This window comes from Rhodospirillales bacterium, from assembly GCA_016699855.1.
In the GTDB taxonomy this organism is placed as follows: Bacteria; Pseudomonadota; Alphaproteobacteria; order Reyranellales; family Reyranellaceae.
In genome coordinates, this window is sequence record CP064988.1 from 4,174,365 (window position 1) to 4,230,546 (window position 56,182).

Here is a 56,182-nt window from a genome sequence, read left to right on the forward strand (position 1 = left end):
GCCCCGGCTCGCCGGCGGTCGACATCTACAACCTGCTCAAGTTCCAGCGCTCCAACCAGAGCACCTGCATCACGCAGAAGCCGCTGGTGAAGGTCGGCGACACGGTCGGCCGCGGCGAGATCATCGCCGACGGGCCGTCGACGCAGAACGGCGAGCTGGCGCTGGGCCGCAACGTGCTCGTCGCGTTCATGCCGTGGAACGGCTACAACTTCGAGGATTCCATCCTCATCTCCGAGCGCATCGTCAGCGACGACGTGTTCACCTCGATCCACATCGAGGAGTTCGAGGTGATGGCCCGCGACACCAAGCTGGGCCAGGAGGAGATCACCCGCGACATCCCGAACGTCGGCGAGGAGGCGCTGCGCAACCTCGACGAGGCCGGCATCGTCTACATCGGCGCCGAGGTCCAGGCGGGCGACATCCTCGTCGGCAAGGTGACGCCGAAGGGCGAGTCGCCGATGACGCCGGAGGAGAAGCTGCTGCGCGCCATCTTCGGCGAGAAGGCGTCGGACGTCCGCGACACCAGCCTGCGCGTGCCGCCGGGCGTGCAGGGCACGATCGTCGAGGTGCGGGTCTTCAACCGCCGCGGCGTCGACAAGGACGAGCGCGCGCTGGCGATCGAGCGGGACCAGATCGAGCGTCTGGCCAAGGACCGCGACGACGAGCGCGCGATCCTCGAGCGCAGCTTCTACGGCCAGCTGCAGGAGATGCTGCTGAACGAGACCGCCACCGGCGGCCTCAAGGCGGTCAAGTCGGGCACCAAGATCACCGAGAAGGTGCTGTCGGAGTTCACCCCCGGCCAGTGGCGCCAGATCGCGGTCAAGGACGACGCCGCGATGGAGCGTATCGAGGCGCTCAACAAGCAGTTCGACGAGTCGCTCAAGCGCCTCCAGGACCGCTTCGAGAACAAGGTCGACAAGCTGCAGCGCGGCGACGAGCTGCCGCCCGGCGTCATGAAGATGGTCAAGGTGTTCGTCGCGGTGAAGCGCAAGCTGCAGCCCGGCGACAAGATGGCCGGCCGCCACGGCAACAAGGGCGTGATCTCGCGCATCATGCCGCTCGAGGACATGCCGTACCTGGAGGACGGCACCCAGGTCGACATCGTGCTCAACCCGCTGGGCGTGCCCAGCCGCATGAACGTCGGCCAGATCCTCGAGACGCATCTCGGCTGGGCCTCTTCCGGGCTCGGCCGCAAGATCGGCCGCATCGTCGACCAGGCCAGGTCCGGCGCCGCCAAGACGGCCGACGTGCGCCGCACCCTCAAGGAGGTCTACGGCGACAAGGCCTACAAGGCCGACGTCGCGGAGCTCTCCGACGACCAGGTGATGACGCTCGGCGCCAACCTGCGCGGCGGCGTGCCGTTCGGCTCGCCGGTGTTCGACGGCGCGCGCGAGGACGACATCGTCGCGATGCTGGAGCAGGCCGGCCTCGACAGCTCCGGCCAGGTCCGGCTGGTCGACGGCCGCACCGGCGAGGCGTTCGCCCGCAAGGTGACCGTCGGCTACATCTACATGCTGAAGCTGCACCATCTCGTGGACGACAAGATCCACGCCCGCTCGATCGGCCCCTACAGCCTGGTCACCCAGCAGCCGCTGGGCGGCAAGGCGCAGTTCGGCGGCCAGCGCTTCGGCGAGATGGAGGTGTGGGCGCTCGAGGCGTACGGCGCCGCCTACACGCTGCAGGAGATGCTCACGGTCAAGTCCGACGACGTGTCGGGCCGCACCAAGGTCTACGAGGCGATCGTGCGCGGCGACGACACGTTCGAGGCGGGCATCCCCGAATCGTTCAACGTGCTGGTCAAGGAGCTGCGCTCGCTCGGCCTCAACGTCGAGCTCGAGAACAAGGCGCCCTGATCCGGCGCGGGGGCGGCCGCAGGCCGTCCCCGCCCGGGCCACCAAGAGAGTTTCGGACCCGCGGCCGCGTCGCGCGGCCCCATCCGTCAGGAGAACCGGACCATGACCGACCTGATCAACGTTCTCGGCCAGCCCCAGGGCCCGGCGACGTTCGACCACATCCAGATCGCCATCGCGAGCCCCGAGCGCATCCGCTCGTGGAGCTTCGGCGAGATCAAGAAGCCCGAGACGATCAACTACCGCACGTTCAAGCCGGAGCGGGACGGGCTGTTCTGCGCCCGCATCTTCGGACCGATCAAGGACTACGAGTGCCTGTGCGGCAAGTACAAGCGGATGAAGTTCCGCGGCATCATCTGCGAGAAGTGCGGCGTCGAGGTGACGCTGACCAAGGTGCGCCGCGAGCGCATGGGCCACATCGAGCTGGCCTCGCCGGTGGCGCACATCTGGTTCATGAAGTCGCTGCCGAGCCGCGTCGGCCTGCTGCTCGACATGACGCTCAAGGACCTCGAGCGCATCCTGTACTTCGAGAACTACGTCGTGGTCGAGCCCGGCCTGACGCCGCTGAAGTACCGCGAGCTGCTGTCCGAGGAGCAGTACCTGCGCGCCCAGGACGAGTACGGCGACGACGCGTTCACGGCCAAGATCGGCGCCGAGGCGCTGAAGGACATGCTGGTCGCGATCGACCTCGAGAAGGAGCGCGGCACGCTGCGCGAGGACCTCAGGGACACCGCGTCCGAGGCCAAGCGCAAGAAGCTGGTCAAGCGCCTCAAGATGGTCGAGTCGTTCGTCGAGTCCGGCGCCCGTCCTGAGTGGATGATCCTCGACGTCGTGCCGGTGATCCCGCCGGAGCTGCGCCCGCTGGTGCCGCTGGACGGCGGCCGCTTCGCGACCTCCGACCTCAACGACCTCTACCGCCGCGTCATCAACCGCAACAACCGCCTCAAGCGGCTGATCGAGCTGCGCGCGCCGGACATCATCGTGCGCAACGAGAAGCGCATGCTGCAGGAGGTCCGTCGACGCGCTGTTCGACAACGGCCGCCGCGGCCGCGTCATCACCGGCGCCAACAAGCGTCCGCTGAAGTCGCTCAGCGACATGCTCAAGGGCAAGCAGGGCCGCTTCCGCCAGAACCTGCTCGGCAAGCGCGTCGACTACTCGGGCCGCTCGGTCATCGTCGTCGGTCCCGAGCTCAAGCTGCACCAGTGCGGCCTGCCCAAGAAGATGGCGCTCGAGCTGTTCAAGCCGTTCATCTATTCGCGCCTGCAGACCTACGCCATGGCCAACACCATCAAGGCCGCCAAGCGCATGGTCGAGAAGGAGCGGCCGGAGGTCTGGGACATCCTCGAGGAGGTCATCCGCGAGCATCCGGTGCTGCTGAACCGCGCGCCGACGCTGCACCGCCTCGGCATCCAGGCGTTCGAGCCGGTGCTGATCGAGGGCAAGGCGATCCAGCTGCATCCGCTGGTCTGCACGGCGTTCAACGCCGACTTCGACGGCGACCAGATGGCGGTCCACGTGCCGCTGTCGCTCGAGGCGCAGCTCGAGGCGCGCGTGCTGATGATGTCGACCAACAACATCCTCAGCCCCGCCAACGGCAAGCCGATCATCGTGCCGTCGCAGGACATCGTGCTCGGCATCTACTACATCACCATGGAGCGCGAGGGCGAGCCCGGCGAGGGCATGGCGTTCGGCGACATGGGCGAGATCCAGCACGCCCTCGAGGCCGGCGCCATCGCTGCACAGCCGCCAAGGTCAAGGCGCGCCTGCACACGGTCGACGACAAGGGCGAGGCCGTGGTGCGCGTGGTCGGCACCACGCCCGGCCGCATGATGCTGTCGGAGATCCTGCCGCGGCACCGCAACGTGCCGTTCTCGCTGATCAACCGCCTGCTGACCAAGAAGGACGTGCAGAACGTCATCGACACGGTCTACCGCCACTGCGGCCAGAAGGAGACGGTGATCTTCGCGGACCGGCTCATGTCGCTCGGCTTCGGCCAGGCCTGCAAGGCCGGCATCTCGTTCGGCAAGGACGACCTCGTCATCCCGCCCGCCAAGGAGAAGCTGGTCGGCCAGACCCAGAAGGAGGTCAAGGAGTTCGAGCAGCAGTACCAGGACGGCCTGATCACCAAGGGCGAGAAGTACAACAAGGTGGTCGACGTCTGGTCGCGCTGCACCGACAAGGTCGCCGAGGAGATGATGAAGGCGATCTCGACCCCAGAGGGCGAGCCCATCAACTCGGTGTTCATGATGGCGCAGTCCGGCGCCCGCGGCTCGGCGGCGCAGATCAAGCAGCTCGCCGGCATGCGCGGCCTGATGGCCAAGCCGTCGGGCGAGATCATCGAGACGCCGATCATCTCGAACTTCAAGGAAGGCCTGACCGTCCTGGAGTACTTCAACTCCACCCACGGCGCCCGCAAGGGCCTGGCCGACACCGCGCTCAAGACCGCGAACTCGGGCTACCTCACGCGCCGCCTGGTCGACGTCGCGCAGGACAGCATCATCTCCGAGGTCGACTGCGGCGCGACGCGCGGCCTGTCGATGCGCGCCGTCGTCGACGGCAGCGACGTGATCGAGCCGCTCGGCGAGCGCATCCTCGGCCGCACCGCGCTCGAGGACATCGTCGATCCGATCGGCGGCGCCACGCTGGTGAAGCTCGGCGAGCTGATCGGCGAGGACGACGTCGAGGCGATCGAGAAGGCCGGCATCGAGGAGGTCAAGATCCGCTCGGTGCTGACCTGCGAGACCAAGTGGGGCGTCTGCGGCAAGTGCTACGGCCGCGACCTGGCGCGCGGCACCTCCGTCAACATCGGCGAGGCGGTGGGCGTCATCGCCGCCCAGTCGATCGGCGAGCCGGGCACCCAGCTGACCATGCGCACCTTCCACATCGGCGGCGCCGCCCAGCGCGGCGCCGAGCAGTCGAGCGTCGAGTCGAGCCACGAGGGCAAGGTCTCGGTCAAGAACCGCAACGTCGTCATCAACGGCGAGGGCGTGCCCATCGTCATGGGCCGCAACACCGAGCTGGTGCTGATCGACGCCAACGACCGCGAGCGCGCCCGCTTCCGGGTGCCGTACGGCGCGCGGCTGCTGGTCGACGACGAGATGCGCGTCGCCAAGGGCCAGAAGCTGGCCGAATGGGACCCCTACACGCTGCCGGTGATCACCGAGAAGGCGGGCGTCGCGGCCTACATCGACCTCGTCGAGGGCGTCTCCATGCGCGAGGTGATCGACGACGCCACCGGCATCTCCAACCGCGTCGTGGTCGACTGGAAAGGCCAGTCCAAGGGCGGCGACCTGCGGCCGCGCATCGGCATCCTGGGCGCCGACGGCAAGCCGATCCTGCTCGCGACCGGGCAGGAGGCGCGCTATCTGCTGTCCGTCGACTCGGTGCTGTCGGTCGAGAACGGCCAGCCGGTCAAGGCCGGCGACGTGCTGGCCCGCATCCCGCGCGAGGGCAGCAAGACGCGCGACATCACCGGCGGTCTACCGCGGGTGGCCGAGCTGTTCGAGGCCCGCAAGCCGAAGGACTACGCGATCATCAGCGAGCTGGCCGGCCGCGTGGAGTTCGGCAAGGACTACAAGGCCAAGCGCCGCCTGCTGGTGGTGCCCGGCCGACGGGCGGCGAGCCGGTCGAATACCTGATCCCCAAGGGCAAGCGCATCAGCGTCCAGGAAGGCGACTTCGTCCAGAAGGGCGACCTGCTGATGGACGGCAACCCGGTGCCGCACGACATCCTGCGGGTCATGGGCATCGAGGCGCTGGCGACCTACCTCGTCAACGAGATCCAGGACGTCTATCGGCTGCAGGGCGTGAAGATCAACGACAAGCACATCGAGGTCATCGCGCGCCAGATGCTGCAGAAGATCGAGATCGTCGACCCGGGCGAGTCGACCTTCCTGATCGGCGAGCAGGTCGAGAAGCTGGAGTTCGAGGAGATCAACGCCAAGCTGGCGATCGACAACCTCAAGCCGGCGCGCGGCGAGCCTGTGCTGCTCGGCATCACCAAGGCCAGCCTGCAGACGAAGTCGTTCATCTCGGCGGCGTCGTTCCAGGAGACCACGCGCGTGCTCACCGAGGCGGCCGTCTCCGGCCAAGGTGGATACGCTCGACGGCCTCAAGGAGAACGTCATCGTCGGCCGCCTGATCCCGGCGGGCACCGGCGGCGTCATGAACCGTCTGAAGGAGATCGCGGCGCGTCGCGACCGCGAGATGCTGGCGGCGCAGCCGGCGCCGGACGACCAGCCGGACGAGCAGAACCTGCGCGAGGCCGTGCCGGCCGAGTAGCCGCGCCGCCCCGCGCACGCGATGGATGGGCCGCCCCGAAGGGGGCGGCCCAATATTTTGTGGCAGGAACGGTGGCGTTTCCTTGCGCCTCCGGCGCGCGTTCCGACTCGCTTGTGTCGGATTCGTCAAACCCCGGAAAAAGCGCGCCTTTTCGCTTCTGCGCGCTTGACGCGGGGGAACCCCACCCATATAACCCGCCCACTTTTCGGGGGGACTGGTGGTAGGCGCAAGCCTAGACGCAGTTCCGCCGTCGAGTACCGCGACAGAAACTGAACCGGCCATTCTGGTAGGCCGTCCACCCGAAAGGGCAAAGCCAGCGCTCGTTGGCTATTGGCCTTTTTGTCGTTTCCGGAAACGGGGACGCGATGGACGGTCCGGGATCCGGGCGTGACGGCGGTAGTTCCAGGCGACCGGTCAGGGATACGGAGACGGATGCCCACCATCAACCAGTTGATCCGCAAGCCGCGGATCGCGCCGACCTACCGGAACAAGGTGCCGGCGATGCAGGCGTGCCCGCAGAAGCGCGGCGTCTGCACGCGCGTCTACACGACGACGCCGAAGAAGCCGAACTCGGCGCTTCGCAAGGTCGCCAAGGTGCGCCTGACCAACGGCTACGAGGTGGTGAGCTACATCCCCGGCGAGGGCCACAACCTCCAGGAGCACTCGGTGGTCATGATCCGCGGCGGCCGCGTCAAGGATCTCCCCGGCGTGCGCTACCACATCATCCGCGGGACCCTGGACACCCAGGGCGTCAAGGACCGCAAACAGCGCCGGTCGAAGTACGGCGCCAAGCGTCCGAAGTAGGGAGCGCCCGACATGTCCCGCCGCCGCCGCGCCGAACGCCGCGAAGTGATCCCCGACGCCAAGTATGGCGACATCGTGATCAGCAAGTTCATGAGCACGCTGATGTACGACGGCAAGAAGTCCGTCGCCGAAGGCATCGTGTACGGCGCGCTGGACCGCATCCAGCAGAAGGCCAAGCAGGATCCGCTGCCGATCTTCCACGAGGCGATCGACAAGGTGAAGCCGGCCGTCGAGGTCCGTTCGCGCCGCGTCGGCGGCGCCACCTACCAGGTCCCCGTTGAGGTCCGTCCGGAACGCGCCCAGGCGCTGGCGATCCGCTGGCTGATCCAGGCGGCGCGCGGGCGTTCCGAGCACGACATGACCGACAAGCTGTCGGCCGAGCTGCTCGACGCCGCCAACAGCCGCGGCGCCGCCGTCAAGAAGCGCGAAGACACGCACCGCATGGCCGACGCCAACAAGGCGTTCGCCCACTACCGCTGGTAGCGGCGTCCACGCCCCTCACGAGAGATACGCCCCACATGGCCCGCAACACCCCCATCGAGCGCTACCGTAACATCGGTATCATGGCGCACATCGACGCCGGCAAGACGACGACGACCGAGCGCATCCTCTACTACACCGGCAAGAACTACAAGATCGGGGAGGTCCACGACGGCGCCGCGACCATGGATTTCATGGAGCAGGAGCAGGAGCGGGGCATCACGATCACGTCGGCGGCGACGACCGCCTTCTGGAAGCGGGCGACGACTACCGCGTCAACATCATCGACACCCCCGGCCACGTCGACTTCACGATCGAGGTCGAGCGCAGCCTGCGCGTGCTCGACGGCGCGGTGTGCGTGTTCGACTCGGTCGCCGGCGTCGAGCCGCAGTCCGAGACGGTGTGGCGCCAGGCCGACAAGTACGGCGTGCCGCGCATCTGCTTCGTCAACAAGATGGACCGCGTCGGCGCCAACTTCTGGCGCTGCGTCGACATGATCAAGGACCGCCTCGGCTCGACGCCGATGGTGACCCAGATTCCGATCGGCACCGAGTCGGCGCACAAGGGCGTCGTCGACCTGGTCGCCAACAAGGCGATCGTGTGGCTCGAGGAGACGCTGGGCGCCAAGTTCGAGATCGTCGAGATCCCGGAGGAGTTCCGCGAGCAGGCCGCCGAGTACCGCACCAAGCTCATGGAGATGGCGGTCGAGCAGGACGACGAGGCGCTCGAGAAGTACCTCGGCGGCGAGGAGCCGGACTACGACACGCTGATCAAGTGCATCCGCAAGGGCACGATCTCTTACGCGTTCGTCCCCGTGCTGTGCGGCTCGGCGTTCAAGAACAAGGGCGTGCAGCCCATGCTCGACGCCGTCGTCAACTACCTGCCGGCCCCGAACGACCGCCCCGACGTCAAGGGCAACAGCGTCAAGAACGGCGAGCCCGACACGCGCCCCAGCGTCGACGAGGCGCCGTTCTCGGGTCTGGCGTTCAAGATCATGACCGATCCGCACGTCGGATCGCTGACCTTCCTGCGCGTCTACTCCGGCGTGCTGCACAAGAGCACGGGCGTGCTCAACAGCACCAAGGACCGTTCGGAGCGGGTCGGCCGCATGCTGCTGATGCACGCCAACAACCGCGAGGACATCGACGAGGCCCGCGCCGGCGACATCGTGGCGCTGACCGGCCTCAAGACCGTCACCACCGGCGATACGCTGTGCGAGCCGAAGGCGCCGATCATCCTCGAGAAGATGGACTTCCCCGATCCGGTCATCGAGCTCGCCATCGAGCCGAAGACCAAGGCCGACCAGGAGAAGATGTCCCAGGCGCTCGGCAAGCTGGTGCAGGAGGATCCGACCTTCCGCGTCCAGAGCGATCCCGAGAGCGGGCAGACCATCATCAAGGGCATGGGCGAGCTCCACCTCGAGATCAAGGTCGACATCCTCAAGCGCACCTACAAGGTCGACTGCAACGTCGGCGCGCCGCAGGTGGCCTACCGCGAGACGCTCGGCCGCCGCGTCGAGCACGACTACACCCATAAGAAGCAGTCCGGCGGTTCGGGCCAGTTCGCCCGCATCAAGCTGGTGTTCGAGCCGGGCGAGCCGGGCTCGGGCTACAGCTTCGCGAGCGAGATCGTGGGCGGCTCGGTGCCGAAGGAGTACGTGCCGGGCGTCGAGAAGGGCCTCGCGGCCTCGCGCGACACCGGCGTGCTGGCCGGCTTCCCGGTGATCGACTTCTCCGTGAAGCTGGTCGACGGCGCCTACCATGACGTCGACTCCAGCGTGCTCGCGTTCGAGATCGCGGCCCGCGCCGCGTTCCGCGAGGCGCTGCAGAAGGCGCAGTGCAAGCTGCTCGAGCCGATCATGAAGGTCGAGGTCGTCACCCCCGAGGACTACATGGGCGACGTCATCGGCGATCTGAACAGCCGGCGCGGCATGATCCAGGGCATGGACGCGCGCGGCAACGCGCAGGTCATCAACGCCATGGTGCCGCTGGCCAACATGTTCGGCTACGTCAACACGCTGCGCTCGATGACCCAGGGGCGCGCGGCGTACTCGATGACCTTCGACCACTACTCGGCGGTGCCGCAGGCGGTGGCGGACGAGGTCGTCGCCAAGCTGGCGTGAGCGGAATTCAAGGCGTTTTTCCTGAAGGAACGGGAACATGACGAAGAGCAAGTTCGAGCGGACGAAGCCGCACTGCAACATCGGGACGATCGGTCACGTCGACCACGGCAAGACGTCTCTGACGGCGGCGATCCCGAAGATCCTGGCGAAGACGGGCGGGGCGACGTTCACGGCGTACGACCAGATCGACAAGGCGCCGGAGGAGAAGGCCCGCGGCATCACGATCTCGACGGCGCACGTCGAGTACGAGACCGCGAACCGTCACTACGCGCACGTGGACTGCCCGGGCCACGCGGACTACGTGAAGAACATGATCACGGGTGCGGCGCAGATGGACGGCGCGATCCTGGTGGTGTCGGCGGCGGACGGCCCGATGCCGCAGACGCGCGAGCACATCCTGCTGGCGCGCCAGGTGGGCGTGCCGGCGCTGGTGGTGTTCATGAACAAGGTCGACATGGTGGACGACCCGGAGCTGCTGGAGCTGGTGGAGCTGGAGGTGCGCGAGCTGCTGACGAGCTACCAGTTCCCGGGCAACGACCTTCCGGTGGTGCAGGGCTCGGCGCTGATGGCGCTGGAGGACAAGCAGCCTGAGATCGGCGAGCAGGCGGTCCTGAAGCTGATGGAGGCGGTGGATGAGAACATCCCGCAGCCCGAGCGTCCGATCGACAAGCCGTTCCTGATGCCGATCGAGGACGTGTTCTCGATCTCGGGCCGCGGCACGGTGGTGACGGGCCGGGTCGAGCGCGGGATGGTGAAGGTCGGCGAGGAGATCGAGATCGTCGGCCTGAAGGCGACGGCGAAGACGGTGGTGACGGGCGTGGAGATGTTCCGCAAGCTGCTGGACCAGGGCGAGGCGGGCGACAACATCGGCGCGCTGCTGCGGGCACGAAGCGCGAGGAAGTGGAGCGCGGTCAGGTTCTGGCGAAGCCGGGCTCGATCACGCCGCACACGAAGTTCGAGGCCGAGGCGTACATCCTGACGAAGGAAGAGGGCGGCCGTCACACGCCGTTCTTCACGAACTACCGTCCGCAGTTCTACTTCCGGACGACGGACGTGACGGGGATGGTGCAGCTCCCGGAGGGCACCGAGATGGTGATGCCGGGGGACAACGTGTCGATGTCGGTCGAGCTGATCGCGCCGATCGCGATGGACGAGGGCCTGCGCTTCGCCATCCGCGAGGGCGGCCGCACCGTCGGCGCCGGCGTCGTCACCAAAATCATCAAGTAGCCGGAAACGGGGCGCGGCGGGCGACCGCCCGGCCCCGGGAGCGAACGACATGGACAGCACGAACATCCGCATCCGGCTCAAGGCCTTCGACCATCGCGTGCTCGATCAGTCGACCACGGAGATCGTGTCGACCGCGAAGCGGACCGGCGCGCGCGTGCGCGGGCCGATCCCGCTGCCGACGCGGATCGAGCGCTTCACGGTCAACCGCTCGCCGCACATCGACAAGAAGTCGCGCGAGCAGTTCGAGATCCGCACGCACAAGCGCGTGCTCGATATCGTCGACCCGACCCCGCAGACCGTGGACGCGCTGATGAAGCTCGACCTCGCCGCCGGCGTCGACGTCGAAATCAAGCTCGGCCAGTAGGCCGGGGGACTGAAGGGGCATCCGATGCGTACCGGTCTGGTCGCACAGAAAGTGGGCATGACCCGCGTCTTCAACGACGCAGGCGAGCATGTGCCCGTGACCGTGCTGAAACTCGACGCCGTCCAGGTCGTCGCGGTCCGCACCGAGGAGAAGCACGGCTACAACGCCGTGCAGCTCGGGATCGGCCGGCGGCCAAGGTGAAGAACGTCACCAAGCCGCAGCGCGGCCACTTCGCCAAGGCGAACGGATGCGCGCCGAAGCGCAAGGCTGCGTGCCGAGTTCCGCGGGTCGAGTCCGCGCGGACGGGCTCCTGCCGGTCGGCGCCGAGCTCGCCGCCACGCACTTCCTCGCCGGCCAGTTCGTCGACGTCACGGGCACGACGATCGGCAAGGGCTTCCAGGGCGCCATGAAGCGCTGGAATTTCCGCGGCCTCGAGGCCTCGCACGGCGTCTCGGTCTCGCACCGCAGCCACGGATCGACCGGCAACCGCCAGGATCCCGGCCGCACCTTCCCGAACAAGAAGATGGCCGGCCATCTCGGCGACGAACGCGTCACGACGCAGAACCTGCGCGTCGTGTCGACCGACGCCGACCGCGGCCTGATCTTCGTGCGCGGCGCGGTGCCGGGCTACGACGGCGGCTACGTGCTGGTGCGCGACGCGTCGAAGCGCAAGGCGCCGAAGGATCTGCCATTCCCGGCCGGCCTCAAGGCCGCGGCCGAAGCGACCGGGGGCTGACGGACATGAAGCTCAAAGTCACCACCATCGACGGCGCCGAGTCGGGCGACATCGACCTGGCCGACGCCATCTTCGGCCTGCCGGTACGCGCCGACCTCCTGCAGCGCTGCGTCGTGTGGCAGCTCGCCAAGCGCCGCGCCGGCACGCACAAGACCAAGGGCCGCTCCGAGGTCAAGGCGACCTCGAAGAAGATGTGGGCCCAGAAGGGCACCGGCCGCGCCCGCCACGGCAACCGCGCCGCGCCGCAGTTCCGCGGCGGCGGCAAGGCGTTCGGCCCGGTCGTGCGCAGCCACGAGATCGACCTGCCCAAGAAGGTGCGCAAGCTGGCGCTGCGCACCGCGCTGTCGTCGAAGGCGGCCGAGGGCAAGCTGATGGTGCTCGAGAGCGCCACGGTGGGCGAGGCCAAGACCGCCAAGCTGGTGGCGTCGCTGAAGAAGCTCGGCATCGCCAACGCGCTGATCATCGGCGGCGAGGCGATCGAGGAAAGCTTCGCGCTCGCGGCGCGCAACATCGCGCACTCGACGTGCTTCCCCAGCAGGGCGCCAACGTCTACGACATCCTCCGCCGCGACACGCTCGTGCTGACCCGCGACGCGGTCAAGCACCTCGAGGAGCGCCTGCAATGACGAAGGTCCGCAAGCCCGTCCTGTCGCGCGCCCGCATGTACGAGCTGGTGCGCCGGCCGGTCATCACCGAGAAGACGACGCACGGCGGCGAGCACGGCCAGGTGACGTTCGAGGTCCCGCTCGACGCCAGCAAGCCGGAGATCAAGGCCGCCGTCGAGGGCCTGTTCAACGTCAAGGTCCGCGCGGTCAACACGATCGTCGTGGGCGGCAAGAACAAGGTGTTCCGCGGCATCCGCGGCCGTCGCGGCGACTGGAAGAAGGCGATCGTGTCCCTCGTGGACGGCGCCAAGATCGACGTCACGGCCGGCGTCTGAGACGGATAGGGACCATGGCTCTCAAAACCTTCAAGCCCGTCACCCCGTCGCTCCGCCAGCTCGTGCTGGTGGACCGCTCGGGGCTGCACAAGGGCAAGCCGGTCAAGGCCCTCACCGAGGGCAAGCGCAACACCGGCGGACGCAACAACCACGGGCGCATCACCGCGCCTCACCGCGGCGGCGGCTCCAAGCAGCGCTACCGCATCGTCGATTTCCGGCGCCGCAAGTTCGACGTGCCCGCGACCGTCGAGCGGCTGGAGTACGATCCCAACCGCACCGCGTTCATCGCGCTGGTGAAGTACGCCGACGGCGAGCTGGCCTACATCCTGGCGCCGCAGCGCCTGAAGGCCGGCGACAAGGTCGTCTCGGGCGACCGCGTCGACATCAAGCCGGGCAACGCCATGCCGCTGGCCAACATGCCGGTCGGCACGATCGTGCACAACGTCGAGATGAAGATCGGCAAGGGCGGCCAGATCGCCCGCTCGGCCGGCACCTACTGCCAGCTGGTCGGCAAGGACTCGGGCTACGCCCAGCTCAAGCTGTCGTCCGGCGAGCTCCGCCTGGTGCGCGGCGAGTGCATGGCGACGGTCGGCGCGGTCAGCAACCCCGACCAGCAGAACATCAATTTCGGCAAGGCCGGGCGCATGCGCTGGCTGGGCCGTCGTCCGGTCGTGCGCGGCGTGGCGATGAACCCGATCGACCATCCGCACGGCGGCGGCGAGGGCCGCACCTCGGGCGGCCGCCATCCGGTCACGCCGTGGGGCAAGCCGACCAAGGGCAAGAAGACGCGCAAGAACAAGGCGACGGACAAGCTGATCGTCCGCCGCCGCCACGCGTCGCGCTGAGCGACGCGGCGAGAGGAGGACGATCGTGGCACGTTCCGTCTGGAAAGGTCCGATGGTGGACGGCTTTCTGCTGAAGAAGGCCGACGCCGCGCGGAGCTCGACCCGCAACGAGGTGGTCCGCACCTGGTCGCGCCGGTCGACGATCCTGCCGCAGTTCGTCGGACTGACGTTCGGCGTCTACAACGGACAGAAGTTCATCCCGGTCCAGGTGACCGAGGAGATGGTGGGACACAAGTTCGGCGAGTTCTCGCCGACCCGCAATTTCCACGGCCACAGCGGCGCGGGCGACAAGAAAGCGTCGAAGTAGGGTCACGCCATGAGCAAGCCCAGGAATCCCCGCCGTCTGGCGGACAACGAGGCGAACGCGGTGGCGCGGATGATCCGCGTCAGCCCGCGCAAGCTCGGCCTCGTCGCGGCGCAGATCCGCGGCAAGGCGGCGAGCGCCGCCGTCAACGAGCTCGCCTTCTCGCGCAAGCGCATCGCCGCCGACGTGAAGAAGGCCCTCGAATCGGCGATCGCCAACGCCGAGAACAACCACCAGCTCGACGTCGACCGCCTGGTCGTCGCCGAGGCCAGCGTCGGCAAGGCGCTGGTGCTCAAGCGGTTCCACGCCCGCGCCCGCGGCCGCGGCGCCAGCATCCTGAAGCCGTTCAGCAACCTCACCATCGTGGTGCGGGAGCGCGAGCAGGCCGAGGAGACGAAGTAATGGGCCAGAAAGTCAATCCGATCGGCCTGCGCCTCGGCGTCAACAGGACCTGGGATTCGCGCTGGTACGCCGGCAACGAGTACCCGAAGCTGCTGCACGAGGACCTGCGCCTGCGCAAGTTCCTGCGCAAGCGTCTGGCCCAGGCCGGCGTCAGCAAGATCATCATCGAGCGTCCCGCCAAGAAGGCCCGCGTCACGATCCACACCGCCCGTCCGGGCGTGGTGATCGGCAAGAAGGGCGCCGACATCGAGAAGCTGCGCCTCGACCTGGCGCGCATGTCGACGTCGGGCGAGGTCAGCCTCAACATCGTCGAGATCCGCAAGCCCGAGATCGACGCCACGCTGGTCGCCGAGAGCATCGCGCAGCAGCTCGAGCGTCGCGTCGCGTTCCGCCGCGCCATGAAGCGCGCGGTGCAGTCGGCGATGCGCCTGGGCGCGCTCGGCATCCGCATCAACTGCTCCGGCCGCCTCGGCGGCGCCGAGATCGCGCGCATGGAGTGGTACCGCGAGGGCCGCGTGCCGCTGCACACCCTGCGCGCCGACGTCGACTACGGCACGGCGACGGGTTTCACCACGTTCGGCACGTGCGGCGTCAAGGTGTGGGTGTTCAAGGGCGAGATCCTCGCGCACGACCCCATGGCGCAGGACAAGCTCGCGGCCGAGGCCCAGCAGGGCCGGGCGTGACGGGGATATAGGTCGCGATCATGCTGCAACCGAAGCGAACCAAGTTCCGCAAGGCGTTCAAGGGCCGCATCAGCGGCGCCGCCAAGGGGGGCACGACCCTGGCTTTCGGCTCGTTCGGGCTGAAGGCCATGGAACCGGAGCGGATCACCGCGCGCCAGCTCGAGGCGGCGCGGCGCGCCATCACGCGCCATATGAAGCGCGCCGGCCGCGTCTGGATCCGCATCTTCCCGGACGTGCCGGTGTCTTCGAAGCCGGCCGAGGTCCGCATGGGCAGCGGCAAGGGCGCGCCGGAGTTCTGGGTGGCGCGCGTCAAACCCGGCCGGATCATGGTCGAGATCGACGGCGTGTCGGCGACGGTCGCCAAGGAGGCCTTCGCGCTGGCCGCCGCCAAGCTGCCGATCCGCACCCGGATGGTGTCGCGCGTCGTCGAAGGGAGCGTGTGATGAAAGCCTCCGATCTGCGCGCCAAGACGCCCGACGAGCTGAAGACGGAACTCGTCAACCTGCGCAAGGAATCGTTCAACATGCGTTTCCAGAAGGCCAACGGCCAGCTGGACAAGGTGTCGCGCGTCCGCGAGGTGCGCCGCGACATCGCCCGCGTGCAGACGATCCTTGCCCAGAAGAAGAACGCCGGCTGAGGAGCCCGAGATGCCGAAGCGAATCCTGCAGGGCGTGGTGGTCAGCGACAAGATGGACAAGACCATCGTCGTCGAGGTCGAGCGCCGCGTCCAGCACCCGATCTACAAGAAGTTCATCCGCCGCTCGAAGCGCTACCACGCGCACGACGAGACGAACGCCATCAAGACCGGACAGACCGTGCGGATCGTCGAGAGCCGCCCGCTGTCGAAGACCAAGCGCTGGGTGGTCCTGGCCGAGGGCCAGGCGTCCTGAGGACGCCGGCGCGCAGCAGTTGAGGAGCGGCGGCGGATGCCGCCGGGGAGTTAAGCCATGATCCAGATGCAGACGAACCTCGATGTCGCCGACAATTCGGGCGCCAAGAGGGTGCAGTGCATCAAGGTCCTGGGCGGTTCTAAGCGCAAGACCGCCACGATCGGCGACGTCATCGTCGTGTCGATCAAGGACGCCATTCCGCGCGGCAAGGTCAAGAAGGGCGAGGTGCACCGCGCCGTGATCGTGCGCACCGCGAAAGAGATGCGCCGCGTCGACGGCAGCGCGATCCGCTTCGACCACAACGCCGCCGTGCTGATCAACAAGCAGGGCGAGCCGATCGGCACCCGCATCTTCGGACCTGTGACGCGCGAGCTCCGCGCGCGCAAGTTCATGAAGATCATCTCGCTCGCGCCCGAGGTGCTGTGAGGAGCGCCCAGACATGCCGAAAATGAAGATCAAGAAGGGCGACCGCGTCGTCGTCATCACCGGCCGGGACAAGGGCAAGTCGGGCGAGGTCGTCCGCGTCCTGCCGTCCGAGAACCGCGTCGTGGTCTCCGGGATCAACGTGATGAAGCGCCACCGCAAGCCCGACCGGGCCGGCGAGGGCGGCGGCATCATCCCGTTCGAGGCGCCGATCCACGCGTCGAACGTCGCGCACATCGACCCGGCGGGACCCGCCGACAAGCCGAAGCCGACGCGCGTCGGCTACAGGAACCTCGAGGACGGCCGCAAGGTGCGCTTCGCGCGCGCCTCCGGCGAGCTCATCGATCGCTGAGGGGAAGGACCATGGCGACCCGCCTCCAGGAACACTACAAGTCGACGGTCAAGCCGGCGCTCCAGACGGAGTTCGGCTACGGGAATCCGATGGAGATCCCGCGCCTCGACAAGATCGTCATCAACATGGGCGTCGGCGCCGCCGTGGCCGACCGCAAGGCCGTCGACAACGCCGCCGCCGAGCTGGCGCTGATCTCCGGCCAGCGTCCGGTGATCACCAAGGCGCGCAAGTCGATCGCCACCTTCAAGGTCCGCGAGAACATGGCGCTGGGCTGCAAGGTGACGCTGCGCCGCGACCGCATGTACGAGTTCGTCGACCGGCTGGTGAACATCGCGCTGCCGCGCGTGCGCGACTTCCGCGGCCTCAACGGGCGCTCGTTCGACGGCCGCGGCAACTACGCGCTGGGCCTCAAGGAGCAGCTCGTGTTCCCCGAGATCGAGTACGACAAGGTCGACAAGGTCAGGGGCATGGACATCATCATCTGCACCACCGCGCGCACCGACGCCGAGGCCAAGGCGCTGCTGCGCGGCTTCGATTTCCCCTTCGCGAACTGAAGGGCGGGAGACGATCCTATGGCCAAGACAAGCATGGTCGAGAAGAACAAGAGCCGCATCAAGATGTCGGGCGCGCACGCGGCGAAGCGGCGCGCGCTCAAGGACGTCGTGATGGACCGCTCGAAGGTGATCGAGGAGCGTTTCGAGGCGCAGGTGAAGCTCAACGAGCTGCCGCGCAACGGCGCCAAGGTCCGCGTGCGCAACCGGTGCGAGGTCACCGGCCGCCCCCGCGCCGTCTACCGGCGCTTCAAGCTGTCGCGACTGACGCTGCGCGAGCTGGCCTCGAAGGGCCAGCTTCCCGGCGTCGTCAAGGCGAGCTGGTGAGACGGAGGGACCGGTCATGTCGATGAGCGATCCCGTCGGCGATATGCTGACCCGCATCCGCAACGGACAGTCGGCGCGCCTCGACAGCGTCACGGCGCCGTCGTCGCGGCTGCGCGCCAACGTGCTGGACGTGCTGCAGCGCGAGGGCTTCATCCGCGGCTACTTCGAGGAGGAGCTGCGGCCCGGCGTGCGCGAGCTGCGCATCGAGCTGAAGTACGACAGCGGCCGTCCGGTGATCCGCGAGGTCACCCGCGTGTCCAAGCCCGGGCGCCGCATCTACTCGAAGATCGCCGACCTGCCGAAGTACTACAACGGGCTCGGGATCTCGATCCTCTCCACGCCGCGCGGCGTGATGTCCGACAACGAGGCCCGCGCCGCCAACGTAGGCGGCGAGGTCATCTGCAAGGTGTTCTGACCATGTCGCGCGTCGGCAAAAATCCAGTCCCCATCCCGGCCGGCGTCACGGTCGAGATCAAAGGCCAGGACGTCAAGGCCAAGGGCAAGAAGGGCGAGCTCTCGATGCGCGTCCACGACGAGATCGCCGTCACCCGCGAGGGCGACGCCGTGGCCGTCAAGATGCGCCACGAGAGCAACCGCTCGCGGGTGCTGTGGGGCACCAGCCGCGCCCTGCTCAGCAACCTGATCAAGGGCGCCGGCGAGGGCTTCACCGTCAACCTCGAGATCGAGGGCGTGGGCTACCGCGCGGCGGCCGACGCCAAGACGCTGAAGCTGCAGCTCGGTTTCAGCCACGACGTGATCTATCCGATCCCGGCGGGGCTGACGATCAAGACGCCGAAGCCGACCGAGATCGAGATCGCGGGCGCCGACCGCCAGAAGGTCGGTCAGACCGCGGCCGAGATCCGGGCGATGAAGCCGCCCGAGCCGTACAAGGGCAAGGGAATCAAGTACGCCGGCGAGAAGATCTTGCGCAAGGAAGGCAAGAAGAAGTAACCGGCGCGGAGCGATCGAACATGTCCGAGAACCTTTTCCAGCGCCGCCGCCGCCGCGTGCGGCACTCCATCCGCACCCGGGCGGGCGGGCGCGTTCGCCTGAGCGTGTTCCGCTCGGGCAAGCACATCTACGCCCAGCTGATCGACGACTCGAAGGGCCACACCGTGGCGGCCGCGTCGTCGGCCGACAAGGAGCTCAAGGGCAAGCTCAAGACCGGCGCCGACAAGGCCGCCGCCGTCGAGGTCGGCAAGCTGATCGCCGCGCGCGCCATCGAGGCGGGCGTCAAGGAGGTCGTGTTCGACCGCGGCGGATACCTGTTCCATGGCCGCGTCAAGGCGCTGGCCGACGCCGCCCGCGAAGGCGGGCTGGCGTTCTGATCGGGAGACGATAACCATGGCACGTGCACCGGGTGGCACCAACCGCGGTCCGCGCGACGGCGAGGGCGGCGGTGGCCGCGGACGCCGGGACCGCGACGGCGGCGGACGCGGTCCGCGCCGCGACGGCGCGGGCGACCGCGAGGAGTCCGAGCTGATCGACCGGCTGGTCGACATCAACCGCGTGTCCAAGACGGTCAAGGGCGGCAAGCGTTTCGGCTTCGCCGCGATCGTGGTCGTCGGCGACCAGCGCGGCCGCGTCGGCTACGGCACCGGCAAGGCGCGCGAGGTGCCCGAGGCGATCCGCAAGGCGACCGAGTCGGCCAAGCGCGGCATGATCCGCGTGGCGCTGCGCGAGGGCCGCACGCTGCACCACGACGTCATCGGCCATTTCGGCGCCGGACGCGTCGTTCTGCGGGCGGCGCCGGCCGGCACCGGCATCATCGGCGGCGGCGCCATGCGCGCCGTGTTCGAGACGGTCGGCCTCAAGGACGTCGTCGCCAAGTCGGTCGGCACGTCGAACCCGCACAACATGATCAAGGCCACGTTCGAGGCCCTGGCGTACGTGCAGTCGCCGCGCACGGTCGCGACGCGCCGCGGCAAGAAGGTGTCCGACATCCTCGGGCGCCGCGACGACCAGGCCGCCGACGCGGCGTAGGGAGCACGACCATGGCCGCGAAGCCGACCGTCAAGGTGACGCAGACGGGCAGCCCGATCGGGCGCCGGTTCGACCAGGAGCAGACCCTGATCGGCCTGGGCCTGAACAAACGCCACCGCACGCGCGAGCTGGAGGACACCCCTTCGGTGCGCGGCATGATCGCCAAGGTCCGCCACCTCGTGCGGGTCGAGGACAAGAAGTGAGCCGCGCGCGGCCCCCCGGGGTCGCGCCGCCGCGTAGGGAACAAAGACGATGAAGCTCAACGTGATCGCCGACAATCCCGGCGCCCGGAAAGCCCGCATGCGGGTCGGCCGGGGCATCGGCTCCGGCAAAGGCAAGACCGGCGGACGCGGCGTCAAAGGCCAGAAGTCCCGCACCGGCGTGAGCGTGAAGGGTTTCGAGGGCGGCCAGATGCCGCTTCACCGGCGCCTGCCGAAGCGCGGCTTCAAGAAGCCGTTCCGTCTGGAGTTCGCCGAGGTCAACCTCGGCGCGCTGCAGAAGGCGATCGACGCCGGCCGCCTCGACGCCGCCAAGCCGATCGACGTCGAGGCGCTGCGCGCCGCCGGCCTGGTCGGCCATCCGCGCGACGGCGTGCGTCTGCTCGGCAAGGGCGAAATCAAGGCCAAGGTCGTCGTGTCGGTCGTCGGCGCGTCGAAGTCGGCGGTCGCCGCCGTCGAGAAGGCCGGCGGCAAGGTCGAGCTGCCGGCGCCGAAGGCCGAAGCCGCCTGAGGTCCGCTCCCGGAGTTTCGCGCTTAGACACCGTCCCGGCCGCCGCCGGGAAGGTCGAGGATTGAACCGAATGGCCTCAGCCGCCGAACAACTCGCCAAGAACCTCAACTGGGGGAATCTGGGCAAGGCGACGGAGCTGAAGAAGCGCCTGTGGTTCACCTTGGGCGCGCTCATCGTCTACCGCATCGGCAGCTACATCCCGCTGCCCGGAATCGACCCGCAGGCGCTCGCCGAGGTGTTCAAGCAGCAGGCCGGCGGCATCGCCGGGATGCTGAACGTGTTCTCGGGCGGCTCGATCGAGCGCATGTCGATCCTCGCGCTCACGATCATGCCGTACATCTCGGCCTCCATCATCATGCAGATCCTCACGACGGTGGTGCCGTCGCTCGAGGCGCTGAAGAAGGAGGGCGAGGCCGGCCGCAAGAAGATCAACCAGTACACCCGCTACGGCACGGTGTTCCTGGCGGCGCTGCAGGCCTACGGCATCGCCGTGGGGCTCGAGGCGCAGCCCAACGTCGTGATCGAGACCGGGCTGAACTTCCGGTTCGTCAGCGTCGTGACGCTGGTCGGCGGCACGATGTTCCTGATGTGGCTGGGCGAGCAGATCACCGCCCGCGGCGTCGGCAACGGCATCTCGCTGATCATCTTCGCCGGCATCGTGGCCGCCATGCCCGGCGCGCTGGTCCAGACCCTCGAGCTGGGCCGCACCGGGACCCTGTCGGCGCTGTTCATCATCGGGCTGCTGGTGGGCGTCGTCGTCGTCGTCGCCTTCACCGTGTTCATGGAGATGTCGCAGCGGCGGATCCTGGTCCAGTACCCGAAACGGTTCACGGGCTACGGGTCGCAGGTCTCGATCAACTACCTGCCGCTCAAGATCAACACCTCGGGCGTGATCCCGCCGATCTTCGCCTCGTCTCTGCTGCTGTTCCCGGCCACCATCGCCAGCTTCCAGGGATCCAACCCCAGCGGCGAGGGCTGGTGGGCGAACGCGATGCAGTGGATCGCGGTGTACCTCGCCCACGGCACGCCGGCGTATCTCGCCCTCTACATCGGGCTGATCGCGTTCTTCTGCTTCTTCTACACGACGGTCGTGTTCAACGCGACGGAGACGGCCGACAACCTCAAGAAGTACGGCGGCTTCCTGCCGGGCATCCGTCCGGGCAAGAACACCGCCGACTACCTTGAGTACGTCCTGACGCGCCTGACGACGATCGGCGCCGTCTACCTCTCCGCGGTCTGCATCCTGCCCGAGCTGTTGATCGCGCGCGGCGGCGTGCCGTTCTACTTCGGCGGCACCAGCCTGCTGATCGTGGTGTCGGTCACGCTCGACACCGTCACACAGGTCCAGTCGCACCTGCTCGCCCACCAGTACGGCGATCTGATCGGACAGGCGCGGCTGAAGGGCGGAGGCAAGGGCCGATGAAGCTCATCCTTCTCGGGCCGCCGGGCGCCGGAAAAGGCACCCAGGCGCAGCGCCTCCAGGACGAGCTCGGCCTGGTCCAGCTGTCGACCGGCGACATGCTGCGCGCCGCCGTCGCCTCCGGCAGCGAGCTGGGCCGCACCGCCAAGGGCATCATGGAGCGCGGCGAACTGGTGCCCGACGACCTCGTGGTCGGCGTGATCGACGACCGGATCGGCCGGCCGGACTGCGCCGGCGGCTTCATCCTCGACGGATTTCCCCGCACGGTCGCCCAGGCCGGGGCGCTGGACGGCATGCTGGCGGCGCGCGGCTGGAAACTCGACCACGTGGTCGAGATGGAGGTCGACGAGAAGGCGCTGGTCGAGCGCATCGTCGGCCGCTTCAGCTGCGCCAAGTGCGGCGCGGGCTACCACGACAAGTTCAAGCGTCCCGCCAAGGACGGCGTGTGCGACCAGTGCGGCGGGACCGAGTTCGTCCGCCGCAAGGACGACAACGCCGAGACGGTCGCCGCCCGCATGGCGGCCTACCGGGCGCAGACGGCGCCTCTGCTGCCGTACTACGCCGGCAAGGGGATCCTGAAGAAGATCGACGGAATGGCCGCGATGGACGACGTCTACCGCCAGATCAAGGTCGTCTTGGGAAGGGCTTGACAAAATCGCGGAATTGACTCCGGGGGCGCGATCCCTATAATCCCGCGCTTTCCGGAGCGCCGCGGGCGTTTTTCGAGGGCGTCGACTGCGCCCTAAGCTATTGAAGGAGCGAGGAAATTGGCTCGTATCGCCGGCGTCAACATCCCCACCGCCAAGCGCGTCGTGATCGCGCTTCAGTACATCCATGGAATCGGCGGGACCAAGGCCGAGGAAATCTGCCGGAAGGTCGGCATCGCCCTCGAGCGGCGCGTCAACACGCTGAGCGATGACGAGGTGCTGCGCATCCGCGAGACGATCGACCGCGACTACGTGGTCGAGGGCGATCTGCGGCGCGAGGTGTCTATGAACATCAAGCGGCTGATGGATCTCGGCTGCTACCGCGGTCTGCGCCATCGCCGCGGCCTGCCGGTGCGCGGCCAGCGCACCCACACGAACGCCCGTACCCGCAAGGGCCCGGCCAAGCCCATCGCGGGCAAGAAGAAAGCCGCTTAGGCAAAGGAATTCCGAACCATGGGTAAAGCTCCCGCCGCCGCCGGCGCGGCCGCACGTCCGCGCCGCCGCGAGCGCAAGAACATCACGTCGGGCATCGTCCACGTGAACGCGTCGTTCAACAACACGATCGTCACCATCACCGACGTCCAGGGCAACACCATCGCGTGGTCGTCGTCGGGCGGCCAGGGCTTCAAGGGGTCGCGCAAATCGACCCCGTTCGCGGCCCAGATGGCGGCCGAGGACGCCGGCCGCAAGGCCATGGAGCACGGCATGCGCACGGTCGAGATCGAGGTCCGCGGACCCGGCTCGGGCCGCGAGTCGGCGCTACGCGCGCTGCAGGCCGTGGGCCTCGGCGTGACCGCGATCCGCGACGTGACGCCGATCCCGCACAACGGCTGCCGTCCGCCGAAGCGCCGCCGCGTCTGACGTCCCCGGCGGCGCCCCTCCCGGCGACGCCGTTCCGAGTTGTACAACCGCGACGCCCTCCGGCGTCGCGGTGTTCGCCATAGAGAGGGCCGCGGCCCGCCACGGCCCGCAGGCTTCCAACCCGATCGCGAGAGGTACCCCCGTGCTCCAGAAGAATTGGGAAGAGCTGATCAAGCCCGGCAAGCTGCAGATCGAGCCCGGCGTCGATCCTATGCGCCAGGCGACGGTCGTCGCCGAGCCCCTCGAGCGCGGATTCGGCCTGACGCTGGGCAACGCGCTGCGCCGCGTGCTGCTGTCGTCGCTGCAGGGCGCCGCCGTGACGTCGATCAAGGTCGACGGCGTGCTGCACGAGTTCTCGTCGATTCCCGGCGTGCGCGAGGACGTGGTCGACATCGTCCTCAACATCAAGGGCATGGCGGTCAGGATGCAGTCGGACCGCGCCCACCGCCTGGTGCTGCGCGCCACCGGCCCCGGCGAGGTGACGGCCGGCATGATCGAGACGACGGGCGACATCCAGATCATGGATCCGAAGCACGTGATCTGCACGCTGGACGACGGCGCTTCGCTCCACATGGAGCTGACGGTGTCGACCGGCAAGGGCTACGTCGCGGCGATCGCCAACCGGCCGGCCGACGCGCCGATCGGCCTGATCCCGGTCGACGCGCTGTTCAGCCCGGTCAAGAAGGTCTCCTACAAGATCGACAACAGCCGCGTCGGCCAGGTCACGGACTACGACAAGCTGTCGATGACGGTCGAGACCAACGGCACGGTGAGCCCGGAGGACGCCGTGGCGCTCGCCGCGCGCATCCTGCAGGACCAGCTGCGCCTGTTCGTGAACTTCGAGGAGCCGCAGATCGCCAAGCCGGCGGCGGAGGCCGAGGAGCTTCCGTTCAACCGCAACCTGCTGCGCAAGGTCGACGAGCTCGAGCTGTCGGTGCGCTCGGCGAACTGCCTGAAGAACGACAACATCATCTACATCGGCGACCTGGTCCAGAAGACCGAGGCCGAGATGCTGCGCACGCCGAACTTCGGCCGCAAGTCGCTCAACGAGATCAAGGAGGTCCTGCTGCAGATGGGCCTCCACCTCGGCATGGAGATCGCCAACTGGCCGCCGGAGAACATCGAGGAGCTCGCCAAGCGCCTCGAGGAGCCGTACTAGGCCGCGACGCCACGACCGGGCCCCAAGGGCCCCAACGCGCGCGCCGGCTTGCCGGTTCGCGTAGATAAACACAAATCGAACGGAGACCGACATGAGACATGGAATGAGCGGCCGGAAGCTGAACCGGCCGACCGACCACCGCAAGGCGCTGTTCAAGAACCTCGAGATCGCCCTCCTCAAGCACGAGCAGATCCGCACCACGCTGCCGAAGGCGAAGGACCTCCGCCCGCAGCTCGAGCGGCTGGTCACGCTGGGCAAGCGCGGCGGCATGCACGCGCGGCGCCAGGCGATGGCGCGGCTCAACAACGACGAGGTGATCGTCGAGAAGCTCTTCACGACCCTGGCCGAGCGCTACAAGGACCGCAAGGGCGGCTACACGCGCGTGCTGAAGGCCGGTTTCCGCTACGGCGACGCCGCGCCGATGGCCGTGATCGAGCTGGTCGACCGCGATCCGGAGGCCAAGGGCAAGGACAGCGGGCCGTCGGGCGAGAAGACCGCCGAGGAAGCCACCGCCTAGGCGTGGAGACGATCATCCGAGACGGGAGGCGGCCTTGCGGCCGCCTCGTTCGTTTCCGGCCCGCCGCGTGGCGGCCGGCCGAATCCGTCCTATATTGCGGTGACGTGCCGTAGCGGGGGCGTGGCCATGCGAGCGATGTTCTGGATTGCGGCCGTCGCCGCCGCGGCGTTGTCGGCCGGCGGCGCCGGCGGCGGCGCGCGACGACGGGACGCTGGTGGCGCAGGCGCCGCCGCAGTCGCGCGAGCAGATCCAATTCTCCTACGCGCCGCTGGTCAAACGCGCGTCGCCGGCGGTGGTCAACGTCTACGCGCGCACCAAGGTGCGCGAACGCCAGTCGTTCCTCGACGACCCCCAGTTCCGGCGCTATTTCGGCGACGAGTACATGCGGCGCCTGCCGCGCGAGCGGGTGCAGAACGCGCTCGGCTCGGGCGTGCTGGTGCGCGCCAACGGCCTGATCGTGACCAACGCGCACGTCGTGCGCGGCGCCGACGAGATCCAGGTCGTGCTGTCGGACAAGCGCGAGTTCGCCGCCCGCGTGGTCACGGCCGACGACCGCTACGACCTCGCGGTCCTGCAGGTCGAGGCCGCCGGCGAGAAGCTGCCGTTCCTCGAGCTGCGGGATTCCGACACGATCGAGGTCGGCGACCTGGTGCTCGCGATCGGCAATCCGTTCGGTCTGCAGCAGACCGTGACCGGCGGCATCGTCTCGGCGGTCGCGCGCAGCGGCGGCAGCGTCACCGAGAGCGGGTTCTTCCTCCAGACCGACGCCGCCATCAATCCCGGCAACTCCGGCGGCGCGCTGCTGTCGATGGACGGCCGGCTGATCGGCATCAACACGGCGATCTACTCCCAGACCGGCGGCAGCATCGGGATCGGCTTCGCGACGCCGTCGAATATCGTCGCGCGGATCGTCGAGGTTGCGGAGAAGGGCGGGAGGCTGGTGCGCCCGTGGATCGGCGTCGGCGTGCAGCGGGTGACCGCCGATCTCGCGTCGTCGCTGGGCATGGCGCGGCCGCAGGGGCTGATGATCCGCGTCGTCGCGCCCGACGGACCGGCCGCCAAGGCCGGCGTCAAGGTCGGCGACGTTCTGGTGTCGCTCAACGGGCAACCGGTCGACGACGAGGCGGCGCTGCGGTTCAGGCTGGCGACCCTGCCGCTCGATTCGACCGTCGACGCGCGCGTGATCACGCGCGGCCGGGAGGCGACCTTCCCGATCCGCGTCATGGCGCCGCCGGAATCGCCGCCGCGCGACCGCACCCAGCTCGCGGGACGCCATCCCCTGAGCGGCGTGGTGGTGGTGAACATGTCGCCGGCGGTGGCCGACGAGCTGGGCCTCGACCAGGCGACCGGCGGCGTGGTCGTGCTCGAGGTCGGCGCCGGCGCCTTCGCGGCGCAGTTCCTGCAGCGCGGCGACTACGTGGTGGATGTCAACGGGCGGCCGGTCGCGTCGGTCTCGGCGCTGCGGTCCGCCGTGGGCACGCCGGCCGAGCGCTGGAGCGTCACCGTGCGCCGGGACGGCCAGACGCGCACGTTCAACTTCCGCGGCTGACGCGGCGGACGGGGAAGCGCGGTGTCCAACGACGGCCTGTTCGCCGCCCTGACGCCCGCGCCGCTGCCCGAGCGCCTGCGTCCGCGGCGCATCGAGGACATCGTCGGACAGGACCACCTGCTGGCGCCGGACGCGCCGCTGGGGCGCATGCTGGCCGTGGGGCGCATCGGCTCGATGGTCCTGTGGGGACCACCGGGCTGCGGCAAGACCACCATCGCGCGTATGCTGGCCGACCGTGTCGATCTGCATTTCGAGCCGCTGTCGGCGGTGTTCTCCGGCGTCGCCGACCTGCGCAAGGCGTTCGAGGCGGCGCGCGCGCGGCGGCTGGCCGGACGGGCCACGCTGCTGTTCGTCGACGAGATCCACCGCTTCAACCGGGCCCAGCAGGACGGCTTCCTGCCCTACGTCGAGGACGGCACGGTGACGCTTGTCGGCGCGACCACCGAGAACCCGTCCTTCGAGCTGAACGCCGCGCTGCTGTCGCGCTGCCAGGTGATGGTGCTGCGCCGCCTGGACACGCCGGCGCTGCTGTCGCTGATCGACCGCGCCGAGGAGGCGATGGGGCGCGCGCTGCCGCTGGACGGCGGCGCGCGCGAGGCGCTGTGCGCCATGGCCGATGGCGACGGCCGTTACGTGCTGGCGATGGCCGAGCAGCTGTTCGATCTCAAGGTGGACGCGCCGCTGACCGCCGAGGCGCTCGCCGCGACGCTGCAGAAGCGGGCGCCCATCTACGACAAGGCGCAGGAGAGCCACTACAACCTGATCTCGGCGCTCCACAAGTCGCTGCGCGGCTCGGACGTCGACGCCGCCCTCTACTGGTTCTCGCGCATGCTCGAGGGCGGCGAGGATCCGCTCTATCTCGCGCGCCGGCTGACCCGCTTCGCCTCGGAGGATGTCGGCCTGGCGGACCCGCAGGCGCTGCCGCAGACGCTGGCGGCGTGGGACACCTACGAGCGGCTGGGCTCGCCCGAAGGGGAGCTGGCCATCGCGCAGGCCGTGATCTACCTCGCCACGGCGCCGAAATCGAACGCCGCCTACGTGGCCGTCGGCGCCGCCCGCCGCGCCGCCGGCGAGACCGGCTCGCTGATGCCGCCCAAGCACATCCTCAACGCGCCGACGAAGCCTGATGAAGTCGCTCGGCTACGGCAAGGACTACGACTACGACCACGACGCGCCGGACGGCTTCTCGGGGCAGAACTACTTCCCCGACGGCATGGCGCGGCGCGCGTTTTACAAGCCGGTGGAACGCGGCTTCGAGCGCGAGCTGCTGAAGCGGATCGAGTACTGGGCGCGTCTGCGGGAGAAGCGCCGCGGCGACGGATAGCCGCCTGCCGGCGGGTCAGCTCAGCCGCGGCAGCGGCCGCGCTTTGCGCATAGCGGCGTGGACCTTGCGGTCGCGGCCGTAGACGTCCTCGCGGAACTGCACCTTGCCGTCGTCGTCGAGGAACACGGTCTGGTACGTCACGTGCAGCGCGACCGGCGCCGGGAACGTGAAGTTCGCCTGCTGCCCGGCGCCGGCGATCGCCTGGACGCGCGCCTTGGTGACGCCGCCGGCGCCCTTGAACACAGCCTCGACGAAGTCGACGGGGTTCTCGAGCCGGATGCATCCATGGCTGAAATTGCGGCTGCCCTCGGCGAACAGCCAGCGGCTGGACGTGTCGTGGATGTAGATCCCGTAGCGGTTGGAGAACGGGAAGAAGATGTAGCCCAGCGCGTTGCCGGCGCCCGGCTCCTGCCGGATGCGGTAGGGGAACGCGCGCGGGTTGACGCTGTTCCAGTCGATGGTCGCGGGGTCGATCTCGGCGTCGCTCGACCAGTCGGCGAAAATCCTCATGCCCGACTTGCTGAGCGCCTGCGGATCGCGGCGCAACGCCGGCAGGTACTCCTCGCCGGCGATCGAGGTCGGCACGGTCCAGTACGGGTTGGTCTGGAACGACCGCATCTCGCTGGTGATCTCGGGCGTCGGATCCTTCGCGGTGCCGACGATGACCTTGGTGCGGAACACCACCCGGCCCTCGTCGACGAACCGCGCCGAGTAGTCGGCCGCGTTGATCAGGAGGTACCGCGCCCCCGGCGACTCGTCGGCCCAGCGGCGGCGCTCCAGATTGGCGATGATCTGCTGGACCTTCGCCTCGATCGGAACGTTGAGCATCGCCGTCGCGCGGGGCCCGACCACGCCGTCGACGCTGAGGTTGTGGGCGGCCTGGAAGGCCTTCACGATGGCGACGAGGCCGTCGTCGTAGCAGTTCGGATCGGCCCCGGCCGGCGCCGGCGGAACATTCGCCTCGGTCTCCGACAGGCGCTTGCGCAACGCGGGCACGCGCGGATCGCACATGCCCGGCTTCAGCAGCCCGCCGGTGGGCACCTTGCTGTACGACGTCGTCGCGGCGCGCTCGCGCCACTCCGCCAGCGCCTTGCGCAGCGCCGGGTACTGCCTGCCGGCCGGGGCGAGCGACGCTAGGAACGCGCCCGGATCGGCGGCGGCGAGCGCGCCTTCGGCCAGCGCCTTGTGGTCGGCCCGGCGCTGGACCGGCGACATGTTGGGGTCGAGGGCGCTGGCGACGACGCGTCCGGCCGACATGTCCGCGGCCGCCATCAGGGCGGCGCGCGACAGCATCAGCTCGAGCCGCGCGAGGTCGGCCGCGGTCGTCGCCGACCACAACCCCGCGATCGACGAGACCTCGTAGTCCTCGGGTTCCAGGCCATCGGCGTCGAGGGCCTTCAACGCCTCGACCAGGGCGCGCGCGCGGGCCGTTGGTCTGCCGTCCTTGACCCAGCGCGGGGCGTAGCCGCCGTCGGCGTAGACCTTGGCGAGGGCGCCGAGAGCGCCGTCGGCGGCCTCGTTGGCGCGCACCCGCTCCTTGAGCGCCGAGACGACCTCTTCCTGCGCCCAAGCCGGACCGGTCAGGCCCGCCACGATCAACGCCGCCGCGACGGCCCGTCCACAACCACCGATCACACCGAGAACGCGCACCGACGACCTCCAGTTATCTTATGAAATTATATGAGGAATTGGTCATTTGCGCCAGCCGCAGTTTGGCGCGGGGCAAGGTCAGAAGCCTTGCTCGCGCAAGAACGCGAGAAGATCGCCCGTGGCGCGGCGCTTGAGCTCCGGTGTGCCGCCGCCGGCGTGGGCGCCCCGAAACATCGGACCGTGGTCGCGCGCCCAGGCGCGGTACTCGGCCTCGGCCATCGCGCGTCCCGCCGCCGCGACGTGGTGCCGCCCGTCATTCTCCACGAGCGCCTCGCAGCGCGAGAAATTCTGGGCGTCGGCGATGTGGTAGACGCCACCGATCGATTCCCAGCCGTGGTGCGCCTTGTAGACCTTGACGCGGATCGCGCGGTTGCCGGCGGCGCGCATGCGTTGTGCGTAGGCGATGGCGTGGCGCGCCGGCGTGTAGTCGTCGTGCTCCGCCAGCATCAGGAACATCGGCGCGCCGGTCGTGGCGGGATCGCGGTGCTGCACGACGCAGCCCGGGCACACCGCGACGTGCAGGGCGAAGGTCTCCTCGACGCCACGCCAAGGGCGGCGGGCCTCGACCGCGGCGTTGACGGTGGCGACGCCGCCCTTGGAGACGCCCATGATCCCGATCCGCGCGGGGTCGATGTCGGCCCGCCGGCGCAGCGCCCGCAGCGCCGCGAACGCGTCGCATTCCATCTCGAAGGCGCTGACGCGGGACTGGTCGGAGACCGTCGAGCGCACGCCGCGCGGCGCGAAGCTGTCGACGACGCAGGCGGCGATCCCGGCGCGCGCCAACTCGCCGGCGTAGTAGCGCTCGCGGTGGCGCTGCACCCCGGCGCTGCTGCTCAGGATCACGACGGCGGGCGCGGGCCCGCCGCGCGCCCGCGGATGGAACAGCATGGCGCGGGGCCGGGCGGGCGCCACGCGGATCGGCGCCTCCGGCGTCAGTGTGTCGAACGCGAAGACCTCCGGAGCCTCCGTCGGCGCCTCATCCGGCGGGATCGGGAATTCGCTCGCGGAGATGGGCTGCGGCACCACACGGAACTCCTCGCGTCCGGGCCATCTATAGCGGCTCGCCGCGGTCGTTGAACAGGCGGGGTCGCGCGGATGGAAACGGTGGCGCCTTGTTCCGGTGGCGTCCTCCCTCTAGTTTCCGCCGCATGAACGCAGTCTTGGCCGTGGCCGTCGGCGGCGCGTTGGGATCGGTCGGCCGCTATCTGGTCGTCGACGCCATGGCGCGCGCGCTGGGCGTGGCGTTTCCCTGGGGGACGCTGGTCGTCAACACCCTGGGCGGCGTCGCGATCGGCGTTCTGGCCGCCGTGTTCCTCGCCCGCCCCGAATACGGCGACTGGCGGCCGTTGTTGATCACCGGCGTGCTGGGCGGATTCACGACGTTCTCGGCCTTCTCGCTCGACGCGTTCGGCTTGGCGCAGCGCGGTCAATGGGCATCGGCTGCCGCCTACGTCGCGGCGTCCGTCGCGCTCAGCCTGATCGGCACGGCGGCCGGCTGGCGCCTCGCGCGCGCGTGGCTCGCATGACGGCGTCGCCCGCGGCTCCCGCGGTCAGGACCGTCGTCGTCGCCGACGACGAGGCCGATCTGCGCCTCGACCGCTGGTTCCGCCGGCACTACCCCGAGATCGGGCACGGGCGGCTGGAGAAGTTGCTGCGGACGGGGCAGGTGCGGGTCGACGGCAAACGGGCCAAAGCCGCCGACCGGCTGGGCCACGGCCAGTCGATCCGGGTGCCGCCTTTGCGGATCGACGAGGCGACCGAAGGAGAGTCGCCGATCCGCCGCCGCGCCGCGCCACCGGCGGCGATCGCCGCGCTCATCCGCCGGATCGTGCACCGCGACGACGACGTGCTGGCGATCGACAAGGAGCCCGGCCTGGCGGTGCAGGGCGGCAGCGGCACGACCCTGCACGTCGACGGCATGCTCGACGCCCTGCGCTTCGAGAAGACCGACCGGCCCCGGTTGGTCCACCGCCTCGACAAGGACACCAGCGGGCTGCTGGTGCTCGGCAGGACCGCCGCGGCGGCGGCCCGGCTCGCCGCCGCCTTCCGCGGTCGCGACGCGCGCAAGACCTACTGGGCGGTGGTCGTCGGCGTCCCGCGCGAGGCGCGCGGCACCATCGACCTGCCGCTGGCGAAATCGTCGGGCGGCGCGGTCGGCCGCGAGATGATGGCCGTCGACGTGAAGAGCGGCGATCCGGCCGTCACCGAGTACGAGGTCGTCGACACCGCCGGCCGGAGGGCGGCGCTGCTCCGGCTCCATCCCCTGACGGGCCGCACGCATCAACTGCGCGTCCATTGCGCCGCGTTGGGTCATCCGATCCTTGGCGACGCCAAGTACGGCGCCGACGCGGCCTTCATCGACGGCGAGGGGATCGCCCGGCGCCTCCATCTCCACGCCGCCCGGCTCGAGCTGCCGCATCCCGCCGGCGGCACGTTGCGGCTGGCCGCCCCGCCACCGCCGCATTTCGCCGCGACCTTGGACGCGCTGGGATTGGAATTGCCGCGCGACGGGCGCGCCCGATCCGGCTAAGACACGCGCATCGCCGGCCGCGGCCGGCCATCTGGGTGACACGTGACGGCGAGACGTTGGCTGTGGACCGCTGCGGGCCTGGCGCTGGCGCTGACCTTGGCGCCGGTCGGCCTTTACGTCTGGGCGAGCACCCGCGACCTCTCCCGCTACCAGAACCAGATCACCGAGCAGTTCCGCCGGGCGACCGGCCGCGAACTGTCGATGAAGGGCGGCTTGCGGATCAACTTCACGTTCTCGCCCTCGGCCGTCGCCGAGAACGTGGTGCTGGCGAACGCGCCCGGCGGCTCGCGCCCGGAGATGGCGCGCGTCAAGCGCGTGGTGCTGCATCTCGATCCGTTCTCGCTGCTGCTTGGCGAGATCCGCGTCGGCCGCATCCAGCTCTCCGGCGCAGACATCCTGATCGAGCGCGACGCCGACGGACGCAGCAACGTCGCCATGGAGGCGCCGGTCGAGGATTCCGGCCCGCACGCCCGCGCCCACACCTCGCACCGGGTCAAAAGCACGCCGAGCCTGCCGTGGATCGGACAGATCGAGGTCGACGGCTCGACGCTGACCCTGCGCGAGACCAACGACCGGCCGACCGTCGTGATCGCGATCGACCGTTTCGTCGGCCGCGCGTCGCAGGCCAACTCGCCGCTCTCGGGAGAGTTTTCCGGCCGCGTCAACGGCGGCGAGACGCTGGTGCTGACCAGCGCCAGGGCGGGAACTTTCGACGGGTGGCTCAAGGGCTTCCCCGGCGAGTTGGACATCCAGGGCGCGCTGGCCGGTGGTCCCGTCACCGTGAAGGGACCGGCCACCGCCCGCCGGCTCGAGGTCGTGGTGACGACGGCCGGCGCCAGCCTCGCCGCGCTCGGACCGGTCCTCGGCATTCCGCTGCCCGAGACGGCGCCGTACGATCTGCGGCTTAAGGTCACCAACGCCGGCAGCCGCACCCGCGTCGACATCGAGAAGCTCCAGATCGGCGCCAGCGAGATGCTCGCGGACCTCAGGTTCGGGGCCGACAAATCCGGCCGCCCGACGCTGAACGCCACCGTGACGTCGGAACGGATCGATCTCGCCGATTTCCGCAAGCGACCGGCGCCGGTCGCGCCGCCGCCCGCCGCCGGTGGCTCCACGCCCGCGTCGGGCGCGCCGCCGCCGCCGCCGGCCATGACGTTGACCGCGCCGGCACCTGCGGCGCCCGCCGACGGCCGAGTCATCCCCGCCGACGCCTATCCGGTCGAGGCGATCCGCCGCTGGAACGTGGTCGCCGCCGTGCGCGTGACCGAGCTCGTCGGCGCCGCCGTGCGCGTGCAGTCGCTATCGGCGTCGATCGGTCTCAACAACGGCAAGCTGACCTTCCGGCCGGCCGCGACGATCGGCGGCGGCCAGGCCTCGCTCGACGCGCAGGTCGACGTCAGTGGACCGGGGCCCGTGCTGACGCTGACGGCGTCGACGGCGCGCGTGCCGGTCGAGGAGCTCACCGCGCTGCTCGGAATCGGCGTCGTGCTCAAGGGCGCGCTGGTCGACATCGAGGTCAAGCTGCGCGGCCCGGGCCGTAACCTGCGGGAGTCGCTCGGGCTGGCGACCGGGACGGTCGATTTCACGGCCGGCGCTGGCGAGGTCGCCGCCGGCGGCGCGCATCTGCTCAGCCCGGAGTGGAAAAGGCTGTTGAACGCGTCCGGCCGCGGGCAGGTCTTCAACTGCGTCGCCGGGCGTATCGAGCTCGGCGGCCGCGCCGAGGGCGAGCGCGGCGCCGCCAACATCCGCCGTCTCGTGGTCGACGCGCCGCGCTTCGCCGCCGCCGGCGGCGGCTACGTGCAGATGCGCAACGAGGCCGTAGACCTGGTGCTGTGGCCGGAGCTACGCGATTTCAGTCTCGCGGCCGCTTCCCAGCCGTTGCAGTGGAAGGGGACGCTGGCCCGCATGTCGGCGGAATCGAATCCCGCCGCCGGGCGCGGCGTCGCGATACCGGCGAAGTACGCCAGCCTGACGGCGGCGCTCGACGCCACCGGACGCAACCGGGCGCTGACCGGCGGAACCGTCTGCGGCACGGTCGCGGCGCGCATCGAGGCGCTGTGGCCGCACCACCGCGCGCGTCTGCCGGTGTCGCCGGCGGTGTCCCCGGACTACCGGCCGCCGCGCGCGCCGGCGCGGCCGCGGCGATAGGGAGCGATGGTCGGAGTATGGTCGGACGATGAAGCGTTTCTACAAATCGGCCGCCGCCGCGGCGAACGACGGCGGCGTCTTCGTCGTCCGTCTCGACGGCAAGTCCGTGCGCACGCCGCTGGGCCGCGAGCTGGCGCTGCCGACGGCGACGCTGGCGGAGGCGATCGCCGCCGAGTGGGCGGCGCAACCCGTCGACGGCAAGGTCGCGCCGTCAACCATGCCGCTGACCCGCCTCGCCGTGACCGGACTGGACCGCGCCGCCGACCGGCGGGAGCAGGTGGTCGACGACATCTGCAAGTACGCCGATTCGGATCTGCTGTGCTACCGCGCCGAGACGCCGGTCGATCTTGCGCTGCGCCAGGCGCGCGCGTGGCAACCGGCGGTCGACTGGGCGGCGCGGCGCCACGGCGTCCGTCTCGACGTGCTGAGCGGTATCACGCACCGCGCGCAGTCGGCGGAGTCGATCGCCGCCTGCCGCCGCGCCGTCGCCGCGCACGGCGATCTCGCGCTGTCGGCGCTTTTCAACCTCACGGCGATGCTGGGTTCGGTGGTGCTGGCGCTGGCGGTGTCGGACGGCTGGATGGACGGTGTGGCCGCCTACGAGGCGGCGGAGCTCGACGCGCTCTACGCGATCGAGAAATGGGGCGAGGATTCCGAGGCGCGCGGTCGTCTCGACCGCCTGCGGCGCGACGCGACGGCGTGCGCGACGTTCCTGGCGGCGCTCGGCCCGGCGCGGCTGACGTCGTGAGGGGCGGACCACCGATGTCGGGTGAGGCGGTTCGATGATCGCGCGCGCGCTCGCCCTCGCGGGACTGCTGTTGTCGACCCCGGCCGCTGCGCGCGAGATGACGGCGTCGATCCTCGACCTGTCGAGCCACAACGAGATCGGTATCGACGCCCGGCTACGCTCGACGCACGGCATCGCGCTGATCATCCACCGCGCCACCATGGGGCTCGACGTCGGCAATTTCAGCGACTCCGACTACCGGTTCGACGACCAGATCAAGCAGGCCGCCGCCGTCGGCCTGCGGGTCGGCGCCTACCATCTGGCGACGCGCACCGGCACCGGCGCGCGGCAGGCCGACGACTTCCTCAAACTGGTGAAGACGACCTGCGACCAGCTCCCGTCGGCGTCGCGGCGGATCGTTCTGGCGCTGGACTGGGAGCCGTCCAACGGCGATCCCGACAACTACATGGACGTGAACGAGGTCGCCGGCTTCCTGACCCGCCTGATGGCGCGCACCGGCCGCACCGCGCTGATCTACAGCAACGAGAATTTCTTCCACGACCGCAAGGGCGAGATGATGTCCTCGCCCCATGTCTGGGCGACGCTCGCCCGGCAGCACCTCTGGATAGCCAACTACCGCGCCACGGTGGACCACCGCGGCCGGCCGACCGGCGCGTCCCCCTGGCCCAACGTCGAGGGGCTGCCATGGTCCACCTGGACGTTCTGGCAGTACACCGACGGCAAACGGTCGGCGTCGCCGCGGATGCCCAGCGGCCGCATCGACGGCGTGTCGGTCGACCGCAACGCCTTCAACGGCGGCGCGCGCCAACTCGACCGGTTCCTCGATGGAATCGCGTGGGATTGCGTCTACCGATCCCGTTGAGGGCCGCCGATCCGCCTCACGTCGACGGCGGTAGGCGTCTCAGGTCCTTCGGTCGCAATCCGAAGAACACCGCCGCCAGGCCGGGTGCCGCCAGAATCAGCGGGAAGAACCACATCGCCATGAAGCCGCCGGCGACGACTCTGTGGGCCGTCTCGGGCTTGTAGTAGATGGTCAGCGTCTCGCCGGGCTCGTAGTGGCTGGTCGAGCGATCGACGCGCGCGGTGCGGCGGCCTCGCGGACCGTCGTAGCGGACCACGACAGCGTAGTGGTTCACTTTGCCGGATCCCGATCCGATGCGTTCGCTCCTGACGACCTCGGCGTTCGCACGCTCGTGGGTCAATAAGACGGAGGCGTTGTCCGCCGCCATCCATGCCGCGAACGACAACAAGAGCGCGCCCACGCCGCTGAACAGCGACAGCGCCAGGATGCTTAGAGCCCGCGCTTGCTCGGACATGCGGGGAGACGCTCCGCGGTGGTGACGGCCGTCTATTGGCAGATGTGATCCGACGCGTCCAACCGATGCCCGGCCGACGTCGTCGACCGGATGCACCGGCCCGATGGCCACCCGAGGACCGCCACGACTGGCGGCCGCCTGCGGCGTCGGCGGTCGGCGCGACATTCAACATGTAGAGAGGGACACCCGCGCCGCGGGCGGAGAGGATCCGCGGGCTCGCCAACGAACCGATCCGTGTCGCGGCCGGGATGCGCCGCATGAGGGCGCCGCCGGCGGCGGCACGACATTCCTCTCGGCGTTCGGCGTCTCTGCGGCACTGTACAGCCGGCGATCGTCGCGCAATAAAATTACAGTCCGGTGACGAGGCCGCCTAGCGTCATTGGCGGTGCGGTGGTATGGGCGGGCGCTTTTTCGAACGCGATGCCGCGCGGGTCCGGCCGGGGCTCGGGATGGCGCGCGTTTTGCGAACGGATAGTCGTCGGGGGAGACCCAATGCAGAATACGCTCCAGCGCCTTGAGGAAAGGCGGGCGGCGGCCCGCCTCGGCGGCGGCGCCAAGCGCATCGAGGCGCAGCACGCCAAAGGCAAGCTGACCGCGCGGGAGCGTCTCGAGATCCTGCTCGACGACGGCTCCTTCGAAGAATTCGACATGTTCGCCGAGCATGACTGCACCGATTTCGGCATGGCGGAGCAGAGGTATCCCGGCGACGGTGTGGTGACCGGCCACGGCAAGATCGGCGGCCGCCCCGTCATGGTGTTCAGCCAGGATTTCACCGTGTTCGGAGGATCGCTGCCGGCGGCGCACGCCCAGAAGATCTGCAAGGTCATGGACACGGCCATGAAAAACGGCCTGCCGGTGATCGGGATCAACGATTCCGGTGGCGCCCGCATCCAGGAGGGCGTCGACAGCCTCGCGGGATACGCCGACGTGTTCCAGCGCAACGTCATGGCGTCGGGCGTCATCCCGCAGATCTCGATGATCATGGGTCCGTGCGCCGGTGGCGCGGTCTACTCCCCGGCCATGACCGACTTCATCTTCATGGTGAAGGACAGCTCCTACATGTTCGTGACCGGTCCCGACGTGGTGAAGACGGTCACGCACGAGACGGTCACGCAGGAGGAGCTGGGCGGCGCCATCACGCACACGACGAAATCGGGCGTCGCCGATCTCGCGCTGGAGAACGACGTCGAGGCGCTGCTGCAGCTGCGCCGCTTCTACGACTTCCTGCCGCTGAACAACCGCGAGAAGGCGCCGTCGCGGCCGACGCGCGACGATCCGTTCCGCGACGATTTCTCACTCGACACGCTGGTGCCGGACAATCCCAACAAGCCCTACGACATCAAGGAACTGATCCACAAGGTGGTCGACGAGGGCGATTTCTTCGAGCTGCAACCCGACTACGCCGGCAACATGGTCGTCGGCTTCGGGCGCATGAACGGCGACACGATCGGCTTCGTCGCCAACCAGCCGATGGTGCTGGCGGGCTGCTTGGACATCGACTCCTCGAAGAAGGCGGCGCGCTTCGTGCGCTTCTGCGACGCCTTCAACATCCCCATCGTCACCTTCGTCGACGTGCCCGGGTTCCTGCCCGGCACCGCGCAGGAGTACGGCGGCATCATCAAGCACGGCGCCAAGCTGCTCTACGCCTACGCCGAGGCCACCGTGCCCAAGGTCACCGTCATCACGCGCAAGGCCTATGGCGGCGCCTACGACGTCATGGCGTCCAAGCATCTGCGCGGCGACGTGAACTACGCGTGGCCCGGCGCCGAGATCGCGGTGATGGGCGCGGAGGGCGCGGTCGAGATCATCTTCCGCTCCGACATCGGCGATCCCGCGAAGATCGCGGCGCGCGAGGCGGAGTACCGCGAGAAATTCGCCAACCCGTTCATCGCCGCCAACCGCGGCTTCATCGACGACGTCGTCATGCCGCACGGCACCCGCCGGCGCGTCAACAAGGCGCTGGCGCTGTTGAAGAACAAGAAGCTCGAGAATCCCTGGCGCAAGCACGGCAACATCCCGCTGTGACGCCCCGGTGCCGCCCGTCGTGACCGCGATGCCCGGTCCGTTCCGCCAGTCCGCCTTCGCCGCGCCGCCGCGCGCGCGAGGAGCCGTACCGCCACGCCGACGGGCGGGACGATCCGTTCCACTGGCTGCGCGATCCCGCCTATCCCGAGGTCAACGACAAGCGCGTGCTCGACCATCTCGCGGCCGAGAACGCCTATGTCGACGCCGTGCTCGGCGGCGAGGGCGATCCGCGCCCGGCGCTGCTCGAGGAGTTCAAGGCGCTGGTGGTGCCGGACGAGACCGCGCCGCCGGATTGGATCCACGGCCGTTGGTATGGCTTCCGGTTCCGCGCCGGGCAGGAGTATCCGTCGTGGTACCGGCGCGACGCGCTCGACGGCCCCGAGACCACGATCCTCGACGCCAACGTCGAGGCGGTCGGCAAGCCGTTCTACGCCGTGCGCGGCTGGGCCGTGTCGCCCGACCACCGCCGGCTGGCGATCCTCGACGACCGCGACGGCTCGGAGCGGCTGCGTCTGCGCGTCCGCGACCTGGCGACCGGCGCCGACATCCACGAGGGCGCCGCCGCCTGCGCGCCCGGTCTGGCGTGGTCGGCCGATTCGGCGACGTTGTTCTACGTCCGACAGGACGACAAGCAACGGCCGCGCTGGGTGCACCGCCACACGCTCGGCGCCACCGGGGACGATCCGCTGGTCTACGAGGAGTCCGATCCCGGCTTCTTCCTGGGCATCGGCGAGACGGCGTCCGGCCGTTTTCTTCAGATCGAATCGGCGGCCAAGAACAGCTCGGAGACGCGGCTGCTGCCGCTGGACGCGCCGGCGGCGGCGCCGACGCTCGTTCTGGCGCGGCGCGACGACCATGAATACGACGTGGTCGACCGCGGCGACGAGCTGCTGATCCGCACCAACGACCGCCATCTCAACTTCCGCCTCGTGCGCGCGCCTCTGGCCGATCCACGCGAGGCGAACTGGACCGAAGTGGTGCCGGGACGCGACGACGTCTTCATCGCCGGCTTCGGCGCGGCGCGCGATTTCTGGTGGCTGACGGAGCGCGCCGAGGGGTTGAAGCGCGTGCGCGTGGTCGAGGGCGGCCACCGCGACATGTCCGCAGGGCGGATCGTCGCGTTCCCCGATCCGGCCTACACGATCTCCGTCGCCGGCGGACGCCAATGGGATCGCCGGACGTTGCGGCTGGTCTACCAGTCGCCGGCGCGTCCCAGCACCTGGTACGACTACGACGTCCCGGCCGCGCGGCTGGACGAGCTGCAGGCGACGCGCGTGCCCGGCCACGACCCGGCCGACTACGTCGTGGACCGTCTGTGGGCCGTGTCGCATGACGGCGCGCGCGTGCCGATCACGACGGTGCGCCACCGCGCGACCCCGGCCGACGGCGGCGGGCCGCTGCTGCTCTACGGCTACGGCTCGTACGGCGCGTCGATGGATCCGGGCTTCTCGTCCGGCCGCGTGCCGTTCCTGCGCCGCGGCGTGATCTGGGCGATCGCCCATATCCGGGGCGGCGAGGAGATGGGCCGCGGCTGGTACGACGACGGCAAGCTGCTGAAGAAGCGCAACACCTTCGCCGACTTCATCGCCTGCGCCGAGCATCTCGTGGCGGTCGGCGCGACGCGTCCCGGCCGCATCGCGGCGATGGGCGGCAGCGCCGGCGGCATGCTGATGGGCGCCGTCGCCAACATGCGGCCCGACCTGTTCGGCGCCGTGCTCGCGATGGTGCCGTTCGTCGACGTGCTGTCGACGATGCTCGATTCGACCCTGCCGCTGACGCCGCCGGAATACGTCGAATGGGGCAACCCGGCCGACAAGGTCTTCTACGACTACATCCGCGGCTACAGCCCGTACGACAACGTCGCGCGCCAGTCCTATCCGGCGATGCTGATCAGCGCCGGCCTGCACGATCCGCGCGTGACGTACTGGGAGCCCGCCAAGTGGGCGGCGAAGCTGCGCGCCAGCAAGACCGACGACAACGTGCTGCTGCTGCGCACCGAGATGTCGGCCGGTCATGGCGGCGCGTCGGGGCGCTACAAGGCGCTCGAGGAAGTCGCCGAACGGCTGGCCTTCGTTATCCGCGCGCTCGGCCTGTCCGAGCGGCCCCTGCATTGAACGCGTTGGTGAAGGAGAGACCCATGGCCACCGCACGCAAGCCCGCGACGAAGAAGGCGCCGGCCGCCAAGGCGGCCCCCGCGGGCGACGCGCCGTCGCCCGCCGCGGCCAAGACCCTGGCGTCGCGTCCCGCGAAGCCGCCGTTCGACAAGATCCTGATCGCCAACCGCGGCGAGATCGCGTGCCGCGTGATCCGGACGGCGCGCGCGATGGGCATCAAGACGGTGGCGGTCTACTCCGAGGCCGACGCCGACGCGCTGCACGTGCGCGAGGCCGACGAGGCGGTGTTCATCGGCCCGCCGCCCTCGGCCCAGAGCTACCTGCTGGTCGACCGCATCGTCGAGGCGTGCAAGGCGACCGGCGCGCAGGCGGTGCATCCCGGTTACGGGTTCCTGTCGGAGAAGCAGGAGTTCCAGAAGGCGCTGGCGGCGGCGGGGATCGTGTTCATCGGTCCCGACAGCCACGCCATCTACGCGATGGGCGACAAGATCGAGTCCAAGATCCTCGCCCAGAAGGCCGGCGTCAGCACGGTGCCCGGGCACCTCGAGGCGATCCCGAACTCGGACGAGGCGGTGAAGATCGCGCGCCGCGTCGGCTATCCCGTGATGATCAAGGCGTCGGCCGGGGGCGGCGGCAAGGGCATGCGACTGGCGTGGAACGACGCCGAGGCCAAGGAGGGCTTCGACTCGGCGACCAGCGAGGCCAAATCGAGCTTCGCCGACGACCGCGTGTTCATCGAGAAGTACGTCGAGGAGCCGCGCCACATCGAGATCCAGGTGATGGCCGACGCCCACGGGGACTGCGTCTATCTCGGCGAGCGCGAATGCTCGATCCAGCGCCGCCACCAGAAGGTGATCGAGGAGGCGCCCAGCCCGTTCCTCGATGCCGCGACGCGCAAGGCGATGGGCGAGCAGGCGGTCGCGCTGGCGAAGGCGGTGAAGTACAAGTCGGCCGGCACGGTCGAGTTCATCGTCGACAAGGACCGCAACTTCTACTTCCTCGAGATGAACACGCGGCTGCAGGTCGAGCACCCGGTGACCGAGCTGATCACCGGCCTCGACCTCGTCGAGCTGATGATCCGCGTCGCCGCCGGCGAGAAGCTGCCGTTCGCGCAGGCCGACGTCGAGCTCAAGGGCTGGGCCGTCGAGGCGCGCGTCTACGCCGAGGATCCGTTCCGCAACTTCCTGCCCTCGACCGGCCGGCTGGTGAAGTACCGGGCGCCGGCCAACTCGGACACGGTGCGGGTCGACACCGGCGTGTACGAGGGTGGCGAGATCAGCATGTTCTACGATCCGATGATCGCCAAGCTGTGCGCCTACGGCCCGACGCGCGACGCCGCCGCCGACCGTCTCCTCGAGGCGATCGACGAGTACTACGTCCGCGGCCTGAACCACAACATGAGCTTCCTCGCCGCCCTGATCGCGCATCCGCGCTTCCGGGCCGGCAGGCTGACGACCAATTTCATCGCCGAGGAGTTCAAGGGCGGCTTCACGGCGGCGCACCTGCCGCCGAAGGATCCCGCCGTGCTCGTCGGCATCGCCGCCACCATCGACCAGATCGTCACCCAGCGCGCCGGCATGGCGCCGCCGGAGGACGACGTGGTCGTGATCCTCAACGGCGAGCACCACCGCGCCCATGTCGGCGGCGGCGGCAGCGCCTTCGTCGCCCAGGTCGGTGGCCGCGAGCTCGAGATCGAGACGGCGTGGAGCCCGGGCGAACCGCTGTTCGACGCCCAGGTCGACGGCCGGCGCGTCGTCGCGCAGGTCGACCCGCGCGGCGCCGGCTACACGCTGTTCCACGCCGGCGGCCAGGCGCACGTGCTCGTGCTCAGCCCGCGGCGCGCGGAGCTGCTGAGGCTGATGCCGGAGAAGGCGCCGCCGGACACCTCGAAGTTCCTGCTGTCGCCCATGCCCGGCCTGCTCAAGGCCGTGCAGGTGGCCGAGGGTCAGGAGGTCAAGGCCGGCGAGGCGCTGGCCACGGTCGAGGCGATGAAGATGGAGAACGTGCTGCGCGCGACGCGCGACGGCACCGTCTCGAAGCTGCACGCCCAGGCCGGCGAGAGCCTGCGGGTCGACCAGAAGATCCTCGAGTTCGCCTAGACGCCGCGGTGGATCTCGACCTCGCGGTCCTGCTGGCCGGCGCCTTCGCGGCGGCGTTCGTCACCGGCGTCGCCGGCTTCGCGTTCGGGCTGGTCGCGCTGTCGTTCTGGGTCTGGCGCTATCCGATCCCCGAGCTCGCGACGCTGGTCGTGTTCGGATCGCTGATCGCGCAGTCGATGGCGATCCCCTCGCAGTGGCGCCGCGTCGAGTGGCCGGTGCTGGCGCCGATGCTGGTCGGCGCCGCGTTCGGCCTGCCGATCGGCACGTGGCTGATCGCGCGCGTCGATCTGGCGACCTTCCGCCTGTCGATCGGCATCGTCATCGCGGCCTTCGCCACGTTCCAGCTTCTCGCCGGCGGACGGCTGCGGGTCGCGCGGGCCGGAAAGCCCGCCGACATCGCCGTCGGCTGGGCCAGCGGCGTGCTCGGCGGCCTGGTGGGGTTGTGCGGCGTGCTGCCGGCGGTATGGGGCGTCCTGCGCGGCTGGACCCGCGAGCGCCAGCGCGCCTTGTTCACGATGTTCAACAGCTTCTGCCACGCCGTCGCGCTGGCCGGCCTCGTCGTCGCAGGCCACATCGACGCTGCGCTGGCGTGGCGCTGCGCCGCGATGGTGCCCGTGCTGGTGGTCGGCGCCTGGATCGGCGCCCATGCCTACCGCTACGTCTCGCCGGCGGGCTTCCGGACGCTGGTGCTGGGCCTGCTGCTCGCCAGCGGCGTGGCGCTCACGTTCCAGGCGCTGGCCGGCCTCGCCGGAGTGTGGACGCGATGACGTCGCCGCCGCGCGTCGTCACGGTGCGGGTGCGCGGGATCGTGCAGGGAGTCGGCTTCCGCGAATGGACCGCGCGCCGCGCGCGGGCGCTGGGCCTCGACGGCTGGGTTCGCAACCGCCGCGACGGCGGCGTCGAGGCCGCCCTGTCAGGAGCGCCGGCGGCGGTCGATGCGATGATCGCGGCCTGCCGCGCGGGGCCGCCGTCGGCGCGCGTCGACGGCGTCGAGGTGGCCGACGGCGCCGTGGAGGTCGCTGCGGGATTCACGCGCCGCGATACGGCTTGAGGGGCCGTCGCGGCGACGCTCATCTACTCATTTGCACTTGGCCATGCAGGTCTGGGCCTTGCCGCCGCACTGGCTTTTGTTGCCTGTGCGCGACAGGCAGGCATTCTCCTCCTCGGTGCACTTCGTCCGGCACGTCGCCTGCGCGAAGGCCTCGCCGGCGGGGATCACGACGGTCGCGGCGACGGCCAGCGCCAGCGCGGCCAGCGGCGCGCGCAGGGTTTTCCACTGGATCATGAGGGGCCTCCGTAGGATGATTCATCGCGCCGTCGCGTTGGACGGTGGCGGACGCTGGCACGAAGCCGGGTGGGCGGTCAATTCGCCCGCCGAACGGATAAGGTGACCGGCGGCGGAATTGCGCGACAGGGGGATTTGGGATGTCCGACGAAAGCAGCGGCAGTTCGGCGCCGAGCGATAGCTGGAGCGGCGCGGCGTCGGATGGCGGGCTGGGGTCGCCCGGCGAGTTCGGCGGCGAAGGCGGCGGCGAGGGCGGCGGCTATACAGAGACCACGCGTAAATCGTGGTTCCAGCGCCTCCAGGAGGCCATCGTCGGCGTGCTCGTCGGCGTCGCGCTCGGGCTCGGCTCGATCGTCGGGCTGTTCTGGAACGAGGGCCGCGCCGTCACCACCGCGCGGTCGCTGACCGAGGGCGCGGGCCTGGTGAAGAGCGTCGCGATCGAACGCGTCGACCCCGCCAACGAGAACGCGCTGGTGCACGTCTCGGGTCCGCTGAAGCTCGCCGGGCCGGTGACGGACCAGGAGTTCGGCGTGACGACGCAGGCGATCCGGCTGATCCGCAAGGCCGAGATGTACCAGTGGAAGGAGGAGTCGAAGACCGAGACGCGCAAGAACATGGGTGGCAGCGAGGAGAAGGTCACGACCTACACCTATGTCCGCACCTGGTCCGACAGCCGCAACGACTCCAGCCGCTTCAAGCAGCAGGGCGGCCACCAGAATCCGCAGATGCGCTACACCGGCCGCGACTTCACCGTCTCGGGCGCGACCTTGGGCGCCTTCCAGCTCTCGCAGGCCAATCTCAGCCGCGTCGGCGGCGGCGCGGCCTTCACCCTGGATCCCGCGGTCGACGCCACCGTGCGACAGATCACCGGCGGACAGGGCCGGCTGGCCGACGGCCGCATCTACATCGGCGCCGATCCCGCGCAGCCGCGCATCGGCGACATCCGCATCTCCTACCAGGTCGTCACCTCGCCCGACCTGTCGGTGATCGGCCGGCAGGCCGGCGGCGGCTTCGCGTCGTACCAGACCAAGGCCGGCGACCAGCTGCTGATGCTCGAGAAGGGGCTCGTGCCGGCGGCGCAGATGTTCAAGGCGGCGCAGGACAGCAACGCCACGCTCACCTGGATCATCCGCGGAGTCGGGCTGGTGGCGATGTTCATCGGCTGGGTGATGTTCTTCCGCCCGTTCGGCGTGCTGGGCGACGTCATTCCAATCATCGGCGACATCATCCGCATGGGCACGGGCTTCATCGCGCTGGCGCTGACGGCGTTCTTCGGCCTGCTGACGATCGCGATCGCCTGGATCGTCTACCGGCCGGTGGTCGGCATCCTGCTGCTGGTCCTCGGCACGGCGATCGTCGCCGGTCTGTGGATGCTGGCGCGCGGCCGCCGGGCGGCGCGCGCGGTCGCGGCACCGGCCGGCATGCCCGCCGGCATGGCGGCACCCGCCGGATACCCGCAAGGCTATCCGCCACAGGGCTACCCGCCGCAGCCCGCCGGCTATCCGCCGCAGCAGGGCTATCCTCCGCAACAGGGATACCCGCCGCAGCAGGGCTATCCCCCGCAGCAGGGCTATCCGCCTCAGCAAGGTTACCCGCCGCAGCAGGGCTATCCCCCGCAGCAGGGCTATCCGCCTCAGCAAGGTTACCCGCCGCAGCAGGGATATCCGCCGCAGCAGGGCTACCCGCCTCAGCAGGGCGCACCGCAGCAGCAGGGCGGTCAGCCGCCGCAGCCTCCGGGGACCTGGCGATAACGCCGACGGCCGGCGGCGCCTAGGCCGCCGGCTGGTCCGGCCTGGGCGCCGGCGGATCGCGGCCGAACACCTCGGCGAACGACTCCCGCAGCGCCGCGTCGAGATCGGCCATCGTCACGGGCAGGCCGAGATCGACCAGAGAGGTGACACCGTGCGCGGCGATGCCGCACGGTACGATGCCGTCGAAATGCGACAGGTCGGGCTCGACGTTGATCGATACGCCGTGGAACGCCACCCAATGGCGGATCCGCACGCCGATGGCGGCGATCTTATCCTCGGCTGGAATCAACGCGCCGTCCGGGCCCGGGCGCGGCGGCCGGTCCGGCCGCGCCACCCAGACGCCCACCCGGTCGGCCCGGCGTTCGCCCGTCACGTTGAAGCGGGCGAGCGCGCCGATCACCCACTCCTCGAGATCGTGGACGTAGCGCCGCACGTCGCCGCGGCGCCCGCGCAGGTCGATCATGGCGTAGGCCACGCGCTGGCCGGGGCCGTGGTAGGTGTACTGCCCGCCGCGGCCGGCCGCGAACACCGGGAAGCGGCCGGGCGCCAGCAGATCGCCCGCCTTGGCGCTGGTGCCCGCCGTGTAGAGCGGGGGATGCTCCAGCAGCCACACCATCTCCGGCGCGGCGCCGTCGCGGATCGCCGCCACGCGGGCGTCCATCGCCGCCAGCGCCTCGGGATACGGCACCGGCCGGTCCGCGACGCGCCATTCGATCGGGCCGGGCATCGTCATGCCCCGGAATATGGCCGCTCGGATGCCGGCCCGCCACCCGGCGCGCCGTCGCGGGCGCCTTGCCCCGCGGCGGTCGATTTGCTATCCCCCGCGCGCGGGACGGTGGTCGGGGTTTCCCGGCCGCCGGACCGTTCCCAGCCGGCGGACCGGACAAGTGCGGCCGTGGCGGAATTGGTAGACGCACTAGCTTGAGGTGCTAGCGGGTAACACCGTGGAAGTTCGAGTCTTCTCGGCCGCACCAAGTCCTTGGTATCGTCGGATAGCCTGGGGAACACCGGACAAGAAGAAGACCCCCCGAGCGGGGGTCTTTTTTGTGCCGTTGCGCCGCCGTTGCGCTCATCGGCGCTCATTTCAGCGCACTCTAGCGCGTTACAGCCTATCCCCCAGCCAGTCACTAGATCGTTGCCAGCTATCGCGCCTAGCGGTCGAGGCTAGCGCGGATTGAGCGGCTGACACATCGACGGCATCGCTTTCCGCTTTGGGTTCGTCCATCATGACCCGACTGAGTCGAGCAATGGGGGTCAGGGATGCCATTAAAGGCGGCGATTTTCGCGCTGGCATTTTTTGCGATCGGGCCAGCGTTTGCCCAGACACCGACCGCCGCTCAGATGGTCGACCGTTGGCAGGAGGCAAATTCGAAGTGCCGTGGCGGACCCCCAGACGTAGAGGATACGTGGCGGGCGTGCGGCGCTCGAGAGGTCTGGGGTGAGCTGCTGAATAGAAGCGGTTGGTGCCACGGAAAGAAAGGAGAGGGTGGCGCTCAGATGAACTGGCACGTTTGCACGTCGACGTCGCTCAGATGAACGTGTCCGCGAGTCGCGGCGCTGCCGGTGACCATGGCTGGTAACGGCTGACCTACTATCCGTTGCGCCGCATTGCGCCGTTTTGGGGATGTTTTGGACCGGCGCGACTTGTGTGGAGCCGGATAGATGTTTTAGATCAACCGTCTGGGTGTTGCGTTGCCGGTTGAGGTGCTAGCGGGTAACACCGTGGAAGTTCGAGTCTTCTCGGCCGCGCCAATCCGGCTCCTGCCCGGACGGGACACGACAACGAAGGCCGCCTCGACGAGGCGGCCTTTGTGTTTGGCGGCTATACCGTAGGTCCGGGTCCGTCGCCCGGCGTCCCCGGGAGGGTCCAGTGAGCGAGTCCGACGCCGCCCCGCCATCCGAGCACGTCGTCGAGCCGCTCGATCCGGTCACGCCGGCATTCGTGCGCGGCATCCTCGACGATCTGGCGCGCGGGCGGGTCGACGAGATCCGGCGGATCGTCGCCGATCTCGGGCCAGCGGACGTCGCCTACGTGCTGGAGCAGGTGGCGCCGGACGAGCGCTCGCAACTCGTCGGTATCCTCAAGGATAGCTTCGACCCCGAGACCCTGGTCGAGCTCGACGACGAGGTCCGCGACGACGTCCTCGACAGCCTCGACGCCAAGGACATCGCCGCCGCCGCCCAGGAGCTCGACGCCGACGACGCCGCCGAGATCATCGAGGACCTGACAGAGCAGGAGCGGCGCGAGGTGCTGGCCGAGATGCCGGCCGCCGAGCGCGCCGTAATCGAGGAGACGCTGGCCTATCCCGAGGACAGCGCCGGCCGCCTGATGCAGCGCACGCTGGTCGCGGTGCCCGACACGTGGACGGTCGGCCAGGTGATTGACCATTGCCGCGAGGCGACCGACCTGCCGGACGACGTCTACGACCTGTTCGTCACCGATTCGGAACGCCGCCTGCGCGGCTCCGTCGCGCTCGGCCGGATGCTGCGCGCCAAACGGCCGGTGCCGATCGTCGAGATCATGGATCCCGATATCCCGTCGATTCCCGTGACCGCCGACCAGGAGGCGGTGGCGCACGTCTTCCGCGACCAGAACCTCGTGTCCTGCCCCGTGGTCGACGACGAGCGGCGCCTGCTGGGCGTGATCATGGTCGACGACGTGGTCGACGTGATCGACGAGGAGGCCGAGGCCGACATCGCCGCGATGGGCGGCGTCGCCACCATCGACATCCACGAGCCGGTGGCGCGCACCACGCGCTCGCGCTTCTGGTGGCTGTTCATCAACCTCGGCACCGCCTTCCTCGCCTCGGCGGTGATCGGCCAGTTCGAGGTCGAGCTGCAGAAGATCGTGGCGCTGGCCGTCCTGATGCCGATCGTCGCCTCGATGGGCGGCAACGCCGGCACCCAGACCGTCACCGTCGCGGTGCGGGCGCTGGCGACCGGCGAGCTGACGGCGACCAACGCGCTGCGCTTCGTGGTGAAGGAGATCTTCGTCGGCGGCGCCAACGGGATCATGTTCGCGGTCCTGGTCGGCGCGGTGACGTGGGTGTGGTTCCAGGACTGGCGCATCGCCGCCGTGATCGGCGCCGCCATGGTCCTGAACCTGGTCGCCGCCGGGCTGGCCGGCACGCTGATCCCGCTGGGCCTGCAGCGCGCGCGGATCGATCCCGCCGTGTCGTCGACCGTGTTCCTGACGACGGTGACCGACGTGATCGGCTTCCTCGCCTTCCTCGGGCTTGCGGCCCTGTTCCTGCTGTGATGGCGGCGGCGGAAAGACTCCGCGCCGGCGGCGGCGCGGGCTAGACGGCGGACATAGCCGTCCGACGCGGAGTGAAGCCATGACCCTCGCCCGATGCGCCCCTGTCGCGCGCCTCCCCATCGTCGCGCGCCGCTGGATCGTCGCGGCGCTGTCGCTGCTCGCCGTCGCGGCGGCCGCGGCGCCGGCCGCCGCGCAGCGGATGCCGTCGCCGACGCACCAGGAGGTGCTGATCAAGAACTCGCTGATCGGCTTCAACGACGCCGTCCAGAGCGGCAATTTCGACGTGTTCCACGCCCGGCTGGCGACGCCGTTCCGCCAGCAGTTCACGCCGGAGAAGCTGCGGCAGGCGTTCCGGTCGTTCTCCGACCAGGGGATCGACATCGCGCCGATCGCCGCCCAGGAGCCGGTCATGTCGGAGGATCCCGTGATCGACGGGCGCGGTGCGCTGTTGATCCGCGGCTACTTCGCGACCAAGCCCAGCCGCGTCTCCTTCAGCCTCGACTACCTGATGTCGGACGGCGCCTGGAAGCTCATCAGCATCAACGTCCGGGTGCGGCCGGACGAGTGAGCCGCGCCGTTCCCCCGTCCCGACCCGCCGGAGCGCCGAGATGATCCCGAATTCCCTGCCGCCGTTCGACTTCATGCTCGGCGAGACCGCCGACCAGATCCGCGAAACCGTGCGGCGGTTCACCGCCGACGAGGTCGCGCCGATCGCCGCCGAGATCGACAAGGACGACCGCTTCCCGCGCGAGCTGTGGCCGAAGATGGGCGAGCTCGGCCTGCTCGGCATCACCGTGGAGGAGGAGTACGGCGGCGCCGGGCTGGGCTATCTCGAGCAGGCGATCGCGGTCGAGGAGATCAGCCGCGGCTCGGGCTCGGTCGGGCTCAGCTACGGCGCGCACTCCAACCTCTGCGTCAACCAGCTGCGCCGCAACGGCAACGACGCGCAGAAGCGCAAATACCTGCCGAAGCTGATGTCGGGAGAGCACGTCGGCAGCCTGGCGATGAGCGAGTCCGGCGCCGGCTCGGACGTGGTGTCGATGAAGCTGCGGGCCGAGAGGAAGGGCGACCGCTACGTGCTGAACGGCACGAAGATGTGGATCACCAACAGTCCCGACGCGCAGGTGATCGTGGTCTACGCCAAGACCGATCCCGCCGCCGGCCACCGCGGCATCACCGCCTTCATCGTCGAGACCGGCTTCAAGGGTTTCAAGGTGGCGCAGAAGCTCGACAAGCTGGGCATGCGCGGCTCGTCGACGGGCGAGCTGGTGTTCGAGGATTGCGAGGTGCCGGAGGAGAACGTGCTCGGCGCCGTCGGCAAGGGCGTCAACGTGCTGATGAGCGGGCTGGACTACGAGCGCGCCGTGCTGGCGGCCGGGCCGCTGGGCATCATGCAGTCCTGCATGGACGTGGTGTTGCCCTACATCCACGAGCGCAAGCAGTTCGGCCAGCCGATCGGCACCTTCCAGCTGGTGCAGGGCAAGATCGCCGACATGTACACCACGATGAACGCCAGCCGCGCCTACGTCTACGCCGTCAACAAGGCGTGCGACGCCGGCAAGACGACGCGCAAGGACGCCGCCGGCGCCATCCTCTACGCGGCCGAGAAGGCGACGCAGATGACGCTCGACGCCATGCAGATCATGGGCGGCGTCGGCTACATGAACGACCTGCCCACGGGCCGCTTCCTGCGCGACGCCAAGCTCTACGAGATCGGCGCCGGCACCAGCGAGATCCGCCGCATGCTGATCGGCCGCGAGCTGTTCGAGGAGACGGCGTAGGCGCCGGCCATGGCACTCCAGCTCTACACGCTGCGCATCGAGGGCGGCCGCGAGCCGAGCCCGTTCGTGTGGCGCGCGCGCATGGCTCTGGCCCACAAGGGGCTCGATGTCGAGCGCGTGCCGATCGGCTACGGCGAGAAGCACAAGCTGGCGCCGTCGGGGCAGGGGCTCGTGCCGGTGCTGGTCGACGACGGGCGTTGGATCCACGACAGCTGGATGATCGCCCAGCATCTGGAGGATTTCTATCCCGACCGGCCGACCCTGTTCGGCGGCGCCAAGGGCCGGGCGATGACGCTGTTCGTCAACCGCTTCGCCGATGTCGAATTGCTGGGCGCGCTGCGTCTGCTGTTGTGGCCGGCGACGTGGGACCACATCCCCGCGGCCGACCAGCCCTACTTCCGCGCCGACCGGGAGAAGAAGGCGGGGATGACGCTGGAGGCGATGCGCGCCGATCCCGACGCGAAGATCGCCGCCTTCCGCCGCGCGCTGGAGCCGGTGCGCCAGACCGTGGCGCGGCAGCCCTATCTATGCGGCGATCGGCCGGGCTACGCCGATTACTGCGTGTTCGGCGCCTTCATGTGGGCGAAGACCGTCTCGCCGCTGCGGCTGATCGAGGCCGACGACCCGCTGCACCGCTGGCGCGCCGACCTGCTGGGCGCGTTCGACGGCATGGCGGCGCGCGATCCCGGCGTTCCGGCCTAGCCCGCGATGCCCAAGATACTCACCGACGCCGATATCGCCGCTTTCCGTGCGCGCCTGTGCGCCGTCGCCACCGACCAGTTCGCGCGCTACGGCTACGACGGCGTCACGATGCGGCGGCTGGCGGCGGACTTGGGATGCAGTCCGAAGACGCCGTACCGCTACTACAAGGACAAGGACGAGATCCTGGCGACGGTGCGGGCCGACGCGTTCCGCCGCTTCGCCGACGCGCTCGACGCCGAGGCGCGGCGGTACGTCGACCCGGCCGACCGGGCCCGCGCCGTTGGCGCCGCCTACCTCGCCTTCGCCTACGCCAACCCCGCCGCCTACAGGATCATGTTCGATCTGCACCGGCACGAGGACACGGCGCATCCCGAGCTGGCCTACGAGAGCGCCCGCGCGCGCGCCTTCATCACGCGGCAGGCCGAGGACATGAAGACGGCCGGCCTGATCGACGGCGATCCGCTGCTGGTCGGCCACGCCATGTGGGCCGCGATGCACGGCCTTGTCGTGCTGCGCCTAGCGGGCCTGCTCAAGACAGAAGGCGCGCTGAAGGGGCTGGAGACCGAGACGTTGCGCCTGATGACGCGTGGCGCGCGGGCCTCGCGCCAGGGTCCGCTGCCGGCGGTGGGGCGCCGCGCCGGCCGCCTTTGACGCCGCGTCCGGCGGTCACGCCGCCGTGTTCTTGCCCTTGAACTTGCATTGCTCGGCGACGACGCACGACGCGCAATCCGGCTTGCGCGCCTTGCAGACGTAGCGGCCGTGCAGGATCAGCCAGTGGTGGGCATGGCGCATGAACTCCGCCGGCACCCGCTTCAGCAGCTTGTCCTCGACCTCCCGCGGCGTCTTGCCCGGCGCCAGCCCGGTGCGGTTGCCGAGCCGGAACAGATGCGTGTCGACCGCGATGGTCGGCTCGCCGAAGGCGATGTTCAGCACCACGTTGGCCGTCTTGCGGCCGACGCCCGGCAGCGCCTCGAGCGCGGCGCGGTCATGCGGCACCTCGCCGCCATGCCGCTCCACGAGCATCTCCGATAGCCGGATGACGTTTTTCGCCTTGGCGCGGAACAGTCCGATCGTCTTGACGTGCTGGATCAGCTTGTCCTCGCCAAGCGCCACCATCTGCGCCGGCGTCTTCACCTTCTCGAACAGCGCTTTGGTCGCGCGGTTGACGCCGGTGTCGGTGGCCTGGGCGGACAGCACGACGGCGACCAGGAGCTGGTAGACGTTGCCATAGTCCAGCTCGCCCCTGGGCTCGGGATTGGCCGCGCGCAGCCGCGCGAAGAACTCGGCGATCTCCGGCGGCTTCATCAGCGGCATGGCAGGCGCTCCCCGGCGGCGTCCGCGACGCCGCGTCCGTGGCGGGCGCGGCGGGGGCCGGCTAAGGTGTAGCCATGTCGACCGCCTCCGCTCAAGCCGCCAGCGCTGCGCCGGCGGCGTTCCACGCCGTCCTGGTGCCGCACCGCAGCCTGTCGCGCGACGGCTTCCGCGCGCTGGTGGCCGTGCTGATCGGCGCCAATCTGATCCTCGGCGTGCCGATGTTCGCGCTCGGCGCCTGGCCGATCGTCGGCTTCATGGGCCTCGACGTCGCGCTGGTGGTCTGGCTGTTCCGGCTCAACTACCGCAGCGGCCGACTCACCGAGACGCTGACGCTGGCCGACGGCACGCTGGCGGTCGAGCGGATCGATCCCGAAGGCGAGGTCGAGCGCACGACGTTCGACGCCTACTGGCTGCGCGTCGAGATGGACGATCCGCCGGTGCACGAGAGCCGCCTGACGCTGGTGTCGCGCGGCCAGCGCCTGGTGATCGGCCGCTTCCTGACGCCGGACGAGCGGCTGGAGATCGCGGTGGCGCTGCGCGCCGCGCTGGCCCGCGCCCGCGACCACCGCTTCGACCATCCATGGGACCGCGGTGCCGTCTGACGCCGCTTCCGCGGGGCGGAGCGGGCCACCGCGCCGGCCGCATCTCGCCTTGAACCGGCATGGCGTCGGGGTGCTATAAGGTAAACGGTCGTTCATACCGGGAGCCGCGCCATGGATTTCGAGATCCCCGCCGACATCAAAGCCTATCTCGACGAGCTCGACGCGTTCATCGAGCGCGAGATCAAGCCGCTGGAGCGGGCCGACGACAACATCCGCTACTTCGACCACCGCCGCGAGCACGCGCGCACCAACTGGGACAACGACGGCCAGCCCCGGCACGAGTGGGAAGACCTGTTGATGGAGATGCGCCGGCGCGCCGACAAGGCCGGCCACCTGCGCTACGCGCTGCCCAAGGCGCTGGGCGGCAAGGACGGCAGCAACCTCGCCATGGCGATCATCCGCGAGCATCTCGCGCACAAGGGGCTGGGGCTGCACAACGACCTGCAGAACGAGAGCTCGATCGTCGGCAACTTCCCGGTCGCGCTGCTGCTGCACCATTTCGGCACGCAGGAGCAGAAGGACCGGTTCATCGAGCCGATGATGGCCGGCAAGGCGCGGGTCGGCTTCGGCCTGACCGAGCCGCTGCACGGCTCCGACGCCACCTTCATGGAGACCACGGCGGTCAAGCGCGGCGGCGACTGGGTCATCAACGGCATGAAGCGGTTCAACACCGGCATGCACAGCGCCACCCACGACCTGGTCTTCGCGCGCACCTCGGGCAAGGCCGGCGACGCCCGCGGCATCAGCTGCTTCCTGGTGCCGGTGAAGACGCCGGGATTCAAGGTCGAGTACATGTGGTGGACCTTCAACATGCCCAGCGACCACGCCGAGGTGTCGCTGCGCGACGTCGTGGTGCCGGCGTCGACGATGCTGGGCCAGGAAGGCCATGGCCTCGACGTCGCGCAGACCTTCGTGCACGAGAACCGCATCCGCCAGGCCGCCTCGTCGCTGGGCGCGGCCCAGTACTGCATCGACATGAGCGTCGCCTACGCCAACCAGCGCGTTGTCTTCGGCAAGAAGCTCTCGAGCAACCAGGCGATCCAGTTCCCGCTCGCCGAGCTGCACACCGAGGCGGAGATGGTGCGCGGGCTGGTGCGCAAGACCGCGTGGTACCTCGACCGCGAGCACCACATGGACGTCAGCCCGTGGGTCGCGATGGCCAACTACCGCGGCAACCGGCTGTGCTGCGACGCCGCCGACCGGGCGATGCAGGTGCATGGCGGCGTCGGGTACTCGCGGCACTACCCGTTCGAGCACATCTACCGCCACCACCGCCGCTACCGGATCACCGAGGGCTCGGAGGAGATCCAGATCCGCCGCGTCGCCGGGTCGATGTTCGGCTTCTGGGGCGCCCAGAAGAAGCCCAAGGCGGCGGAGTAGAAGGTCGGGTCCGCCGTTCTCCGGCGCGGCGTGGGAGGGGCGGCGGTGGCGTCGGGCCTACTTGCAGGTCTCGACCTTGGGCGGGGCGTCGAGGATGACGGCGACCTTGGTGATGTCGACGCAGCGGTCGCCGATCCACGCCCTGCCGTTCACGAACAGGCCGAAGCGCGCCATGGTCTCGGCCTGCGTCTTGGGGTCGGGCTCGGCCCGGGCGAGGATCCAGCCCAGCGTCCAGATGTTCGAGATCGCGAAATCGGCCGACGCCAGATCCTTGTCCTTCGACCACAGCGCGACGTTCTTCTTCGGCCCGTCGCCGGCGCCCTGGAGATCGCCCAGCCATTTCAGCGACGCGTCGAGCAGGGCCGCGGCGTCGCTCGGGTGACCCGGTCCGTACTTGGCGCGCTCCGCCTTCACCTCGGCGGCGCGCACGGCCAGCGGCTTGCCCGCGACGGCGCCCGGCGCGGCCGGCGCCGGGGCTGCCTTGCCCTTGTCCTTGGCGGCGGGCTGCGGCCTGGGCGCGCCGTCGCCGCAACCGTGCCAGCGGCACAGCGCGACGAAGGCGAAGTACTCCGTCAGCACGATCTCGGTGTTGCGGTTGTTGTGCAGGCGCCACGCGCGCGCCCAGTTCCAGCCCTGCCGCGTCTCGATGCCGAACGGCCGGGCGGCCAGCGGCGTGCCCTTTTCGAGTTCGGTCAGCACGGCCTGGGCGCCGGGCGGCCACTCCGGCGGGATCTGCGCCCGCGCCGCGCCCGCCATCGCCACGACGCCGGCCAGAGCCGCCGCGAACACGCCCGCCTTGACGCCACCCATGAAGCCGCTCCCCGTCCGTCGCACCGCGCATAGATGCGGGAGCGGCGGGCGTCTGTCCAGCGAGGCTTGCGGCGAGGGGCACCGGTTCTGTGCGACGGGGTCGACGTCCAGTTAGACCGGCCCGTGGGCGCCGAGTCCGGCCGTCGGATGGACCGGCAACCCCGCTTTGGAGCGGGTGTCGAGGTCCTCTTCCGGATGGCACGCGGTCCTCCCCGGACGGGCCCCGGCGCCTGTCGGCGCTGAAATGCGTCGAATGCCGGAAAACCGGACGAGGGATGCGTTTGCGGCGCGGTGCGTCGGCACGACGGTTGCCCGCCGGCCGCGCCTCATGGCGCGCGCGGCTTGTCCGGCGGCGGCACGCGGTTGCTGGGCATGAGCTGGTGCCACGAGTCGACGCGCATGCGCGCGATCAGCGTGTAGCCGCCCGCGCCGTCGGGCCGGAGGATCATCGCCTCGGCCTCGCGCAGGAACTCCTCGCCGAACATGCCGCTGGCGCCGCCGTGGCCGAGGATCACGTCGTTGAAGCCGTCCCGCGGCTTGGTCGCGAGCCGCCGGCGCAGCGCCGCCTTGTCGCCGCCGTCGCGCACGTCCTCGCTCGCGGTGGCGCGGCCGAACGCGATGGTCGCGGTGTCGACGCAGCGGCAGTACGGGCTCGAGATCACCTTGTCGATCCGCAGCGCCAGCCCGCGCATCGCCTCGCCGATCCGCGCCGCCTGCGCGCGGCCCAGCGCGTTGAGCATGCGCTGCGGCGCGCAGTCGGCGAAATCCGTGATCCCCGGCTCCATGTAGTCCGGCGTCGCGCCGTGGCGGAAGTACAGGATCAGGCCGCCGGCCTTGAG

General features: G+C 69.7%; 53 protein-coding genes, 1 tRNA gene and 8 pseudogenes (2 of these 62 only partly in view). 54 read left to right on the forward strand and 8 right to left on the reverse strand.

Annotation, left to right across the window (positions count from 1 at the left end; all coding sequences use genetic code 11):
• The 35 genes and pseudogenes from rpoB to IPK81_19875 form a co-directional block, all read left to right on the forward strand.
• Window positions 1–1,853, forward strand: a pseudogene (gene rpoB, locus IPK81_19705) (DNA-directed RNA polymerase subunit beta) (it extends 2,319 nt beyond the left edge of the window).
• A 102-nt stretch (window positions 1,854–1,955) separates the two neighbouring features.
• Window positions 1,956–6,131 (forward strand): annotated as a pseudogene (gene rpoC, locus IPK81_19710) (DNA-directed RNA polymerase subunit beta').
• Between the two features lie 432 nt (window positions 6,132–6,563).
• A complete protein-coding gene (gene rpsL / locus IPK81_19715) occupies window positions 6,564–6,935 on the forward strand; it encodes a 30S ribosomal protein S12 (GenBank protein ID QQS11756.1) in 372 nt (123 codons plus the stop codon).
• Between the two features lie 12 nt (window positions 6,936–6,947).
• Window positions 6,948–7,418 (forward strand): 30S ribosomal protein S7, encoded by a 471-nt coding sequence (gene rpsG / locus IPK81_19720; GenBank protein QQS11757.1) that lies wholly within the window; start codon window positions 6,948–6,950, stop codon window positions 7,416–7,418.
• A gap of 35 nt (window positions 7,419–7,453) precedes the next feature.
• Window positions 7,454–9,537 (forward strand): annotated as a pseudogene (gene fusA, locus IPK81_19725) (elongation factor G).
• 37 nt (window positions 9,538–9,574) lie between these two features.
• Window positions 9,575–10,764 (forward strand): annotated as a pseudogene (tuf, locus tag IPK81_19730) (elongation factor Tu).
• A 49-nt stretch (window positions 10,765–10,813) separates the two neighbouring features.
• Entirely contained in the window at window positions 10,814–11,128 is a 315-nt protein-coding gene (gene rpsJ / locus IPK81_19735; protein ID QQS11758.1) for a 30S ribosomal protein S10, read from the forward strand.
• Between the two features lie 24 nt (window positions 11,129–11,152).
• Window positions 11,153–11,864, forward strand: a pseudogene (gene rplC, locus IPK81_19740) (50S ribosomal protein L3).
• 5 nt (window positions 11,865–11,869) lie between these two features.
• Window positions 11,870–12,489 (forward strand): annotated as a pseudogene (gene rplD / locus IPK81_19745) (50S ribosomal protein L4).
• On the forward strand, window positions 12,486–12,803 hold the full coding sequence (locus IPK81_19750; protein QQS11759.1) for a 50S ribosomal protein L23: 318 nt from the start codon (window positions 12,486–12,488) through the stop codon (window positions 12,801–12,803). Before rplD ends, IPK81_19750 begins: the two are co-directional and overlap by 4 nt.
• A 14-nt stretch (window positions 12,804–12,817) precedes the next feature.
• Window positions 12,818–13,648, forward strand: coding sequence for a 50S ribosomal protein L2 (rplB, locus tag IPK81_19755; GenBank protein ID QQS11760.1), 831 nt, complete (start codon window positions 12,818–12,820; stop codon window positions 13,646–13,648).
• Between the two features lie 25 nt (window positions 13,649–13,673).
• The gene (gene rpsS, locus IPK81_19760) at window positions 13,674–13,955 is read left to right on the forward strand and encodes a 30S ribosomal protein S19 (GenBank protein QQS11761.1); all 282 of its coding nucleotides are present in this window, start codon (window positions 13,674–13,676) and stop codon (window positions 13,953–13,955) included.
• A gap of 9 nt (window positions 13,956–13,964) precedes the next feature.
• The gene (gene rplV, locus IPK81_19765) at window positions 13,965–14,354 is read left to right on the forward strand and encodes a 50S ribosomal protein L22 (protein ID QQS11762.1); all 390 of its coding nucleotides are present in this window, start codon (window positions 13,965–13,967) and stop codon (window positions 14,352–14,354) included.
• Window positions 14,354–15,037, forward strand: a complete 684-nt coding sequence (gene rpsC / locus IPK81_19770) for a 30S ribosomal protein S3 (GenBank protein QQS11763.1) — start codon at window positions 14,354–14,356, stop codon at window positions 15,035–15,037. The genes rplV and rpsC overlap by 1 nt, the downstream gene beginning before the upstream one ends.
• Before the next feature lie 20 nt (window positions 15,038–15,057).
• Complete coding sequence (gene rplP / locus IPK81_19775) at window positions 15,058–15,480, forward strand: 50S ribosomal protein L16 (GenBank protein QQS11764.1); 423 nt, start codon at window positions 15,058–15,060, stop codon at window positions 15,478–15,480.
• On the forward strand, window positions 15,480–15,674 hold the full coding sequence (gene rpmC, locus IPK81_19780; GenBank protein ID QQS11765.1) for a 50S ribosomal protein L29: 195 nt from the start codon (window positions 15,480–15,482) through the stop codon (window positions 15,672–15,674). The genes rplP and rpmC overlap by 1 nt, the downstream gene beginning before the upstream one ends.
• A 10-nt stretch (window positions 15,675–15,684) precedes the next feature.
• A complete protein-coding gene (gene rpsQ, locus IPK81_19785; GenBank protein ID QQS11766.1) occupies window positions 15,685–15,927 on the forward strand; it encodes a 30S ribosomal protein S17 in 243 nt (80 codons plus the stop codon).
• 57 nt (window positions 15,928–15,984) lie between these two features.
• Window positions 15,985–16,353 (forward strand): 50S ribosomal protein L14, encoded by a 369-nt coding sequence (rplN, locus tag IPK81_19790; protein QQS11767.1) that lies wholly within the window; start codon window positions 15,985–15,987, stop codon window positions 16,351–16,353.
• 22 nt (window positions 16,354–16,375) lie between these two features.
• Window positions 16,376–16,702 carry a 50S ribosomal protein L24 gene (gene rplX, locus IPK81_19795; GenBank protein ID QQS15183.1) on the forward strand — a complete coding sequence of 109 codons (327 nt, stop codon included), beginning with the start codon at window positions 16,376–16,378 and terminating at the stop codon, window positions 16,700–16,702.
• Window positions 16,703–16,713: 11 nt separating this feature from the next.
• Window positions 16,714–17,256, forward strand: coding sequence for a 50S ribosomal protein L5 (rplE, locus tag IPK81_19800; protein ID QQS11768.1), 543 nt, complete (start codon window positions 16,714–16,716; stop codon window positions 17,254–17,256).
• An 18-nt stretch (window positions 17,257–17,274) separates the two neighbouring features.
• The gene (gene rpsN, locus IPK81_19805; GenBank protein QQS11769.1) at window positions 17,275–17,580 is read left to right on the forward strand and encodes a 30S ribosomal protein S14; all 306 of its coding nucleotides are present in this window, start codon (window positions 17,275–17,277) and stop codon (window positions 17,578–17,580) included.
• 16 nt (window positions 17,581–17,596) lie between these two features.
• Window positions 17,597–17,995 carry a 30S ribosomal protein S8 gene (gene rpsH, locus IPK81_19810; GenBank protein ID QQS11770.1) on the forward strand — a complete coding sequence of 133 codons (399 nt, stop codon included), beginning with the start codon at window positions 17,597–17,599 and terminating at the stop codon, window positions 17,993–17,995.
• Window positions 17,996–17,997: 2 nt separating this feature from the next.
• Window positions 17,998–18,531, forward strand: a complete 534-nt coding sequence (gene rplF / locus IPK81_19815) for a 50S ribosomal protein L6 (protein ID QQS11771.1) — start codon at window positions 17,998–18,000, stop codon at window positions 18,529–18,531.
• 20 nt (window positions 18,532–18,551) lie between these two features.
• Window positions 18,552–18,908, forward strand: a complete 357-nt coding sequence (gene rplR / locus IPK81_19820; protein ID QQS11772.1) for a 50S ribosomal protein L18 — start codon at window positions 18,552–18,554, stop codon at window positions 18,906–18,908.
• Window positions 18,909–18,924: 16 nt separating this feature from the next.
• Window positions 18,925–19,563, forward strand: coding sequence for a 30S ribosomal protein S5 (gene rpsE, locus IPK81_19825; protein QQS11773.1), 639 nt, complete (start codon window positions 18,925–18,927; stop codon window positions 19,561–19,563).
• 11 nt (window positions 19,564–19,574) lie between these two features.
• Window positions 19,575–19,766 (forward strand): 50S ribosomal protein L30, encoded by a 192-nt coding sequence (gene rpmD, locus IPK81_19830; protein ID QQS11774.1) that lies wholly within the window; start codon window positions 19,575–19,577, stop codon window positions 19,764–19,766.
• Window positions 19,767–19,815: 49 nt separating this feature from the next.
• Window positions 19,816–20,292, forward strand: coding sequence for a 50S ribosomal protein L15 (locus IPK81_19835; GenBank protein ID QQS11775.1), 477 nt, complete (start codon window positions 19,816–19,818; stop codon window positions 20,290–20,292).
• 70 nt (window positions 20,293–20,362) lie between these two features.
• Entirely contained in the window at window positions 20,363–21,715 is a 1,353-nt protein-coding gene (gene secY, locus IPK81_19840) for a preprotein translocase subunit SecY (protein ID QQS11776.1), read from the forward strand.
• Window positions 21,712–22,362: an adenylate kinase gene (locus tag IPK81_19845; protein QQS11777.1), complete on the forward strand. Its 651-nt coding sequence runs from the start codon at window positions 21,712–21,714 to the stop codon at window positions 22,360–22,362. The genes secY and IPK81_19845 overlap by 4 nt, the downstream gene beginning before the upstream one ends.
• Window positions 22,363–22,479: 117 nt before the next feature.
• Window positions 22,480–22,854 carry a 30S ribosomal protein S13 gene (gene rpsM / locus IPK81_19850; protein QQS11778.1) on the forward strand — a complete coding sequence of 125 codons (375 nt, stop codon included), beginning with the start codon at window positions 22,480–22,482 and terminating at the stop codon, window positions 22,852–22,854.
• Between the two features lie 18 nt (window positions 22,855–22,872).
• Window positions 22,873–23,280 (forward strand): 30S ribosomal protein S11, encoded by a 408-nt coding sequence (gene rpsK, locus IPK81_19855; protein ID QQS11779.1) that lies wholly within the window; start codon window positions 22,873–22,875, stop codon window positions 23,278–23,280.
• Window positions 23,281–23,422: 142 nt separating this feature from the next.
• Window positions 23,423–24,439 (forward strand): DNA-directed RNA polymerase subunit alpha, encoded by a 1,017-nt coding sequence (locus tag IPK81_19860; GenBank protein QQS11780.1) that lies wholly within the window; start codon window positions 23,423–23,425, stop codon window positions 24,437–24,439.
• 91 nt (window positions 24,440–24,530) lie between these two features.
• On the forward strand, window positions 24,531–24,956 hold the full coding sequence (gene rplQ, locus IPK81_19865) for a 50S ribosomal protein L17 (protein ID QQS11781.1): 426 nt from the start codon (window positions 24,531–24,533) through the stop codon (window positions 24,954–24,956).
• A gap of 214 nt (window positions 24,957–25,170) precedes the next feature.
• Window positions 25,171–26,505, forward strand: a complete 1,335-nt coding sequence (locus IPK81_19870; GenBank protein ID QQS11782.1) for a Do family serine endopeptidase — start codon at window positions 25,171–25,173, stop codon at window positions 26,503–26,505.
• A 21-nt stretch (window positions 26,506–26,526) separates the two neighbouring features.
• Window positions 26,527–27,829 (forward strand): annotated as a pseudogene (locus IPK81_19875) (replication-associated recombination protein A).
• 15 nt (window positions 27,830–27,844) lie between these two features.
• Here the strand turns inward: IPK81_19875 and IPK81_19880 are convergent.
• Both IPK81_19880 and IPK81_19885 read right to left on the reverse strand, forming a co-directional pair.
• A complete protein-coding gene (locus IPK81_19880; protein QQS11783.1) occupies window positions 27,845–29,479 on the reverse strand; it encodes a L,D-transpeptidase family protein in 1,635 nt (544 codons plus the stop codon).
• A gap of 78 nt (window positions 29,480–29,557) precedes the next feature.
• Complete coding sequence (locus IPK81_19885) at window positions 29,558–30,502, reverse strand: dienelactone hydrolase family protein (GenBank protein ID QQS11784.1); 945 nt, start codon at window positions 30,500–30,502, stop codon at window positions 29,558–29,560.
• Between the two features lie 125 nt (window positions 30,503–30,627).
• Between IPK81_19885 and crcB the strand changes: the two genes are divergently transcribed.
• From crcB to IPK81_19910, 5 genes are read left to right on the forward strand one after another with little or no spacing between them, the layout of a single operon-like run.
• Window positions 30,628–31,005 (forward strand): fluoride efflux transporter CrcB, encoded by a 378-nt coding sequence (crcB, locus tag IPK81_19890; GenBank protein QQS11785.1) that lies wholly within the window; start codon window positions 30,628–30,630, stop codon window positions 31,003–31,005.
• The gene (locus tag IPK81_19895; protein ID QQS11786.1) at window positions 31,002–32,009 is read left to right on the forward strand and encodes an RluA family pseudouridine synthase; all 1,008 of its coding nucleotides are present in this window, start codon (window positions 31,002–31,004) and stop codon (window positions 32,007–32,009) included. The genes crcB and IPK81_19895 overlap by 4 nt, the downstream gene beginning before the upstream one ends.
• Window positions 32,010–32,051: 42 nt before the next feature.
• Complete coding sequence (locus IPK81_19900) at window positions 32,052–34,157, forward strand: AsmA family protein (protein QQS11787.1); 2,106 nt, start codon at window positions 32,052–32,054, stop codon at window positions 34,155–34,157.
• A 28-nt stretch (window positions 34,158–34,185) separates the two neighbouring features.
• The gene (locus IPK81_19905; GenBank protein ID QQS11788.1) at window positions 34,186–34,905 is read left to right on the forward strand and encodes an ATPase; all 720 of its coding nucleotides are present in this window, start codon (window positions 34,186–34,188) and stop codon (window positions 34,903–34,905) included.
• Between the two features lie 34 nt (window positions 34,906–34,939).
• On the forward strand, window positions 34,940–35,767 hold the full coding sequence (locus IPK81_19910; protein QQS11789.1) for a glycoside hydrolase family 25 protein: 828 nt from the start codon (window positions 34,940–34,942) through the stop codon (window positions 35,765–35,767).
• Between the two features lie 16 nt (window positions 35,768–35,783).
• On the opposite strand, the gene IPK81_19915 is transcribed toward IPK81_19910, so the two are convergent.
• Window positions 35,784–36,221, reverse strand: coding sequence for a DUF3592 domain-containing protein (locus tag IPK81_19915; protein QQS11790.1), 438 nt, complete (start codon window positions 36,219–36,221; stop codon window positions 35,784–35,786).
• A gap of 492 nt (window positions 36,222–36,713) precedes the next feature.
• On the opposite strand from IPK81_19915, the gene IPK81_19920 reads away from it, so the two are divergent.
• From IPK81_19920 to IPK81_19940, 5 genes and pseudogenes are all read left to right on the forward strand, one after another.
• Window positions 36,714–38,246 carry an acyl-CoA carboxylase subunit beta gene (locus tag IPK81_19920; protein ID QQS11791.1) on the forward strand — a complete coding sequence of 511 codons (1,533 nt, stop codon included), beginning with the start codon at window positions 36,714–36,716 and terminating at the stop codon, window positions 38,244–38,246.
• Between the two features lie 62 nt (window positions 38,247–38,308).
• Window positions 38,309–40,360 (forward strand): annotated as a pseudogene (locus tag IPK81_19925) (S9 family peptidase).
• Window positions 40,361–40,383: 23 nt separating this feature from the next.
• Window positions 40,384–42,459, forward strand: coding sequence for an acetyl/propionyl/methylcrotonyl-CoA carboxylase subunit alpha (locus tag IPK81_19930; protein ID QQS11792.1), 2,076 nt, complete (start codon window positions 40,384–40,386; stop codon window positions 42,457–42,459).
• An 8-nt stretch (window positions 42,460–42,467) separates the two neighbouring features.
• On the forward strand, window positions 42,468–43,226 hold the full coding sequence (locus tag IPK81_19935; GenBank protein QQS11793.1) for a sulfite exporter TauE/SafE family protein: 759 nt from the start codon (window positions 42,468–42,470) through the stop codon (window positions 43,224–43,226).
• Window positions 43,223–43,510, forward strand: coding sequence for an acylphosphatase (locus IPK81_19940; GenBank protein ID QQS11794.1), 288 nt, complete (start codon window positions 43,223–43,225; stop codon window positions 43,508–43,510). Before IPK81_19935 ends, IPK81_19940 begins: the two co-directional genes overlap by 4 nt.
• Before the next feature lie 27 nt (window positions 43,511–43,537).
• Here IPK81_19940 and IPK81_19945 read toward each other — a convergent pair whose 3' ends face one another.
• Window positions 43,538–43,744, reverse strand: a complete 207-nt coding sequence (locus tag IPK81_19945) for a hypothetical protein (protein QQS11795.1) — start codon at window positions 43,742–43,744, stop codon at window positions 43,538–43,540.
• 140 nt (window positions 43,745–43,884) lie between these two features.
• Between IPK81_19945 and IPK81_19950 the strand changes: the two genes are divergently transcribed.
• Window positions 43,885–45,495: a TMEM43 family protein gene (locus IPK81_19950; protein ID QQS11796.1), complete on the forward strand. Its 1,611-nt coding sequence runs from the start codon at window positions 43,885–43,887 to the stop codon at window positions 45,493–45,495.
• Window positions 45,496–45,514: 19 nt separating this feature from the next.
• Here IPK81_19950 and lipB read toward each other — a convergent pair whose 3' ends face one another.
• Window positions 45,515–46,228 carry a lipoyl(octanoyl) transferase LipB gene (gene lipB / locus IPK81_19955; GenBank protein ID QQS11797.1) on the reverse strand — a complete coding sequence of 238 codons (714 nt, stop codon included), beginning with the start codon at window positions 46,226–46,228 and terminating at the stop codon, window positions 45,515–45,517.
• A gap of 156 nt (window positions 46,229–46,384) precedes the next feature.
• On the opposite strand from lipB, the gene IPK81_19960 reads away from it, so the two are divergent.
• The 6 genes from IPK81_19960 (at window position 46,385) to IPK81_19985 (ending at window position 51,888) form a co-directional block, all read left to right on the forward strand.
• Window positions 46,385–46,469, forward strand: a tRNA-Leu gene (locus IPK81_19960).
• Window positions 46,470–47,365: 896 nt separating this feature from the next.
• Window positions 47,366–48,754 (forward strand): magnesium transporter, encoded by a 1,389-nt coding sequence (gene mgtE / locus IPK81_19965; protein QQS11798.1) that lies wholly within the window; start codon window positions 47,366–47,368, stop codon window positions 48,752–48,754.
• Between the two features lie 79 nt (window positions 48,755–48,833).
• Window positions 48,834–49,322: a hypothetical protein gene (locus tag IPK81_19970; GenBank protein QQS11799.1), complete on the forward strand. Its 489-nt coding sequence runs from the start codon at window positions 48,834–48,836 to the stop codon at window positions 49,320–49,322.
• A 40-nt stretch (window positions 49,323–49,362) separates the two neighbouring features.
• The gene (locus tag IPK81_19975) at window positions 49,363–50,535 is read left to right on the forward strand and encodes an isovaleryl-CoA dehydrogenase (GenBank protein ID QQS11800.1); all 1,173 of its coding nucleotides are present in this window, start codon (window positions 49,363–49,365) and stop codon (window positions 50,533–50,535) included.
• A 9-nt stretch (window positions 50,536–50,544) separates the two neighbouring features.
• Window positions 50,545–51,237, forward strand: a complete 693-nt coding sequence (locus IPK81_19980) for a glutathione S-transferase N-terminal domain-containing protein (protein ID QQS11801.1) — start codon at window positions 50,545–50,547, stop codon at window positions 51,235–51,237.
• Between the two features lie 6 nt (window positions 51,238–51,243).
• On the forward strand, window positions 51,244–51,888 hold the full coding sequence (locus IPK81_19985) for a TetR/AcrR family transcriptional regulator (GenBank protein ID QQS11802.1): 645 nt from the start codon (window positions 51,244–51,246) through the stop codon (window positions 51,886–51,888).
• 15 nt (window positions 51,889–51,903) lie between these two features.
• Here the strand turns inward: IPK81_19985 and nth are convergent, their stop codons facing one another.
• A complete protein-coding gene (gene nth, locus IPK81_19990) occupies window positions 51,904–52,542 on the reverse strand; it encodes an endonuclease III (GenBank protein QQS15184.1) in 639 nt (212 codons plus the stop codon).
• Between the two features lie 83 nt (window positions 52,543–52,625).
• Between nth and IPK81_19995 the strand changes: the two genes are divergently transcribed.
• Both IPK81_19995 and IPK81_20000 read left to right on the forward strand, forming a co-directional pair.
• Entirely contained in the window at window positions 52,626–53,153 is a 528-nt protein-coding gene (locus tag IPK81_19995; GenBank protein QQS11803.1) for a DUF2244 domain-containing protein, read from the forward strand.
• Window positions 53,154–53,264: 111 nt separating this feature from the next.
• Window positions 53,265–54,533, forward strand: a complete 1,269-nt coding sequence (locus IPK81_20000) for an acyl-CoA dehydrogenase family protein (protein QQS11804.1) — start codon at window positions 53,265–53,267, stop codon at window positions 54,531–54,533.
• A 57-nt stretch (window positions 54,534–54,590) separates the two neighbouring features.
• Here IPK81_20000 and IPK81_20005 read toward each other — a convergent pair whose 3' ends face one another.
• Both IPK81_20005 and IPK81_20010 read right to left on the reverse strand, forming a co-directional pair.
• Window positions 54,591–55,343 carry a hypothetical protein gene (locus IPK81_20005; GenBank protein QQS11805.1) on the reverse strand — a complete coding sequence of 251 codons (753 nt, stop codon included), beginning with the start codon at window positions 55,341–55,343 and terminating at the stop codon, window positions 54,591–54,593.
• 326 nt (window positions 55,344–55,669) lie between these two features.
• On the reverse strand, window positions 55,670–56,182 hold the 3' portion of the coding sequence (locus IPK81_20010) for a histidine phosphatase family protein (GenBank protein QQS11806.1). The gene runs 117 nt beyond the window's last position; 513 of the gene's 630 nt are visible here — the last part of the coding sequence; its start codon lies beyond the right edge, outside the window — the gene reads right to left on this strand; it ends in the stop codon at window positions 55,670–55,672.

Excerpts from the sequence above, each read along its gene's own strand:
- IPK81_19945 (QQS11795.1), bottom strand. The coding sequence starts at position 43,744 with ATGATCCAGTGGAAAACCCTGCGCGCGCCGCTGGCCGCGCTGGCGCTG.
- rplP (QQS11764.1), top strand. The coding sequence starts at position 15,058 with ATGCTGCAACCGAAGCGAACCAAGTTCCGCAAGGCGTTCAAGGGCCGC.
- IPK81_19750 (QQS11759.1), top strand. The coding sequence starts at position 12,486 with ATGACGAAGGTCCGCAAGCCCGTCCTGTCGCGCGCCCGCATGTACGAG.
- rpsH (QQS11770.1), top strand. The coding sequence starts at position 17,597 with ATGTCGATGAGCGATCCCGTCGGCGATATGCTGACCCGCATCCGCAAC.
- rpsE (QQS11773.1), top strand. The coding sequence starts at position 18,925 with ATGGCACGTGCACCGGGTGGCACCAACCGCGGTCCGCGCGACGGCGAG.
- IPK81_19980 (QQS11801.1), top strand. The coding sequence starts at position 50,545 with ATGGCACTCCAGCTCTACACGCTGCGCATCGAGGGCGGCCGCGAGCCG.
- IPK81_19950 (QQS11796.1), top strand. The coding sequence starts at position 43,885 with ATGTCCGACGAAAGCAGCGGCAGTTCGGCGCCGAGCGATAGCTGGAGC.
- rplB (QQS11760.1), top strand. The coding sequence starts at position 12,818 with ATGGCTCTCAAAACCTTCAAGCCCGTCACCCCGTCGCTCCGCCAGCTC.
- nth (QQS15184.1), bottom strand. The coding sequence starts at position 52,542 with ATGAAGCCGCCGGAGATCGCCGAGTTCTTCGCGCGGCTGCGCGCGGCC.
- IPK81_19940 (QQS11794.1), top strand. The coding sequence starts at position 43,223 with ATGACGTCGCCGCCGCGCGTCGTCACGGTGCGGGTGCGCGGGATCGTG.
- IPK81_19915 (QQS11790.1), bottom strand. The coding sequence starts at position 36,221 with ATGTCCGAGCAAGCGCGGGCTCTAAGCATCCTGGCGCTGTCGCTGTTC.
- rplR (QQS11772.1), top strand. The coding sequence starts at position 18,552 with ATGTCCGAGAACCTTTTCCAGCGCCGCCGCCGCCGCGTGCGGCACTCC.
- rplQ (QQS11781.1), top strand. The coding sequence starts at position 24,531 with ATGAGACATGGAATGAGCGGCCGGAAGCTGAACCGGCCGACCGACCAC.
- IPK81_19895 (QQS11786.1), top strand. The coding sequence starts at position 31,002 with ATGACGGCGTCGCCCGCGGCTCCCGCGGTCAGGACCGTCGTCGTCGCC.
- IPK81_20000 (QQS11804.1), top strand. The coding sequence starts at position 53,265 with ATGGATTTCGAGATCCCCGCCGACATCAAAGCCTATCTCGACGAGCTC.
- crcB (QQS11785.1), top strand. The coding sequence starts at position 30,628 with ATGAACGCAGTCTTGGCCGTGGCCGTCGGCGGCGCGTTGGGATCGGTC.
- rpsQ (QQS11766.1), top strand. The coding sequence starts at position 15,685 with ATGCCGAAGCGAATCCTGCAGGGCGTGGTGGTCAGCGACAAGATGGAC.
- rpsN (QQS11769.1), top strand. The coding sequence starts at position 17,275 with ATGGCCAAGACAAGCATGGTCGAGAAGAACAAGAGCCGCATCAAGATG.
- rpsK (QQS11779.1), top strand. The coding sequence starts at position 22,873 with ATGGGTAAAGCTCCCGCCGCCGCCGGCGCGGCCGCACGTCCGCGCCGC.
- rplE (QQS11768.1), top strand. The coding sequence starts at position 16,714 with ATGGCGACCCGCCTCCAGGAACACTACAAGTCGACGGTCAAGCCGGCG.
- IPK81_19975 (QQS11800.1), top strand. The coding sequence starts at position 49,363 with ATGATCCCGAATTCCCTGCCGCCGTTCGACTTCATGCTCGGCGAGACC.
- IPK81_20005 (QQS11805.1), bottom strand. The coding sequence starts at position 55,343 with ATGGGTGGCGTCAAGGCGGGCGTGTTCGCGGCGGCTCTGGCCGGCGTC.
- rpsL (QQS11756.1), top strand. The coding sequence starts at position 6,564 with ATGCCCACCATCAACCAGTTGATCCGCAAGCCGCGGATCGCGCCGACC.
- rplN (QQS11767.1), top strand. The coding sequence starts at position 15,985 with ATGATCCAGATGCAGACGAACCTCGATGTCGCCGACAATTCGGGCGCC.
- IPK81_19970 (QQS11799.1), top strand. The coding sequence starts at position 48,834 with ATGACCCTCGCCCGATGCGCCCCTGTCGCGCGCCTCCCCATCGTCGCG.
- rplF (QQS11771.1), top strand. The coding sequence starts at position 17,998 with ATGTCGCGCGTCGGCAAAAATCCAGTCCCCATCCCGGCCGGCGTCACG.
- rpsG (QQS11757.1), top strand. The coding sequence starts at position 6,948 with ATGTCCCGCCGCCGCCGCGCCGAACGCCGCGAAGTGATCCCCGACGCC.
- secY (QQS11776.1), top strand. The coding sequence starts at position 20,363 with ATGGCCTCAGCCGCCGAACAACTCGCCAAGAACCTCAACTGGGGGAAT.
- rplV (QQS11762.1), top strand. The coding sequence starts at position 13,965 with ATGAGCAAGCCCAGGAATCCCCGCCGTCTGGCGGACAACGAGGCGAAC.
- rplX (QQS15183.1), top strand. The coding sequence starts at position 16,376 with ATGAAGATCAAGAAGGGCGACCGCGTCGTCGTCATCACCGGCCGGGAC.
- IPK81_19920 (QQS11791.1), top strand. The coding sequence starts at position 36,714 with ATGCAGAATACGCTCCAGCGCCTTGAGGAAAGGCGGGCGGCGGCCCGC.
- IPK81_19905 (QQS11788.1), top strand. The coding sequence starts at position 34,186 with ATGAAGCGTTTCTACAAATCGGCCGCCGCCGCGGCGAACGACGGCGGC.
- IPK81_19985 (QQS11802.1), top strand. The coding sequence starts at position 51,244 with ATGCCCAAGATACTCACCGACGCCGATATCGCCGCTTTCCGTGCGCGC.
- IPK81_19835 (QQS11775.1), top strand. The coding sequence starts at position 19,816 with ATGAAGCTCAACGTGATCGCCGACAATCCCGGCGCCCGGAAAGCCCGC.
- lipB (QQS11797.1), bottom strand. The coding sequence starts at position 46,228 with ATGACGATGCCCGGCCCGATCGAATGGCGCGTCGCGGACCGGCCGGTG.
- IPK81_19995 (QQS11803.1), top strand. The coding sequence starts at position 52,626 with ATGTCGACCGCCTCCGCTCAAGCCGCCAGCGCTGCGCCGGCGGCGTTC.
- IPK81_19910 (QQS11789.1), top strand. The coding sequence starts at position 34,940 with ATGATCGCGCGCGCGCTCGCCCTCGCGGGACTGCTGTTGTCGACCCCG.
- IPK81_19930 (QQS11792.1), top strand. The coding sequence starts at position 40,384 with ATGGCCACCGCACGCAAGCCCGCGACGAAGAAGGCGCCGGCCGCCAAG.
- rpmD (QQS11774.1), top strand. The coding sequence starts at position 19,575 with ATGGCCGCGAAGCCGACCGTCAAGGTGACGCAGACGGGCAGCCCGATC.
- rpmC (QQS11765.1), top strand. The coding sequence starts at position 15,480 with ATGAAAGCCTCCGATCTGCGCGCCAAGACGCCCGACGAGCTGAAGACG.
- IPK81_19845 (QQS11777.1), top strand. The coding sequence starts at position 21,712 with ATGAAGCTCATCCTTCTCGGGCCGCCGGGCGCCGGAAAAGGCACCCAG.
- rpsJ (QQS11758.1), top strand. The coding sequence starts at position 10,814 with ATGGACAGCACGAACATCCGCATCCGGCTCAAGGCCTTCGACCATCGC.
- rpsC (QQS11763.1), top strand. The coding sequence starts at position 14,354 with ATGGGCCAGAAAGTCAATCCGATCGGCCTGCGCCTCGGCGTCAACAGG.